The 44,301-nt window shown below is 65.8% G+C and carries 38 protein-coding genes, 1 tRNA gene and 1 pseudogene; 28 read left to right on the plus strand and 12 right to left on the minus strand.

Annotation, left to right across the window (positions count from 1 at the left end; translation table 11 throughout):
* Window positions 1–249 precede the first annotated feature (249 nt).
* Window positions 250–1,293 carry an ABC transporter substrate-binding protein gene (locus AC30QB_RS05065; protein ID WP_489545101.1) on the minus strand — a complete coding sequence of 348 codons (1,044 nt, stop codon included), beginning with the start codon at window positions 1,291–1,293 and terminating at the stop codon, window positions 250–252.
* A 53-nt stretch (window positions 1,294–1,346) separates the two neighbouring features.
* Window positions 1,347–2,645, minus strand: a complete 1,299-nt coding sequence (gene guaD / locus AC30QB_RS05070; protein ID WP_489545102.1) for a guanine deaminase — start codon at window positions 2,643–2,645, stop codon at window positions 1,347–1,349.
* Window positions 2,646–2,736: 91 nt separating this feature from the next.
* Between guaD and xdhA the strand changes: the two genes are divergently transcribed.
* The 3 genes from xdhA to xdhC are packed head-to-tail and all read left to right on the plus strand — an operon-like array spanning window position 2,737 to window position 7,488.
* Window positions 2,737–4,272 carry a xanthine dehydrogenase small subunit gene (gene xdhA, locus AC30QB_RS05075; protein ID WP_489545103.1) on the plus strand — a complete coding sequence of 512 codons (1,536 nt, stop codon included), beginning with the start codon at window positions 2,737–2,739 and terminating at the stop codon, window positions 4,270–4,272.
* A complete protein-coding gene (gene xdhB / locus AC30QB_RS05080) occupies window positions 4,269–6,680 on the plus strand; it encodes a xanthine dehydrogenase molybdopterin binding subunit (RefSeq protein WP_489545104.1) in 2,412 nt (803 codons plus the stop codon). The genes xdhA and xdhB overlap by 4 nt, the downstream gene beginning before the upstream one ends.
* Window positions 6,681–6,684: 4 nt before the next feature.
* Window positions 6,685–7,488 carry a xanthine dehydrogenase accessory protein XdhC gene (gene xdhC / locus AC30QB_RS05085; protein WP_489545105.1) on the plus strand — a complete coding sequence of 268 codons (804 nt, stop codon included), beginning with the start codon at window positions 6,685–6,687 and terminating at the stop codon, window positions 7,486–7,488.
* A 195-nt stretch (window positions 7,489–7,683) separates the two neighbouring features.
* Here xdhC and AC30QB_RS05090 read toward each other — a convergent pair whose 3' ends face one another.
* On the minus strand, window positions 7,684–9,849 hold the full coding sequence (locus AC30QB_RS05090) for a M14 family zinc carboxypeptidase (RefSeq protein ID WP_489545106.1): 2,166 nt from the start codon (window positions 9,847–9,849) through the stop codon (window positions 7,684–7,686).
* A 259-nt stretch (window positions 9,850–10,108) separates the two neighbouring features.
* Between AC30QB_RS05090 and AC30QB_RS05095 the strand changes: the two genes are divergently transcribed.
* Window positions 10,109–10,423 (plus strand): hypothetical protein, encoded by a 315-nt coding sequence (locus AC30QB_RS05095; protein WP_489545107.1) that lies wholly within the window; start codon window positions 10,109–10,111, stop codon window positions 10,421–10,423.
* Window positions 10,424–10,426: 3 nt separating this feature from the next.
* Here AC30QB_RS05095 and ppc read toward each other — a convergent pair whose 3' ends face one another.
* The gene (gene ppc, locus AC30QB_RS05100) at window positions 10,427–13,225 is read right to left on the minus strand and encodes a phosphoenolpyruvate carboxylase (protein ID WP_489545108.1); all 2,799 of its coding nucleotides are present in this window, start codon (window positions 13,223–13,225) and stop codon (window positions 10,427–10,429) included.
* 120 nt (window positions 13,226–13,345) lie between these two features.
* On the opposite strand from ppc, the gene hemC reads away from it, so the two are divergent.
* From hemC to AC30QB_RS05125, 5 genes are all read left to right on the plus strand, one after another.
* On the plus strand, window positions 13,346–14,287 hold the full coding sequence (gene hemC / locus AC30QB_RS05105) for a hydroxymethylbilane synthase (protein WP_489545109.1): 942 nt from the start codon (window positions 13,346–13,348) through the stop codon (window positions 14,285–14,287).
* A 4-nt stretch (window positions 14,288–14,291) separates the two neighbouring features.
* On the plus strand, window positions 14,292–15,044 hold the full coding sequence (locus tag AC30QB_RS05110; RefSeq protein ID WP_489545110.1) for a uroporphyrinogen-III synthase: 753 nt from the start codon (window positions 14,292–14,294) through the stop codon (window positions 15,042–15,044).
* Window positions 15,020–16,156, plus strand: coding sequence for a uroporphyrinogen-III C-methyltransferase (locus tag AC30QB_RS05115; RefSeq protein WP_489545111.1), 1,137 nt, complete (start codon window positions 15,020–15,022; stop codon window positions 16,154–16,156). The genes AC30QB_RS05110 and AC30QB_RS05115 overlap by 25 nt, the downstream gene beginning before the upstream one ends.
* Window positions 16,157–16,166: 10 nt before the next feature.
* Entirely contained in the window at window positions 16,167–17,411 is a 1,245-nt protein-coding gene (locus AC30QB_RS05120; protein ID WP_489545112.1) for a heme biosynthesis HemY N-terminal domain-containing protein, read from the plus strand.
* Between the two features lie 35 nt (window positions 17,412–17,446).
* A tRNA-Arg gene (locus tag AC30QB_RS05125) sits at window positions 17,447–17,523 on the plus strand.
* A gap of 162 nt (window positions 17,524–17,685) precedes the next feature.
* Here AC30QB_RS05125 and AC30QB_RS05130 read toward each other — a convergent pair.
* The 3 genes from AC30QB_RS05130 to AC30QB_RS05140 are packed head-to-tail and all read right to left on the minus strand — an operon-like array spanning window position 17,686 to window position 19,356.
* A complete protein-coding gene (locus AC30QB_RS05130; RefSeq protein WP_489545113.1) occupies window positions 17,686–18,072 on the minus strand; it encodes a hypothetical protein in 387 nt (128 codons plus the stop codon).
* A complete protein-coding gene (locus AC30QB_RS05135) occupies window positions 18,059–18,583 on the minus strand; it encodes a bile acid:sodium symporter family protein (RefSeq protein WP_489545114.1) in 525 nt (174 codons plus the stop codon). Before AC30QB_RS05135 ends, AC30QB_RS05130 begins: the two co-directional genes overlap by 14 nt.
* A 5-nt stretch (window positions 18,584–18,588) precedes the next feature.
* Window positions 18,589–19,356 (minus strand): class II aldolase/adducin family protein, encoded by a 768-nt coding sequence (locus tag AC30QB_RS05140; protein WP_489545115.1) that lies wholly within the window; start codon window positions 19,354–19,356, stop codon window positions 18,589–18,591.
* A 190-nt stretch (window positions 19,357–19,546) separates the two neighbouring features.
* Between AC30QB_RS05140 and AC30QB_RS05145 the strand changes: the two genes are divergently transcribed.
* From AC30QB_RS05145 to greB, 19 genes are all read left to right on the plus strand, one after another.
* Window positions 19,547–20,215: a Crp/Fnr family transcriptional regulator gene (locus AC30QB_RS05145; protein WP_489545116.1), complete on the plus strand. Its 669-nt coding sequence runs from the start codon at window positions 19,547–19,549 to the stop codon at window positions 20,213–20,215.
* A 521-nt stretch (window positions 20,216–20,736) separates the two neighbouring features.
* Window positions 20,737–21,111: an XRE family transcriptional regulator gene (locus AC30QB_RS05150; protein WP_489545117.1), complete on the plus strand. Its 375-nt coding sequence runs from the start codon at window positions 20,737–20,739 to the stop codon at window positions 21,109–21,111.
* Complete coding sequence (locus AC30QB_RS05155; protein WP_489545118.1) at window positions 21,108–22,424, plus strand: type II toxin-antitoxin system HipA family toxin; 1,317 nt, start codon at window positions 21,108–21,110, stop codon at window positions 22,422–22,424. Before AC30QB_RS05150 ends, AC30QB_RS05155 begins: the two co-directional genes overlap by 4 nt.
* A 124-nt stretch (window positions 22,425–22,548) precedes the next feature.
* On the plus strand, window positions 22,549–22,941 hold the full coding sequence (locus AC30QB_RS05160; protein ID WP_489545119.1) for an ArsR/SmtB family transcription factor: 393 nt from the start codon (window positions 22,549–22,551) through the stop codon (window positions 22,939–22,941).
* Window positions 22,941–23,432 (plus strand): SRPBCC family protein, encoded by a 492-nt coding sequence (locus AC30QB_RS05165; protein WP_489545120.1) that lies wholly within the window; start codon window positions 22,941–22,943, stop codon window positions 23,430–23,432. The genes AC30QB_RS05160 and AC30QB_RS05165 overlap by 1 nt, the downstream gene beginning before the upstream one ends.
* Entirely contained in the window at window positions 23,429–23,893 is a 465-nt protein-coding gene (locus AC30QB_RS05170; protein WP_489545121.1) for a GyrI-like domain-containing protein, read from the plus strand. Before AC30QB_RS05165 ends, AC30QB_RS05170 begins: the two co-directional genes overlap by 4 nt.
* 27 nt (window positions 23,894–23,920) lie before the next feature.
* A complete protein-coding gene (locus AC30QB_RS05175; protein ID WP_489545122.1) occupies window positions 23,921–24,376 on the plus strand; it encodes a cupin domain-containing protein in 456 nt (151 codons plus the stop codon).
* A gap of 28 nt (window positions 24,377–24,404) precedes the next feature.
* A complete protein-coding gene (locus AC30QB_RS05180; RefSeq protein WP_489545123.1) occupies window positions 24,405–24,590 on the plus strand; it encodes a hypothetical protein in 186 nt (61 codons plus the stop codon).
* Window positions 24,591–24,742: 152 nt separating this feature from the next.
* Window positions 24,743–26,344 carry an ABC transporter substrate-binding protein gene (locus tag AC30QB_RS05185; RefSeq protein ID WP_489545124.1) on the plus strand — a complete coding sequence of 534 codons (1,602 nt, stop codon included), beginning with the start codon at window positions 24,743–24,745 and terminating at the stop codon, window positions 26,342–26,344.
* Window positions 26,345–26,439: 95 nt separating this feature from the next.
* Window positions 26,440–28,452, plus strand: a complete 2,013-nt coding sequence (locus tag AC30QB_RS05190; protein ID WP_489545125.1) for a M13 family metallopeptidase — start codon at window positions 26,440–26,442, stop codon at window positions 28,450–28,452.
* A gap of 72 nt (window positions 28,453–28,524) precedes the next feature.
* Window positions 28,525–30,516 carry a M13 family metallopeptidase gene (locus AC30QB_RS05195; protein WP_489545126.1) on the plus strand — a complete coding sequence of 664 codons (1,992 nt, stop codon included), beginning with the start codon at window positions 28,525–28,527 and terminating at the stop codon, window positions 30,514–30,516.
* A gap of 77 nt (window positions 30,517–30,593) precedes the next feature.
* A complete protein-coding gene (locus AC30QB_RS05200) occupies window positions 30,594–32,177 on the plus strand; it encodes an ABC transporter substrate-binding protein (protein WP_489545127.1) in 1,584 nt (527 codons plus the stop codon).
* 59 nt (window positions 32,178–32,236) lie between these two features.
* Window positions 32,237–33,736, plus strand: coding sequence for an ABC transporter substrate-binding protein (locus AC30QB_RS05205; RefSeq protein WP_489545128.1), 1,500 nt, complete (start codon window positions 32,237–32,239; stop codon window positions 33,734–33,736).
* Window positions 33,736–34,764, plus strand: coding sequence for an ABC transporter permease subunit (locus AC30QB_RS05210; protein WP_489545129.1), 1,029 nt, complete (start codon window positions 33,736–33,738; stop codon window positions 34,762–34,764). The genes AC30QB_RS05205 and AC30QB_RS05210 overlap by 1 nt, the downstream gene beginning before the upstream one ends.
* Window positions 34,765–34,905: 141 nt before the next feature.
* Complete coding sequence (locus tag AC30QB_RS05215) at window positions 34,906–35,805, plus strand: ABC transporter permease subunit (protein ID WP_489545130.1); 900 nt, start codon at window positions 34,906–34,908, stop codon at window positions 35,803–35,805.
* Window positions 35,802–36,776, plus strand: a complete 975-nt coding sequence (locus tag AC30QB_RS05220; protein ID WP_489545131.1) for an ABC transporter ATP-binding protein — start codon at window positions 35,802–35,804, stop codon at window positions 36,774–36,776. Before AC30QB_RS05215 ends, AC30QB_RS05220 begins: the two co-directional genes overlap by 4 nt.
* Complete coding sequence (locus AC30QB_RS05225) at window positions 36,773–37,750, plus strand: dipeptide ABC transporter ATP-binding protein (protein ID WP_489545132.1); 978 nt, start codon at window positions 36,773–36,775, stop codon at window positions 37,748–37,750. The genes AC30QB_RS05220 and AC30QB_RS05225 overlap by 4 nt, the downstream gene beginning before the upstream one ends.
* A 66-nt stretch (window positions 37,751–37,816) precedes the next feature.
* Window positions 37,817–39,115, plus strand: a complete 1,299-nt coding sequence (locus AC30QB_RS05230; RefSeq protein ID WP_489545133.1) for an NTP/NDP exchange transporter — start codon at window positions 37,817–37,819, stop codon at window positions 39,113–39,115.
* Between the two features lie 55 nt (window positions 39,116–39,170).
* Window positions 39,171–39,728 carry a transcription elongation factor GreB gene (gene greB, locus AC30QB_RS05235; RefSeq protein ID WP_489545134.1) on the plus strand — a complete coding sequence of 186 codons (558 nt, stop codon included), beginning with the start codon at window positions 39,171–39,173 and terminating at the stop codon, window positions 39,726–39,728.
* On the opposite strand, the gene AC30QB_RS05240 is transcribed toward greB, so the two are convergent.
* The 5 genes and pseudogenes from AC30QB_RS05240 to AC30QB_RS05260 form a co-directional block, all read right to left on the minus strand.
* The gene (locus tag AC30QB_RS05240) at window positions 39,729–42,014 is read right to left on the minus strand and encodes a RelA/SpoT family protein (RefSeq protein WP_489545135.1); all 2,286 of its coding nucleotides are present in this window, start codon (window positions 42,012–42,014) and stop codon (window positions 39,729–39,731) included. It lies immediately after the preceding gene.
* A 99-nt stretch (window positions 42,015–42,113) separates the two neighbouring features.
* Entirely contained in the window at window positions 42,114–42,317 is a 204-nt protein-coding gene (gene rpoZ, locus AC30QB_RS05245; RefSeq protein ID WP_174328597.1) for a DNA-directed RNA polymerase subunit omega, read from the minus strand.
* Window positions 42,318–42,345: 28 nt separating this feature from the next.
* Entirely contained in the window at window positions 42,346–42,966 is a 621-nt protein-coding gene (gene gmk / locus AC30QB_RS05250; RefSeq protein ID WP_489545137.1) for a guanylate kinase, read from the minus strand.
* Between the two features lie 95 nt (window positions 42,967–43,061).
* A complete protein-coding gene (locus AC30QB_RS05255) occupies window positions 43,062–43,817 on the minus strand; it encodes an SDR family NAD(P)-dependent oxidoreductase (RefSeq protein ID WP_489545136.1) in 756 nt (251 codons plus the stop codon).
* A gap of 50 nt (window positions 43,818–43,867) precedes the next feature.
* A pseudogene (locus AC30QB_RS05260) lies at window positions 43,868–44,301 on the minus strand (cryptochrome/photolyase family protein); the annotation flags it as partial.

A 44,301-nucleotide genomic window follows, 5' to 3' on the forward strand; every position in this document is an offset into this window, starting at 1 on the left:
CGCTTCTTTGCTTCCTTTCTTGTCGACACAAGTTCGCGAAGCGGGGATCTGCTCACTTTGCAAAGCAAAGTTATGCAGATACCAAAGTAGGTCGCCTGCCGGGGCGACATCCCGGCGCGGCCTCACGCAGTGAGCAAGACCCAGGCAAAACCGAGCGGGCCTTCGATACCTCAGGCCGAGCGGGTGGGGGTCAGGCTAAGCGGTCGGTGGTGGCTGAGCGGTTGGTGGCCTCACCACCACCCGCGGACGCTACCTTTTCGCGGCCTTGAAGATGTCCCGCTCAACCGCCGAAGGCAAGAACCCCCCATTCCACACCGCCGTGGCACTCACCCGCTCTTTGGTCGCAAACGCATCCGACACCTGCGACGCCATCAACGCCAGCCGCGCGCTCTTTGTTTCGCCAAACCCTTCGGCCTTGGCATCGGCTGTCAACACCGTTGCATCCAGCGCCAGCTTCAAGCGGCGCACTTCGAGTACCTCGTTGATGATGCCGTCGCGCGCCTTCACCGTGGCAATGGCGGCCACCGGGTCGGCAATCACGTCTTTCATGCCTTTGCTGAACGCGCGCAAGAACGCCTTCACCGCTTCGGGGTTCTTCTTCAAGAACTCTTCGCCCACGATGATGGCGTTGCCATACAGCTTTACGCCGTAGCTGGGGTAGGGGAGGATCACCACGTCTTCGGCTTTCACGCCGCGCGCTTCGAGGTTGAGCAGCGAGGTGAAAGAGAAGCCGGTGATGGCGTCGATGTCTCCGCGCACCAGCATGGTTTCGCGCAGTGGTGGGTCCATTGCCGTCCAGGTCACGCCCACGATGTTGTTGGCCTTGGCAAAGATGGGCCAGGCCTTGCGGCCGGCATCGAACACCGGCGCGCCCAGCTTCTTGCCGTTGAGATCGGCGGGTGTCTTGATGCCGCTTTTCTTCAACGCGAGCACCGCAGCCGGCGTGTTGTTGTAGACCATCATCACCGCCACCGGCTTGTTGGGTGCCGTCGGGTTGTTGGCATGGAACTCCATCAACGCGGCCAGGTCGGCGAAGCCCATGTCGTAGGTGCCAGAGGCCACGCGTGTGACCGTGCCGCCCGAGCCGTTGCCGGCATCAACGGTGACCTTGAGCTTTTCGGCCTTGTAGTAGCCCTTGGCTTCGGGCACGAGGAAGAGCGCGGCCGGTCCCTCGAAGCGCCAGTCGAGCTGGAACTTGACCGGCGTTTCCTGGGCCTGCGCCAAGGGCGCGGCGAGCGCGGTAAAAACAGCGCCGGCAAAGGCTGCTGAGGTGAGGCGTTTGCTGAGGATCATGGGAGCGTCTTTTCAGGGAAAACGAGGGTGCAAAGGGAGTGCAAGAACCATGCTCAGGGCTGCACCCGGCGCCCTGCTACATAGGTGGCGGCCAGGTTGCGTTCGTCGCCCAGCGTCATCCACGCGAAGACCCTTTCATGCAGGTCTCGCGCGACGGCCAGGCGGCGCCCGGCCACAGGGCCCACCGCCCAGTCCCACACGCACAGGTCAGCCATGCAGCCTGCCTCTAGCGAACCAAGCTCGTCTTCCAACCCCAGCGCGACAGCGGCCCCCAGCGTGATGGCATGCAGACCCTTCCAGGCGGTGAGGCGCTCGCCTGCCATGGCCTGCACTTTGTAGGCGTCGGCCAGGCTCTTCAGCTGGCACAGGCTGGTGCCGCCGCCCACGTCGGTGGCCACGCTCACGGCTGCGCCCGCGGCTTCGGCGGCGCGCCAGTCGAACAGGCCGCTGCCGAGGAAAAGGTTGGATGACGGGCTGTGCGCGATCTGCGCGCCGCTGTCGCGCAGCGCGGCGCGGTCGGCGTCGTCGAGCCAGATGCCGTGGGCCAGCACGCTGCGCTTGTTGAGCAGCCCGGCGCGGGCGTAAACGTCGAGGTAACTGCGCGCTTCGGGGAAGAGCTCGCGCACCCAGGCCACTTCGGCGCGGTTCTCGGCCACGTGGGTCTGCATGTAGACGCCGGCATGCGTTTGCACGAGTGCGCCCGCCATGGCCAGCTGCTCGGCTGTGCTGGTGGGCGCAAAGCGCACGGTCACGGCATAGGCCAGGCGGTCGGTGCCGTGCCAGCGCTGGATCAGCTCGGTGCAGTCGCGCTCGGCTTGGGTCACGTCGTCGCGCAGGCCTTCGGGGGCGTTGCGATCCATCAGCACCTTGCCGGTGATGAGCCGCATGCCGCGCGCCTTGGCCGCAGCGAAGAGGGCGTCGGCGCTGACCTTGTGAACGGTTGCAAAGACCACGGCGCTGGTGGTGCCGTGGGCCAGAAGGGCGTCAAGAAAGCGCGCCGCACCGGCCACGGCTTCGCCCACATCGGCATAGCGCAGCTCGGCGGGGAAGGTGTGGGTGTTGAGCCAGTCGAGCAGCTCGGTGCCATAACTCGCGATCACGTCAAGCTGCGGGCTGTGCACGTGGGTGTCGATGAAGCCGGGCAGGATGAGCTTGCCGCTGTGGTCGTGCTGCGCCCAGCGGGCGTCGGGGGTTTGCGTGCCGGGCTGGGCACCGACGATGCGCCCGCTGTCGATCAGCAGCCAGTGGTCGGGTCGGTAGCGCACCAAGGGCGACTCGGTGGCGCCCCATTCGGGCGCGCCGGTGAAGTCGAGCAGGTCGCCACGCAGGGCCAGGCGTTGGGGTTGGGTCATGGGGTCAGACGTGCAAGGCGCGTACCTGCGGCACGCTGCGTGCTAAGTCAATCCTGTGACAAACCCCGGGCTGTGACATAAGCTTTCTCGCATGAATCCGCAACCGATACGCTTTTACCACCGCGGCGCCGTCGTCGAGGTGAATGGCGCGCACCCCACGCGCTCGGTGCTCGACTGGCTGCGCGAAGACGCCCGTTGCACCGGCACGAAAGAAGGCTGCAACGAGGGCGACTGTGGCGCCTGCACCGTGGTGATTGGCGAGCTCGCACCCGAAGGCGACGCTGCCGCGGTGCGAGGGCTGAGCCTTAAGACGGTCAACGCCTGCATTCAGTTCCTTCCCACGCTCGAGGGCAAGGCCCTGTTCACCGTTGAAGACTTGAAGACCGATGACCGACTGCACCCTGTGCAGCTGGCCATGGTCGAGTGCCATGGCTCGCAGTGCGGCTTTTGCACGCCGGGCTTCGTGATGTCGCTCTGGTCGGCGTATGAGCATCAGATGGCCGGTGGCACGAGGCCCAGCCGGCAAGCGTTGGCCGATGAGCTTTCGGGCAACCTGTGCCGCTGCACCGGCTACCGGCCCATTCTTGACGCCGCAGAGCGCATGTTCGAGCTGCCGCCTGCGCCGCTGGACACGGCGCGGGTGGTGGCCGCACTGCAAGGCCTACAGCGTGAGGGCGGGTTTCAGTACGCGGCTTTCAACTGCCAAGTCGAGGGGCCGCAGCGGGTCGACCACTTTCATGCGCCGAGGTCGCTCGATGCGTTGGCGGCACTGCGCGAGCAGCACCCGCAGGCGCAGCTGCTGGCCGGCGCTACTGATGTGGGCCTGTGGGTCAACAAGCAATTCAAGCAGCTGGGCGACATCGTCTACCTGGGCGAAGTGGCCGAGTTGCGGCGCATTGAAGAGCGCGGCGGCGAATTGCTGATCGGCGCTGGCGCCACGCTCGAAGCTGCATGGCGCGCGCTGGCTCAGCGTGTGCCCACGCTCACCGACGTGTGGCTGCGCTTTGCTTCGCCCCCCATACGCAACGCCGGCACCATGGGCGGCAACATCGCCAACGGCTCGCCCATAGGCGATTCGGCGCCGGTGTTGATGGCGCTCGACGCGCTTGTCGTGTTGCGCAAGGGCGCGCGGGTTCGCCGCATGCCACTGACCGAGTTCTATGTCGACTACATGAAGAACCAGCTGCAGCCCGGCGAGTTTGTGCAGGCGATGGCGTTGCCGCTCGCGGCCATGGCGCGGCAGGTGCGGGCCTACAAGATCAGCAAGCGTTTCGACTGCGATATCTCTGCGCTGTGCGCCGGCTTCGCCATCGATCTCGATGGCAATGCTGTGCGTCAGGTGCGCCTGGCCTTCGGCGGCATGGCGGCTACGGTAAAGCGAGCTGCGGGTGCCGAGGCGGCGCTCAGCGGCAAGGCCTGGACGCAAGAAAACGTGAAGCTGGCCCAGGCCGCGCTGGCACAAGATTTCAAGCCCTTGTCTGACATGCGGGCCAGTGCGGCTTATCGCCTGCAGGTAGCGCAAAACCTGTTGCAGCGCTTCTGGCTGGAGACACGCACGCACGATGCGCTGCCGGCACAGGCCACCAGCGTGTGGAGCAGCATGCTGCACGTGGGGGCGGTGCGATGAACAAGCCGCTCGAATCTTTCTTGCAGCCGCCGCCCGAAGCGCAGGCCTTGCGCGAAGGTGCACGGGTGGGCATCAGCCGGCCCCACGAGTCGGCCCATCTGCATGTGGCTGGCGAGGCCACTTACATCGACGACCTGCCCGAGCTGGCGGGCACGCTGCACGTCGCGCTCGGCTTGTCGCCGGTGGCGCATGGCCGCTTGATTGCCATCGATGTAAACGCCGTGCGCGCGATGCCGGGAGTGGTGAGCGTGCTCACTGCGGCTGACATCCCTGGCCCCAACGACTGCGGCTCCATCATTCACGACGAGCCCATCCTGGCCGAAGGCGAGTTGCGCTACCTGGGCCAACCGGTGTTTGCGGTGGTGGCGCACACGCGAGATGCAGCTCGCCGCGCGGCGGCGCGTGCCAAGAGCGTGCTGACCGTCGAGGCCTTGCCGCCCGTGCTGACGCCGCAAGAAGCGCATGCGCAAGGCCAGTACGTGCTGCCGCCCATGCACCTGGTGCGGGGCGACGCCCAGGCCGCGCTGGCCGCTGCGCCGCACCGGCTGCAGGGCACGCTGTATGTGGGCGGGCAAGAGCAGTTCTACCTCGAAGGCCAGATCAGCTACGCCATCCCGAAAGAAAACGATGGGCTGCTGGTGCACTGCTCCACCCAGCACCCGAGCGAGATGCAGCACCTGGTGGCGCACGCGCTCAAGCTGCAGGCCCACCATGTGCAGGTGGAATGCCGGCGCATGGGCGGTGGCTTCGGCGGCAAGGAATCGCAGTCGGCCCCGTTTGCCTGCATCGCCGCCATCGCGGCACGCAAGCTCAAGCGGCCCGTGAAGCTGCGGCTAGACCGCGACGATGATTTCTTGATCACCGGCCGCCGCCACTGCTTCTGGTACGAGTACGACGTGGGCTACGACGACGCGGGCCGCGTGCTGGGCAGCGAGATCACCATGGTCTCGCGCGCCGGCCACTCGGCTGACCTGTCGGGGCCGGTGATGACGCGCGCGCTGTGCCACTTCGACAACGCCTACTGGCTGCCCGACGTGGCCATGCACGGCTACTCGGGCAAAACCAACACGCAAAGCAACACCGCCTTCCGCGGCTTCGGCGGGCCGCAGGGTGCGATCGCCATCGAGAACATTCTCGACACCATCGCGCGCACGCTGGGCAAAGACCCGCTCGATGTGCGCTGCGCCAACTACTACGGCAAGGCCGATGGAAACTCGTCGCCCAACACCGGCAACGGCGTCACGACACCGTATGGGCAGACGGTTGAAGACAACATCATTCACGAGCTCAGCGCGCAGCTTGAAGTGACGAGCGATTACCGTGCGCGCCGCGCTGGCATTGCGCAGTTCAATGCGCAGAGCCTGGTGCTCAAGCGCGGCATCGCCTTCACGCCGGTGAAGTTCGGCATCTCGTTCAACGTGGCGCATTTCAACCAGGCCGGCGCGCTGGTGCATGTGTACAGCGACGGCTCCATCCTGGTGAACCATGGTGGCACCGAGATGGGCCAGGGCCTGAACACCAAAGTGGCGCAGGTGGTGGCGCATGAGCTGGGTGTGGGGTTTGACCGTGTGCGCGTGACCGCCACCGACACGCACAAGGTCGTCAACACCTCGGCCACGGCCGCGTCAACCGGCAGCGACTTGAATGGCAAGGCAGCGCAAGACGCGGCACGGCAGATTCGCGAGCGCCTGGCGGCCTTTGCTGCGGCACAGAACGGCAGCCAGCCAGCCGATGTGCACTTCGCCAACGACCAGGTGCTGATCGGCAAAAAGGGCGGCAAGAAGGGTGGCAAGCAGCACGAGCTTTCCTTTTGCGAGCTGGTGACCCAGGCTTACCTGGCACGTGTGCAGCTGTGGTCTGACGGCTTCTACGCCACGCCCGGCCTGCACTGGAACCGCGAGACGCTGCAGGGCAAGCCCTTCTTCTACTTTGCCTACGGTGCGGCGGTGAGCGAGGTGGTGGTGGACACGCTCACCGGCGAGTGGAAGCTCTTGCGCGCCGACCTGCTGCACGACGTGGGCCGCTCGCTCAACCCCGCCGTTGACATAGGCCAAGTAGAAGGCGCTTTCATCCAAGGCATGGGCTGGCTCACGACGGAAGAGCTGGTGTGGCACCCAGAGACCGGCAGGCTCAGCACGCACGCGCCCAGCACTTACAAGATCCCGACCGCCAACGACTGCCCGCCGGTGTTCAACGTGAAGCTCTTCGAGGGCGACAACCCGGCCGACACCATTCACCGCAGCAAGGCCGTGGGCGAGCCACCGCTGCTGCTGCCGTTTTCGGTGTTCTTTGCGATCCGCGATGCCGTCTCGGCGGTGGGTGGCCACAAGGTCGACCCGCCACTCTCGGCGCCGGCCACGAGCGAGGCGATCTTGCGCGCCATCAACGCCGTGCAAGGCGGGAGCTGATCTCGTGGATTTGAAGCGTGTTGCGTGCGACTGGCAGGCGGCGGGTGTAGCGGCGGTGCTGGTCGAGGTGAGCGACGCGCAGGGCTCGGTGCCGCGTGAGCGCGGCACGCGCATGCTGGTGTCTGCACAAGGAGCGGCGGGCACCATTGGCGGCGGGCATCTGGAGTTGAAGGCCCTTGCGCACGCACGCGACATGCTGGCCCGTGGCGGCCAGGCCGTGCACTCGCAGCACTTCCCGTTGGGCCCAGCGCTGGGCCAGTGCTGCGGCGGGGCTGTCACCTTGCAGTTCGAGCCGCTCACGGCTCGGCATGTTGAGGCCTGGCCCGATGAGCCGGTGCTGTTTCATCTGCAACTCTATGGCGCGGGCCATGTGGGCCGCGCCATTGCGCGCGTGCTGGCGACACTGCCCGTGCAGGTGGTTTGGGTTGATGAGCGAGAGGACGAGTTTCCGACGACGCTTGGCGATTGCGAGTGGCCGCCGCACATACGCAAGCTGGCAGTTGATGGCGTTGAAGGCGAGGTGAGGCACGCACCGGTTGGCGCGTTCTATCTGGTGCTGACGCATCAGCATGACCTCGACATGCGCATCACCGAAGCGGTGTTGCGGCGCGGTGATTTCGGCTTTCTCGGGCTGATTGGCTCGCGCACGAAGAAGCAGAAGTTTTTGCACCGCTTTCAAGAGCGCGGCATCTCAGCCGCGCTGCTCGACCGCGTGGTGTGCCCCATCGGCTTGCCGGGTATTGCGGGCAAGGCGCCTGAGGTGATTGCAGTTGCCGTGGCGGCGCAACTGCTCAGGCACAAGCCCTAGGCAACGCTGAACAAGTCCCTCGCGAACGGCGCATCCTCGCTTTGGGCGTCCTGCGGCGTTGCAAATGCTCGCGATACCTGCGGGTATCGCTGCGCTTTACGCCTTGCAGTCCATCCCAAACCGAGGCGCGCCGCCTCGCGGGGACTTATTCAGCGTCGCCCTAGCGCACCGCAGCGGCAAACTGCCCGTCGGGTTTCACCAACTCAGGCCCAAGGTGTAGCGCCCGTTGCTCGCACCCGTGCCGCCGCTGTAGTACTTCACCCGCACGTAGCGCTGTGCCGCGGCGGTGGTGCTGTTGGTCAGCGTGACCGTGTCGACCAGGCCGCTGCCGCGCTCGCTCTTGCCCAGCTGCGTGCCCGAGGCGTTGTAGACGTACAGGTCGTAGTCGCTGCTCGAGTTGGGCGTGAGGGTGACGGTGAGCGTGCGGCCGGCGGGCAGGTTGACGACGAAGTAGTCGTTGTCGGTTGATGCGCCCATGTTGCCGTTCCAGGTGGCTGGCGTGGGCACGGCGTTGGCCGCGCTGCGGCTGTCATTCGGCTCCACTTCGTTGTTGCCGAGCGGCGGGCTGGCGACGATGTTGAGGAACTGCGCCGTCACCGGCCCCCACTGGCCCGACGCGGCCTGCGCGCGCACGAACACCAGGTGCTTGCCAAGCGTCAAACCGCTGGTGTTGAGCGTGCCGGCCAGGCCCTCGGTGGTGGCGTTGAAGTTGCCGTCGCTCGCCGTGAGCGCAATGGGTGTGGCGCCCGCCGACCAAGGCGGCACGTCGATGTAGGCCTGGGCTGCGGTGACGTTGCGCACCGTCTCCGTGCCGTTGCTCTGGTTGAAGCGGGTGTGCGTGGCCGAGCCGCTCAGCGTCACCGCTGTGCCGGCGGTCACGCCTGCGCCACTGGCATCGCTGCCGAGCGTTACCACCGTCACGTCGGCGCCTGCGGGGATCTGGTACGGCTCACGCACCACCTTGGCGGCATAGATCAGTGCCGGCAGGTTCTTCGGCTTGGTGGTGTTGTTGTAGGTGGTGCAGCTCTCGAAGAAGCTCGATCCGAGCTCGATGGTGAAAGCGGCCACGCCCAGCTCGCCGTAACTCGGGCCGTCGCTGGTGCCGTCGGTCGGGTACAGGCCGATCGACTGCTGCGGCGTGTAGCCATTGAAGTAGGCGAGGCGCCGCCCCATCGTCTGCAACGCCGTGGCGTTGGGTGAGGGCGTGGAGGTGGTGCCCCAGGGCCACAGCACGAGCTGGCTGTAGCTGTGGATGTCGAGGTGGATGCCAGAGGTGTCGGCTGGTGCTGCATCGCCTTGGTTGGGCCCGCGGCGGTCGGGGAAGATGCTGCGCACGTAGCTCTGCATCGCCTGCGTCTCGGGCTCAGAGCCGGCCGTGGGGCCGCGGTAGGTTTCGTCGCATTGGTTGCCGCTGGAGCCCTGGCCGCCGGTGCTGTTCCAGCCGAAGCTGAAGTTGCGGTTGAGGTCGGCGCCGCGGCTGTTGCTGGTGGCGCCGCAGTAGTTGGTGTTGGTGTTCTTGCGCCATGAGAGCCCTCCTTCGGCCTTCTTGCGGCCATCGGGGTTGGATTGCAGCATCAGGTGCACTTCATGGTGGTCCATGATCCAGGTGGCGTCGGGGTTGCTGCCGTAGCCGTTGACCAGCCAGCGCGCGAACTCAAGCACCAGCGGCGCGGTGGTGTATTCGCGTGCATGGATGGCGCTGCTGACGAAGAGCTTGGGCTTGCTGCCGCCGACGGCGCTGTTGGTCAGCTTGAGCACACGAATGTCATACCCGCCCAGGCCCTGGGTCTTCTGCCAGGAGTCACCCACGTCTAGCCACTGCGCGAAGTTGGGGAAGCTGGTGGCGAAGGCCTGCGCGGCAGCGAAAGTCTCTTCAACCGTTTCGTAGCAGGCATAGCCCGAGATCGATTGAATCGTCGCATCACCGCGTGCCACCGGCCGCGTGGCGTCCGTGCTGCCGGTGGTGGTGTCGCCGGTGACGGGCCCCGTGGTGCCCAGGCGGGCATCGGCGGCGGCCTGGATCTGGTTCAGGAACTCGTCGCGGCGCTGTATGAACTCGGGCGCCTGCTCGATGCGAAAGCCATAGCTGCGCAGCGTGGCGATGCCCAGCGCGTCGAGCTCCAGCACCAGAAAGCCGGCGTCGTATTGCGATTCGAGCAGGTTGGCGTGGTAGGTGATGGCCGCCTTGCGCGCCGTGGCCAAGTCGGGGAAGAAGGCCTTGTAGATGTTGGTACGCTGTTTCTCCTGCTGCCGCAGCGAGCGCATCTCGGCGGCAGGGTCATCGGCAGACAGGGCCGGCCCCGCGGGCAATGCGATCAGCAATGCGGCGGTGGCGGCAATCCAGGGGCGAACGAAGTTCATGAAAGCACTCCCTTGTGGTCGAAGTGGTCAGCCTGAAAAGCCCGGCTGCTGCGGCACCCCTCGGCGGGTGATCAACCCGCACCGAAGGTCGGGCGATTCTGTTGCGTTTGTGCCCGGCAAAGCGGGGAGCCCGCACCGGCAGCGCGTAATTTCATGGCTATTGGCAGCGGCTTGTTTTTGCAGTAGCGCGTGCAGCAGTGCCTGGGCCTGTGAAGGCACCGCCGCCGACTGGTCGCGCAGCTACCTTGCCCTGCGATCGGTGCGCGGGCATTTCGACGGTGGCCCGTGGACGGCGTCGGTCGACCGCTGGAACGGCGAGCGTCACCAGGCCATGCAATGCCTGGCCAATCACGCCTCGGCCCAGGCCGCCACGGCGGCGCAGTTGCTGCTATGGATGGGCGAGCCTGATGAGCGATTGCGCTGCCCGTCGCCCGAATGCAAGGCCTACACCGCGGCAAACGGCGGCGCCGCCGAGGTCTGGGTCTACCGCTGGCGCGGCAAGCACGACCAGCTCGGGTTCGCCATCAGCGCCCAGCGGGTGGGCGCTTCGGCCTGGCTCTACGTGGGCGAATGAAGCTCAGCCGGTGTTGCGCAAGCCCGCCGCCACGCCATTGATCGAGATGTGAATGCCGCGCTGCACGCGCTCGGTGGCAGGGTCGGCTTCGCGCTGCTCGGCGCTCTGTTTGCGATAGCGGCGCATCAGCTCCACCTGCAAATGGTTGAGCGGGTCGAGGTAGGGGAATCGGTGCTCGATCGAGCGTGCCAGCGATGGGTTGGACGCGAGGCGCTTTTTTTCGCCGGTGATGAGGCCCAGCGCATCGCTCGTCGCCTGCCACTCAGCCTGTATGGCGCCGAAGATGCGCTTGCCCAGGCGCTTGTCTTCCACCAGCTCCACGTAGCGAGCGGCAATGCCCAGGTCGCTCTTGGCGAGCACCATGTCGAGGTTGGACAGCAGGGTGCGAAAGAAGGGCCACTGCTTGTGCATGCGCTGCAGCAGAGCGAGGCGCTCCTTGCGCTCTTTCGGCGCGCCACCCAGGTAGCTGTCGATGGCCGAGCCGAAGCCGCACCAGCCCGGCAGTGCCACGCGGCACTGGCCCCAGCTGAAGCCCCACGGTATGGCGCGCAGGTCTTCAATCGCGCGGGTGGCCTTGCGCGAGGCCGGGCGCGAGCCGATGTTGAGCTCGGCAATCTCGCGTATGGGGGTGGCGGCGAAGAAGTAGTCGGTGAAGCCGGGGGTCTCGTAGACCAGCTTGCGATAGGCCGCCATGCTGGCCGTGCTGAGGGCATCGGCAGCATCGAGAAAACTCTGGGGCGCGCTCTTGGTCGGGTGCAGCAGCGTGGCCTCTAGCGTGGCCGCAACCAATGTTTCGAGGTTGCGCCGGCCGATCTCGGGGTGGGCGTACTTCGACGCGATCACCTCGCCTTGCTCAGTGAGGCGAATCTGCCCGTTTACCGTGCCGGGCGGCTGCGCCAGGATGGCCTGGAAGCTCGGGCCGCCGCCACGGCCTACCGTGCCGCCACGGCCATGGAACAGGCGCAAGGTAATGCCGTGCTGTGCACGCAGGCCATCGAACAGACCGACGAGCGCGATCTCGGCGCGGTACAGCTCCCAGTTGCTGGTGAAGAAGCCGCCGTCCTTGTTGCTGTCGCTGTAGCCCAGCATGATGTCTTGCTCACCGTACTCGCCCACACGCGAGCGCTGGATCATGGCCGCGATGCCGGGCAGGGCGTAGTAGGCCTGCATGATGGGCCCGGCGTTGCGCAGGTCGCCTATGGTCTCGAACAGCGGCGAGACGATCAGGTCGCATTGCGCATTGGCATCGAGCGTGCCGCGCATCAGCCCCACTTCTTTTTGCAGCAGCAGCACTTCGAGCAGGTCGCTCACCTCTTCGGTGTGCGAAATGATGTAGTGGCGCAGCGCCTCGCGGCCGTAGGCCTGCAGCATCTGCACGGCGGCCTCAAAGATGGCGAGCTCACTTTGCGTGTGCTCTGAGTAGCTGGCGGCGCGCACGCGCAAAGGGCGGGCATCGTTGAGCAGGCGCATCAGCAAGGCACGCCGGGCGGTCTCGTCGAGTGCGCTGTAGTTGGCCTCGATGCGGGCCACTTCGAGCAGCTCGGCCACCACGGCTTCGTGCTTGTCGGAGCTCTGGCGCAGGTCGACCGTGGCCAGATGAAAGCCAAACACCTGCACAGCCCGCATCAGCGGGCGCAATCGCGGCGCGATCAGCGCTTGCGCGTGGTGGCTCTGCAGCGACTGCTCAATCACGCCCAGGTCGCGTAGGAAGTCTTCGCTCTTGGCATAGGGCGATTGAGGTGCCACCGCATGGCGCAACGCCTCGGTGCCGGTGAGCTGCAGCAGCGTGGCGGCCAGCCGCGCATACATGCCGATCAGTGCGCGCCGATAGGGCTCGTCTTCGCGGTGCGCGCCGTGGTCGGGCGAGGCATTGGCCAGGGCCTGCATGGCGGGTGTGATGGGCGAAAGCATGGCCGAGATGGAAAGCTCGGCGCCCAGCTCATGCACCTCGGTCAGGTAGAAACGCAGCACGGTTTCGCTTTGGCGTCGCAGCGCCATCTGCAGCGTGGCAGCACTCACGTTGGGGTTGCCGTCGCGGTCACCGCCTATCCAGTTGCCCATGCGAAAGAAGGGTGCGATGGGGTGGCCTGGCAGTGCGTCTTCGAGCTCACGGTACATGCGCGGGATCTGCCGCAGAAAGGTGCTCTGGTAGTAGCTGAGCGCGTTTTCGATCTCATCCGCCACGGTGAGCTTGGTGTAGCGCAGCATGCGCGTTTGCCACAGCTGGGTCACGCGGGCGCGCAGCAGGGTTTCGTTCTCGGCCATGTCGCGCGCGGTGTGCAGGCCGTCGCGCTGGCCAATGAGCTCGGCAATGGCGCGCTCGGCATCCAGAATGCTCTTGCGCTGCACCTCGGTCGGGTGCGCGGTGAGCACCGGCGAGATGTAGGCATGCTGCAGCGTGGCGGCGATGTCGGCGGCGCGTATGTCGGCACTGGCCAGGCGCTCCAGGCTCATCGCGAGCGAGCCTTCTTGCAAGTGGCCCTGGCGCTCGTGGTGCTCGCGGCGGCGCACGTGGTGGCGGTCTTCGGCAATGTTGGCCAGGTGCGAGAAGTAGCTGAAGGCGCGGATCACGCTCACCGTCTGGTCGCCCGACAGGTTTTTCAGCAGGCGGTCGAGCGATCGGCCGGCCTGGGTGTCACGCTTCAAGCGATAGGCCACCGACAGCTGCCGCACACGCTCGATGAGCTCAAAGGCGGCCTTGCCTTCTTGCTCGCGAATCACGTCGCCGAGGATGCGCCCGAGCAGGCGGATGTCTTCAACGAGGGGTTGGTTCTTGGCATCGTCGGGCTGAGCGCGCGGCATGGGTTTCCTTGGGGCGGTAGGTGCGGGCGGGAGCGGGCCGTAATTTGGTTACGAGGTTCGGATGGTAATGGTTTCTTGGCCCCGGGCAGGCGCCGCACAGGTGCCTGATAGCATCGGCCGATGCCCCATTCGCCCCCCACAGCACTGCTGATTGCTACCCGAGAAAGCCGCCTTGCCCTGTGGCAAGCCGAGCATGTGCGTGCCTTGTTGAAAGAGCGCCTGGGCCTGGACGTGGGCCTGCTTGGCATGACGACGCGGGGCGATCAGATTCTCGATCGCTCGCTCTCTAAGGTGGGCGGCAAAGGCCTGTTCGTGAAGGAGCTTGAGACCGCCCTCGAAGAGGGCCGTGCGCACCTGGCGGTGCACTCGCTCAAAGACGTGCCCATGGATCTGCCCGATGGCTTCGAGCTCGCCGCCGTGCTCGAGCGCGAAGACCCGCGCGATGCGCTGGTGTCCAACAAGTTCGCTTCGCTGGCCGAGCTGCCGCAGGGCGCTTGTGTGGGCACTTCGAGCCTGCGCCGCGTGGTGCTGCTGCGCGCATTGCGGCCCGACCTGCGCATAGAGCCCCTGCGCGGCAACCTCGACACGCGTTTGCGCAAGCTCGACGAAGGCCACTACGACGCCATCGTGTTGGCCGCGGCTGGCCTGAAGCGCCTGGGCCTGGAAAGCCGCATTCGCAGCGCGTTTTCACCCGAGCAAATGATCCCGGCGGCCGGGCAAGGCGCGCTGGGCATCGAGGTGCTGGCCGATGCGCAACCCTTGCGCGTGCAGCTGGCCGACCTGATCCACCGCCCCACCTGGCTGGCGGTGCATGCCGAGCGCGCGGTGTCGCGCGCACTCGGCGGCAGCTGCAGCATGCCGCTGGCGGCGCACGCCACCTGGCAGGGTGACCAGCTCTACCTGTCCACTGCGTTGGGGGATGGGCAAGACACCGCCCGCCCACTGCTGCGCGCCACGGTGCAAGGCGCCATCGCCGACGAAGGCGCAGCGCGTGCACTGGGCGAGCTTGCAGCCGCGCAACTGCGCGAGCAGGGCGCGGCCGGCTATCTGGCGGCCCTGTAGACCGATGCGTGTGCTGGTCACGCGGCCCACAGCCCAGGCCAACGAGTGGGTGCAGCAGCTTCGCGCGGTGGGGCTGCAAGCAGAAGCGCTGCCCTTGATCGACATTGGGACGGCGGACGACGCACAGGCGGTGGCCGCTGCCTGGGCAGGGTTGCCTGGCCAGGCGATGGTTGTCTTCGTGAGCCCCAATGCAGCGGAGCATTTTTTCGCTGCGAAGCCGTCCGGTGCGACTTGGCCCACCACGGTGCTGGCGGCATCACCCGGCCCCGGCACCACCAAGGTGCTGCGCAGTCTCGGTGTTTCCTTCATCGCCGAGCCCGCCGCAGACGCGCCGCAGTTCGATTCCGAAGCCCTGTGGCAGCAGCTCTCGGCCCGCGCGTGGGCCGGCCAGCGTGTGTTGGTGGTGCGCGGCACCAGCGGGCGCGATTGGCTGGCCGACAGGCTGCGCGAGCGCGGTGCCGAGCTGAGCTTCGTGGCCGCATACGTTCGCACAGCGCCGCGCTGGGAGCCCGATCAACAGGCCTTGCTGCGCGATGCGCTGGCACAGCCCGGGCAGCACCTGTGGTTCTTCAGCAGCTCCGAGGCCATCGACCACCTGCAGGCCCTGGCGCCGCAGGCTGGCTGGGGTGGCGCTTTGGCCGTTGCCACCCACCCGCGCATTGCTGAGCGTGCGCGCGCTCTCGGCATAGGCCGCGTGGTCGAAGCCCGCCCTGCGTTCGAAGCCGTGGTGGCGTGCATACAATCATTCGCATCGTGAGCGATGTCATCCAAGCCCCTGCCAACCCGCCCGCCGTGACCATGGTGGAGTCGCCGGTCGCGCCGCGTTCGCGTGCGCGCTGGCTTTGGGCCTTGGCGGGCCTGCTCACGCTGCTGGTGGTGGCGAGCCTCGTGCTGGCTTCGTCTGCCGAGCAGCGCGTGCGCAAGCTTGAGCAAGAGCTGGTGCGCCGTCAGCAAGAAAGCCAAAGCCAGTCGGGCGAAGCGCGCTTGCTGGCCAAGCGTGCCGACGAGACCGCACGCGAGAGCGCCGCCAAGGTGTCATTGCTCGAAGCGCGGCTGGCCGAGGTGGCCATCCAGCGCACGCAGCTCGAAGACCTGATCCAGTCGCTCTCGCGTTCGCGCGACGAAAACATGCTGGTCGACATTGACGCCGGCCTGCGTGTGGCGCAGCAGCAGGCCACCATCACCGGCAGTGCCGAGCCACTGGTGGCCGCGCTCAAGCAGGCCGACGAGCGTCTGGCGCGCTACAGCCAGCCTCGCCTCGAGGGCGTGCGCCGAGCCATCGCGCGCGACGTCGATCGCGTCAAGGCGGTGGGCGTGCCCGACATCTCGGCCTTGTCGATCAAGCTCGATGAAGCCATACGCCTGGTTGATGAGCTGCCGCTGCTCTCGCAACCGGAGGCCCGCAAGGAAAGCGCGAAGGCCGCTGTAGTGGCACCGAAGCCGATGGCGCGCAGTGCATCGGGCGCGGCCGCCGACAACGGCCAGGGCTGGTCGGCTGCCTTGTCGGAGGGCTGGGCCAATGTGGTTGACCGCGTGTGGGGCGAGACCCGCAGCTTGGTGCGCGTGACCCGCATCGACCGCCCCGATGCCATGCTGCTTGCGCCAGAGCAGGCCTTCTTCCTGCGCGAGAACCTGAAGCTGCGCTTGCTCAACGCGCGCCTGGCCTTGCTGAGCCGCCAGTTCGACACGGTGCAGACCGATTTGCAAGGCGCGCAAGGGGCGCTCGATCGCTACTTCGACCGCAGTTCGCGCCGCACCGGCGTGACCGTTGACCTGCTCAAGCAGGTGGCGGCCGGTGCGCGCCAGGTAGGCTTGCCGCGGCCTGATGACACGCTGGCTGCGCTTACCGCGGCCACGGCTGGGCGCTAACCGCACCTTCATGCGCGCAGTCGTCTGGTTCATCCTGTTGTTCGTGGTGGCGGTGGTGGCGGCCACCACCTTCGGCCCCAACGATGGGCTCGTGTCGCTCTACTGGAGCGGCTGGCGCTTCGATGTATCGATGAACCTGTTCTTGCTGGCCTTGCTCAGCACCTGCTTCGCACTGGTCACGATCTTCCAGGCGGTGAATGGCCTCATCGGCTTGCCGCGCCGCGCGCACGAGTGGCGTGTGGCACGACGCGACCGCACCGCACAGGCTGCGTTGCGCGACGCCCTGGCGCAGTACTTTGGCGGCCGCTACAGCCGTGCGCAGAAGTCGGCGCAGCGCGCACTGCTCATCCAGGCCGAGACGCCTGACCTGGTGCAAGACAACGAGTTCACCGTGCTCGGGCATTTGCTTGCTGCCGGGGGTGCCCACAAGCTGCAAGACCGCAGCCGCCGAGATGACCAGCTGGGGCGTGCGCTCGAACTGAGCAGCAGCAGCCCGCTCGCGCGGCCGGCCGAAGAAGGCGCGCGCCTGCTGGCCGCTGAATGGGCGCTCGATGACCGCGATGCCTCGCGCGCGCTAGAGCTCCTGTCTGCCTTGCCACCCGGCGTGGCGCGCCGCACCCATGCGCTGCGCCTGAAGCTGCAGGCCAGCCGCTTGGCCAAGCAACCGCATGAAGCCCTGAAGACTGCGCGCTTGCTGGCCAAGCACCAGGCTTTTTCTAAAGTGGCGGCGCAGGGCCTCTTGCGTTCTCTGGCGTTCGAGTCGTTCGACGGCGCGCGTGACGCAGACCAGGTGCGCCGTGTTTGGTTCGCACTGGAAAACACCGACCGCCGCGACCCACTCGTGGCCGCGCGCGCTGCGGCCAGCCTGGCAGCACAAGGTGCCATCGCCGAAGCGCGCAGTTGGTTGCGCCCCTTCTGGGACCGCTTGGGCGACCTCACCGAAGACGAGCGCGCGGCGTTGGCGCAGGGGTTGGTGGCTTGCGTTGCCGGCATCACGCCAGACTGGCTCGCCCGGCTTGAGGCGGCCGCACAGATGTACCCGCGTGAGCCTGCCGTGGCCTATGCCGTGGGCTGCGCATTGGCCGAATGCGAGCTGTGGGGCAAGGCGCGCGCACTGCTCGAGCGCGCATCGGCGTCGCCAGAGTTGGGCGCCGCGTCGCGCCGACGTGTGTGGCTGCTGCTGGCCCGCTTGGCCGAGCAGCAGGCCGACACCGAGCGCGTGGCCGCTTGCTACAAGGCCGCGGCCCAGTTGTAGAAGCCGGCTTCCTTGGTGTTATAGTCCGAGGCTTCGCGGCTGTAGCTCAGTTGGATAGAGTACTTGGCTACGAACCAAGGGGTCGTGGGTTCGAATCCTGCCAGCCGCACCAAAAAACAAAAAATGGATCAACGCCTTAGAGGTTTGTGCCTCTAGGGCGTTTTTCTTTCAATCCTCCTCTTGTGACAGATTTGTGCGGCGGGCTTTGTGTCCTGCCAGCCGTTCGCGATGCCCGCTCCGCTGCGCCGGACGAATTCAGCCTTGGGACCCCGATCTACACGGCGCGCGTCGGCGCCACTGCCGCCGTCGGCGGTACCGCTTTGCGTCGCAACACCGTGAAGCCGAACAGCGGCGCGGTGATGTACATGAGCACCGAGTAGATGACTGCCGGCAGCGCGGCCTCGAAGCTGGCCAATATGCTCGCGGCGATGAAGATGGCAAGCGTCGAGTTGTGGATTCCGATTTCATAGCTGATAGCAGTGGCGAGCGGCTTGTCGAGGCCCGCGCCGCGGCTGACGTAGTAGCCGGCAAAGAGGCTGACGAGGTTGAACGCCAGCACCGGAAAGCCGAGCTGAGCGAAGGCCGAGGCGAGCGAACTCCACTGCTTGGCGATCGCCAGCATCACCACTCCGACCAGCACCAGCGCGCTAAAGATCTTCACCGGCTTTTGCATGCGCGCGGAGAAGCGCGGCGCGCGGGGCGGCGACGAGCATGCCGAGCGCCACCGGGATTAACACGAGGGCGATCACTTCGACGACTTTGCCAGTCTGCAGCGGAACCAGCTGGCCGCTGTTCGCGAAGTGGCCGACCGCCCAGTTGGCGATCAGCGGCAAGGTCACGATCGACAGCACCGTGTTGACCGCCGTGAGCGAGATGTTCATCGCGACATTGCCGCCGAACAAGTGCGAGAAGAGGTTGGCGGAGATGCCGCCTGGCGAAGCCGCCAGCAGCATCAGGCCCACGGCGTACAGCGGCGACAAGCCGAACACCACGATGATCGCGTAGCAGGCGAGCGGCAGTGCAATCACTTGCAGGCCGAGCGCGACCGCTACGGCTTTGGGATACGCGAACAGGCGCCGGAAGTCGTCGACGCTCAGCGACATGCCGAGGCCGAACATCACCAGCGCCAGCGCGGCGAAAACGATCTGGCTCAGGACGATCGTGGTTTCCATGGTCCCTACTCCTTGTAGCTCGCGTCGAGCCGGTCGAGCTTTCTGATCAGCGAAGGCCACACGAAGGCACCGCCCATGCCACCGCTCTGGATGCGCACGCCTTCGGCCACGCCGTCGATGATCGGCTGCGGCACGCGCGTCAGTTCGCCGCCACCCGACTGCGCCGCGATCTGGATCTGGCAAGTGGCCTCGAAGGTGTACATCGCCAGGAAGGCGTCGGCGACCGTCCTGCCGCAGGTGAGCAGGCCGTGGTTGCGCAGCATCAAGAAGGTCGCATTACCGAGGGCGGCCTGCAGGCGGGGCTTCTCGTCGGGACGGAAGGCGACGCCTTCATAGTCGTGATAGGCCAGCGAGCCGAGTACGAAGCTCGATTGCTGGCTGATCGGCAGCACACCGCTCTTCTGGGCGCTGACCGCAATGCCGGCCTTGGTGTGGGTGTGCAGCACGCATTGGATGTCGTCGCGCGCCGCGTGCACGGCGCTGTGGATGATGAACCCGGCCGGATTCACCGGGTGCGGCGAATCGATCAGCTTGTTGCACTGCAGGTCGATCTTGATGAGGTTGGATGCCGTGACTTCATCGAACGCGAGGCCGTACGGGTTGATGAGGAAGTGGTGCTTCGGGCCCGGAAGGCGAGCGCTGATGTGCGTGAACACCAGGTCGCTCCAGCCGTGCAGGGCGACGAGCCGATAGGCCGCCGCCAGGTCGACCCGGGTTTGCCATTCTTCGTCGGATACTCGGCCGCGGATGTCGGTTGGGCTGCAGGCGTTCATGGTGTGTCCTTCAATGTTGGGCGATGAGCGATGAGCGGGCAGGCTCCACGTGCGCGGCTTACTCTAGGCATCCGGAGGAGCGCGCACTGTCTTCCATCCGACAATTCGCTCCCCCTGCAAACCCACCCTCCCACCGGCAATGACGAGCACGCCGACGACCCCGACTGCGCGCAGATCGCACCGCGCGGTGATGGATGCCAACCCCTGGTTCTCAGCCATGCTGCGCGGCCAGCGCGACGCGCTTCTCGCGGCGGCTGAGCAGGTGCATCTGCGGCGCGGCGCGATGCTGTTCCGGCAGGGTGATCCGGTCGGCGCAGCCGGCAGCGGGTTCTACGGATTGGCGGCCGGAGCGATCAAGACGTCGTCGCTGCGCAGCGACGGTCGCGAGGCGATTCTGGGCATCCTGGAGCCGGGCAACTGGTTCGGCGAGGTGTCGCTGATCGATGGGGCGTCGCGCACGCACGACGCCACGGCGCTCAGCGCGTCGACCGTGCTGGTGGTGTCGCCCGAGGCCTTTCAGCGTCAGATGCGCGACGCGGTGTTCGCCAACGCGATCGCCGCGTTGCTGGCAACACGCGTACGAGCGTTGTACGGGATGATCGAAGACGGCGCGTTGCGGGGCTTGCGGGCGCGTGTCGCGAGCCGCCTGATCCTGCTAGCCCGGGGCGGCCCCACATTGCTGCCGCATGCGCGCGCCAGCATCATGGTCTCGCAGGAGGCGCTTGCGATGATGCTGGGTATCTCGCGCCAGACGCTGTCGATCGAACTCGCCGCGCTGGCGCGCGAGGGTGCTATCGCCATCGGCTACCGGCGCATCGACATCATGTCGATGGAGGCGCTGCAAGCCGCGGCGCGTTAGAGGTGCGACCGGCTCCAAGCCGGAGGAGCCCGCAATCGAATTCCTGCCTACCGCGCCTGCGCTCCGGCCGGTTGCCACGCCTCGAAGTCCCAATCGGCCGATGTCACGCTGGCCTTGATGGGCAAATCGAGGTGGCGAACGATGCGGGCGGTGGCCAGGTCGTACTCGACGACGCCGTGATGCTCAGAAAGCTGCGTAGAGCCGACTTTCGTCGGGGCTCAGCTTCCAGGGTTGGATTGGTCGGACCTGAACCCGCCGACCGGGACGCGCCACATCAGCCGCCCAGTCGCCAGGTCGAACGCCGCCACGTCTCCCGGATGGCCGCGTGAGACATAGAAAGAAAACAGGTTCAGGTCGACGAATATCGGTCTGGGTTTGAGTTACCCGTTTTCGGTCCCTCACTAGGCGTCCCTTGACCCGATAGGGTGACTTAGGGCGGCGCCCTGTTCGAGCAAGGCTTCTTCGACCTCACTGATACATAGATTTGACCAATTAGTGCAATTTCGTTAAAATCTATTTACATGCCGAAGACTTCCCGCTCCCTTTCGCAGTTGACCCCTGCCACCATCGCCGCTCTTGAAAAGCTCGGGTCAGACTTGGCGGTGGCGCGCCTGCGTCGCGGGGAGTCGCTCAAGACCTGGGCGGGGCGCATGGGCATCACCGCACCCACGCTGATGCGCCTGGAGGCAGGGGACCCCGGCGTTGGCATTGGCATCGTGGCCAGCGCCTTGTGGTTGCTGGGCATGGACAGCCGCCTGGCCGATCTCGCTTCTCCCGAGCATGACAAGGGCGCGCTTGAGCTCGATGTGCGTGCAGCAATGGCTCTCGGCAAGGAGCGCGCGCAGGCCTCGGCTGAGGCGCGACTGCGTCGAGCAGAAAAAGGGTCACTCTCGTGAAGTTCGACTTGCTCTATCTCTGGTACCTGGGCGAGCCGCAGAGCCCCACGCTGGTGGCCACCTTGCGTTTGGTTCAAGCCGGCAAGGGCGTGTCCCTGCGCTACGCCCCTGAGTGGGTTCGCAGTGGGTTTGCGCTCAGTGAAGACCTTCCCCTGGTCGACATTGAGCACATGCCACGCGGCCGTCAAGCCGCTGGTGCTGCGGTAGCGGTCGGCGCCGTTGACGATGCGCGGCCCGACCGTTGGGGCGAGAGAGTCATACAGTTCGTCGACCGACCCAAACGCCTGTCCCTCATGGAGTACCTCTACTACGCCGGTGACGATCGGTTCGGGGCCTTGGGCGTCTCGACTTCCGAGCTGGCGTATGAGCCTCGGTCGGGCAGCCCGTTGCCGAGGCTGAGCCAGGTTCAGGAAATCAGCGACGTCGTGGCCAAGGTAGCTGCCGCCGACGCCATCACCGACATTGAGAGGAAGGTTCTCTCTTCGGGAGGCAGCTTCGGGGGTGCCAAGCCCAAGGTGCTCATTGAAATCGGCAGCGCGCAATGGGTGGTCAAGTTCTACAACGCGGAGCCCGTCGACGCGCCTCTGGTCGAACACGCCACCATGACGCTCGCGGCCAGGGCCGGGATCGACGTGGCCGAAACGCAGGTCGTGCCCTTGCTGGGCCAGAACGCCGTGGCCGTGCGGCGCTTCGACCGCGATGGTGAGCATCGCATCCACAGCATTTCCGCAGGCACTGCGCTGCGCGCTGCGGCGGCGGCCGGCCAAGAACCCGATTTCGGCTACCCCGCCCTGGCGCAGCTGCTGCGCCGGGCAGGCGTGGCCACGCAAGCTGAAAACGCTGCAGATTCCGCCGAGCTCTTTCGCCGCATGGTGTTCAACATACTCGTGGACAACACCGACGACCACGAGAAAAATCACGCGTTGCTCGTAGTGGCCCCGCGCAAGAACGGCCGATTCCGGCTGTCACCCGCCTTCGATGTACTGCCCACCAACTCTGGCCAGGGTTACCAGGAGTTCAGCTGCGGCGACCTGGGCCGCGAGTCGACTCTGGCCAATGCCATGTCGCAGTGCGAGGCGTTTGGGCTCATGCGAGCGGCCGCGGCCATGCAGGTTCGGGCCATCATCGACGTGGTCGACACCTGGAGAAATCATTTCAGCGAGTGCGGCGTCACAGTCTCCGACATCGAGCAACTTGCCGAACGCATCGACGGCGAGGCGCTGCTCTCTCAGCGCCGAGGGTTCGACCCCGCCAGCTACGCGACTTCGACCCCGGCTCGCCGGGTGCGCCGCAGCCCCTTTGCGCCGTCGTGACCGGGCAGGGCTCCACATGCCTCGTTCTCAGCTGACGTCAGGCAGCCCTTCTTCGACAAGTTTTTAAACGGCAGGCCGGCGCACCGGATTGACCTTGGTGAGTTCTTAATATAACCTTTCAGTTATGCAAACATTTGGTTATGGACAACTGTCCCCGGCGCAGCTCGACGCCACCTTCGCGGCGCTGGCCGACCCCACGCGCCGCGCCATCCTCGCGCGGTTGGCCACGGGCGAGGCGTCGGTGAGTGAGCTGGCCGAGCCGTTCGACATGAGCCAGCCGGCCATCTCCAAACACCTCAAGGTGCTGGAGCGCGCTGGCCTCGTCTCGATCGGGCAAGACGCGCAGCGCCGCCCGCGCAAGCTCGAAGCGCAGCCGCTCGCGCAGGCCACTGAGTGGCTGGAGCGTTATCGCGCGCTGTGGGAAGGCAATTTTCAGCGGCTCGACAGCCTGCTGGAAGCGCTGCAGCCCGGCAAAAAGAAGGCACCTGCCCGCAAGAAAACCTTGAAGGAGAAATGATGGCGCACACACTCAAAGTCACCACGCCCAGCGACAACGAGATCCGTCTCACGCGCACGTTCGACGCGCCCTGCAAGCTCGTGTTCGATTGCTGGACGAAGCCCGAGCTGGTGAGGCGCTGGCTGAGTGGCCCCGATGGTTGGTCGTTCGTGGTCGGCGACATCGACCTGCGCGTTGGCGGCGGCTACCGCTACGTCTGGCGCAATCAGTCCGGTACTGACATGGGCCTGCGTGGCGTGTACCGCGAAATTGCCGCGCCCGAGCGCCTGGTGAGCAACGAGCTCTTCGACCAAGACTGGACCGGCGGCGAAACGCTGTGCACCGTGGTCTTCAGCGAGCAGGGTGGGCAGACCACCGCCACCACCACCGTGCTGTATTCATCTGAGCAGGCACGCAACGGCGCCATGCAAACGGGCATGGAGCAAGGCATGGCCGCGGGCTTCGACCGGCTCGAGGCGTTTCTGGTTTCACACACAAGGAGCAACACATGATCGACGCACCCCACATCACGCAGACTCCGGCGCAACGCATTGCCTTCATCCACCTCAACGTGCCGCGCAGTCAGATGCGGCAGGTGATGGGCCCCGGCATCCAGGAGCTGTTTGCCACAGTGGCCGAGCAGGGCGTGAGCCTCACCGGTCCGTGGTTCACCCACCATCACCGCATGGACCCGCAGACCTTCGACTTCGACATCTGCGTGCCGGTGAGCGCGCCGGTCAAGGCTGCCGGCCGCGTGCTGCCCGGCGAGCTGCGAGCCGCCAAGGTGGCTCGCACCGTTTACCACGGTGGCTACGAGGGGCTGGACGCGGCCTGGCGCGAGTTCATGGGTTGGATCGAGAAGGAGCAGCTCGCGCCGGCCGCCGACCTGTGGGAGTGCTATGCCGCCGGCCCCGAGACCGGCCCCGACAGCACGCAATACCGCACCGAGCTCAACCGCCCGCTGTTGGCGTAAGCCGCGAGCTGGGCTCAGAATGGGCCCATGAGCCAAGACTGGAAACACGATGGCGTGCGGGTGGTGCCGGGCGACAAGCTCGATGGCAACACCGCACAAACCCCCGGCATGGACCGCAAGGCCGCGATCAACTTCGCGCGCGTCGGCGCACAAAAGCTGTGGGCTGGCACGGTACACATCCACGCCAATGCCAAGACCGGCGCCCACCACCACGGGCCGCTCGAAAGCGTGATCTACGTGGTGAAGGGCCGAGCCCGCATGCGCTGGGGCGAGCGGCTTGAGTTCACCGCCGAGGCCGGGCCGGGCGACTTCATCTACGTGCCGCCTTTCGTGCCGCACCAAGAGATCAACGCCAGCCGCACCGAAGCACTCGAATGCGTGCTGGTGCGCAGCGACGGAGAGGCGGTGGCCGTCAACCTCGACATCGAGCCGGCCGAGCCGCCGGAGAACGTGGCGTGGGTAGACCCCACGCACCCCGGTTGATGCACATGCTTCGCCCAGCACGCGCGTCGTGGACGTCACCAAGGCAGGCGCCGAAGCCATCCAGTACGCGGGCAAGGCAGTGGCGGCGCGCAAGTACCACCTCACCATCAACACCAAGAACAGCCGTGGCGCCTACACAGGCGAGCGGGCCTACGCTTGCTACCTGAGTGAAGACGAGCGGCGCGTGCTCAAGGTCGACGTGCTGCGCCGCTGAGTGCCCCCCGGCCTGGCATCGGGCTTGCTCACCTCTGCCGTTGGCCGGACGGGCAGGCGCAAGCACCGCACCCGGGCAATCCCGATACCCGGCTAGAACAGGCCCGAATTGCCTTTAGACTCGCGCCTCGTTCGTCATCCACAAGGTGGCTCATGAAGACATTGATACGCATTGCCCGCCATACCCTGGCGGTTTCCGTGATCGCTGGCGGGGCCATCGGCGCCCAGGCTGCCACCACGTTCATCTACTGCTCCGAGGGCAGCCCCGAGGGCTTCGACCCTGGGCGCTACACCTCGGGCACCACCTTCAACGCCAGCTCGCAGGCGATCTTCAATCGCATCGTCGAGTTCGAGATCGGCGGCACGCGTGTCGTGCCGGCACTGGCCGAGCGCTGGGCCATCAGCCCCGACGGGCTGGTCTACACCTTTCAGCTGCGACGGGGGGTGAAGTTTCACGCCACCGACTACTTCAAGCCCACACGCGAGCTCAATGCCGACGACGTGATCTTCACGCTCGACCGCATGATCAACAAAGAAAACGCCTTCCAAAAGGCAGTGCCGGCCTCCTTCGAGTACGCCTCCGACATGGGCCTGGACACCAACATCGCAAAGCTTGAGAAGCCCGACGCGATGACGGTGAAGATCACGCTCAAGACCGTAGACGCCGCCTTCCTGGCCGACCTGGCGATGGACTTCGCCTCCATCCACTCGGCCGAGTACGCTGAAGCGTTGCTGAAAGCGGGCAAGGGCGCCGAGCTCAACGTGAAGCCCATAGGCACCGGCCCCTTTGTCTTCAAGCGCTACGAGAAAGACGCGCAGATCCGCTACGCCGCTTTCGAGGGCTACTGGGCCGGCAAGGCCAAGATTGACAACCTTGTTTTCGCCATCACCGTCGACTCGGCGGTGCGCGCCCAAAAGCTCAAGGCCGGTGAATGCCACATGTCTGCCTACCCCAAGCCGGCCGAGGTGGAGGTGCTCAAGAAAGAGCCCAAGCTCAAGCTCTTGTCGCAGAACGGGCTCAACGTGGGCTACCTCGCGCTCAACGTGAAGCACAAGCCCTTCGAGAGCCTTCAGGTGCGCCAGGCCATCAACATGGCCATCAACAAGAAGTCGCTGGTCGAGGCGGTGTACCAAGGCGCGGGCGCGGTGGCGGTGAACCCGATACCACCCACCATGTGGTCGTACAACAAGGCCGTCAAAGACTACGAATACAACCCCGAGAAGGCCCGTGCGCTGCTCGCAGAAGCTGGCTTTCCCAACGGCTTCGAGACCAAGCTGTGGGCCTTGCCCGTGCAGCGGCCTTACAACCCCAACGGCCAGCAGGCGGCCGAGCTGATCCAGGCCGATCTGGCCAAGGTCGGCATCAAGGCGCAGATCGTCAAGTACGAGTGGGCCGAGTACCTCAAGCGCGCCAAGGCCGGAGAGGCCGACATCGGCATGTTTGGCTGGACCGGTGACAACGGCGACCCCGACAACTTCATGGCCACGCTGCTCAGCTGCGCCGCGGTGGGCGGCTCCAACTACGGCCAGTGGTGCAACGCGGAATACGACACGCTGATCAACAAGGCCAAGCAGACCAGCAACCTGGCCGAGCGCACCAAGCTCTACGAGCAGGCACAGGTCGTGTTCAAGCGCGAGGCGCCTTGGGTGCCGATGGCCCACTCGCTGGTCTACCAGCCCATGCAGCGCAACGTGGAGGGCTACAAGATGAGCCCCTTCGGCTCGGTGCAGTTCTTCGGCGTGAGCCTCAAGTAAGCCTGCCTTTTGTGCGCCTCTTGTGGGCTGTCGTGCGCCCTTGCGCCCGTGAGCGCGCAAGGGCGTCTACCCCTTTTTTGAGCGAGAAACTCCCCATGCGCATGCATACCATGGTGCTTGCTGCGTTCGCCTTGTTGGCGGGCACGGCAAGCGCGCAACCCTTGAGTGCCGGTCTCGACCGCAACGGCTTTGACACCAGCGTGAGGCCGCAAGACGACCTCTTCAAGGCGGCCAACGGCCAGTGGATCAAGGACACCCCCATTCCGGCCGACAAATCGGTGTACGGCAGCTTCATCCAGATGCGTGACCGTTCCGACGAGCGCGTGCGCCGCATCGTCGAAGAGCTCGCCGCCCACAAGGGCGAGGCCATTGGCAACGATCAGAAGATCGGCGCCTACTACCGCAGCTACCTCGACGAAGCCGCCATCGACAAGGCCGGCGTGGCGCCGCTCGCACCCTGGCTTCAGCAGATCGACGCGCTGAAAAACAAGGCTGACGTGGCGGCGTTGTGGGGCCGCTGGCAAGGTGTGGTCGACACGCCGCTGGGCGTGAATGTGTACCCCGACCGCAAGGAGCCCGGCGTGTACCGGGCCATCTTGTGGCAAGGCGGGCTGGGCCTGCCTGATCGCGGCTACTACCTCGAAGACAACGCGCGTTTCGAGAAGGTGCGTGCGGCCTACGTTGTCTACCTGGAAACGCTGCTGCGCTTGAGCGGCGATGCCGCGCCGGCTGACGATGCCAAGCGCGTTTACGCGCTTGAGAAGCGCCTGGCCCAGGCGCAATGGACGCGTGTGGAGAACCGCGACGCCGTCAAGACCTACAACCCGACCACCTTGCCCGCTTGGCAGAAGAGCGCCCCTGGCCTGGACTGGAAGCGCTTCTTCCAGATGGCTGCGCTGCCGCAGGGCGACAGCTTCTCGGTGGCCCAGCCCACCTACGCAGTGGCGCTGGCGCAAGCGGTGAATGAGCTGCCGCTGGCCGACTGGAAACTCTACCTGCGCGTGCGCCTGCTGGCCGCCTCGGCACCGGTGCTGCCCCAAGCCTTTCGCGACGCCCACTTTGCCTTCAATGGCAAGGCCGTGCAGGGCAGCGAGCAAGACAAGCCGCGCTGGCAGCAGGGCACGGCCGCGCTCGACGCGGCCTTGGGCGAAGCGGTGGGCCAGGCCTATGTGGCGCGCCACTTTCCGCCCGCCTATAAAGTACGCATGAGCGAGCTGGTGAACAAGCTCCTCACTGCCTACGGCCAGTCGATCGACGGCCTCACCTGGATGGGCCCGCAGACCCAGCAGCGTGCCAAGCAAAAGCTCGCCCGCTACAGCACCAAGATCGGCTACCCCGACCACTGGCGCGACTACTCGGCCCTTCAGGTGCGCGAGGGCGACGCCTTCGGCAACGACAAGCGCGCAGGCCGCTACGACTATGAGTGGCACGCGCGCCGCGCTGGCCAGCCGGTGGATCGCGGTGCTTGGGGGATGACGCCGCAGACGGTGAATGCGTACTACAACCCGAGCGCCAACGAGATCGTGTTCCCCGCCGCAATTCTGGAGCCACCGTTCTTCGACATGAGCGCCGATGATGCCGCCAACTACGGCGCCATCGGCGCCATCATTGGTCACGAGATCAGCCATGGCTTCGACGACCAGGGCAGCCAGTTTGATGGCGATGGCAAGCTCGACAACTGGTGGACCGATGGCGACCGCAAGGCTTTCGAGCAGCTCGCCGACAAGCTGGTGGCGCAGTACGACGCCTACGAAGCCCTGCCGGGCAAGAAGCTCAACGGCCGCCTCACATTGGGTGAAAACATTGCCGACCTGTCGGGCTTGCAGATTGCCTACAAGGCCTACAAGCTGGCGCTGGGCGACAAGGTGGCGCCGGTGGTCGACGGCCTGAGCGGCGAGCAGCGCTTCTTCCTGTCGTGGGCGCAGGCCTGGCGCATCAAGTCGCGCGACGAGCGCACGCTGCAACTGCTGACCATCGACCCCCACTCGCCGCCCGAATACCGTGCCAACGGGGCGGCCGTCAACCACGATGGCTTTCACGACGCCTTCGGCACGAAACAGGGCGACGGCATGTTCAATCCGTCTGATGCCCGCATCCGCATCTGGTGACCTATGAGACTTTCAATTCAACGACTTGCCCCACGACTTGCCCCACGTCTGGTCCAACCACTGGCATTGGCCGTGCTGCTCGCATGCGCATGCGCCGGCGCCGCTCTGGCCGCCGAACCCACCAGCGGCATTGAGACCTCGGGCCTCGATGCCACGGCCCGGCCCCAGGACGATCTCTTCATGGCCGCCAATGGCCGCTGGATCAAGAGCACGCCCATCCCCGCCGACAAGGCGGCCTACGGCCTGTTTCAAATCTTGGGCGACCGCGCCGATGCGCGCGTGCGAGCCATCTGTGAAGAGCTGGCGGAGAAGCGCACGCCGCAGGGCAGCGTCGAGCAGAAGGTGGGCTCGTATTACAAGAGCTTCGTTGACGTTGTCGCCATCGAGGGGGCTGGTCTTGCGCCACTCGCACCCTGGCTGGCGCAGGTCGACACGGTGGCCACCCCGGCCGACTTGGCCGCCTTGTGGGGCCGCTGGCAAGGCATGGTGATGGCTCCCATCGCCATGTATGTGGGCGGTGACCCCAAGCAGCCCGGCATCAACCGCGTGGCGGCCTACCAGTCTGGCCTGGGCCTTCCTGATCGCGATTACTACCTCAAGCGCGATGACAGCTTGGCCCAAGCCCGCACCGCCTACCTCACCTACCTGCAGACCTTGCTGAAGCTGAGCGGCGACACCGAGGCCGCACCCCACGCGCAGGCCGTGTTTGCACTGGAAACCAGGCTGGCCCGTGCGCAGTGGTCCAAGGTCGACAGCCAGGACGCCATCAAGACCTACAACCCCATGACCCTGCCGGTGCTCGCGCGCCGCGCACCGGGGGTCGACTGGTCTGCCTTCTTCCAGGCCGCCGCCGTGCCGCAGGTCGATCACCTGTCGATTCAGGAGCCGAGTTACGCCCGCGCGCTGGGCCAGCTGGTGCGCAGCACGCCCATGGCCACCTGGCGGCTCTACCAGCGCGTGCGTCTGCTCGACGCCTATGCCGCGGTGCTGCCAGAGGCTTGGCGCGAGGCGCAGTTCGCCCTGCGCGGCAAGGCCTTGCGCGGCCAGGAAGAACAACGCCCGCGCTGGCAGCAGGCCACGGCGGCGATCGACTCTGCGCTGGGCGAAGCGGTCGGCGAGGTCTACGTGGCACGGCACTTCCCGCCGCAGGCCAAGGCGCGCATGCAAGAGCTGGTGAGCAACCTCTTCTTGGCCTACGGCCAGTCGATCGACACACTGAGCTGGATGACGCCCAAGACCCGGCAGCACGCCCGCGAGAAGCTCGCCACTTACATGGTGAAGATCGGTTACCCCGACCAATGGCGCGACTACACCAGGCTGGAAGTGCGTGACGGCGACGCCCTCGGCAACCTGGCCCGGGCCGGCCGCTTCGAGCACGAGCGCACCGCGGCGCAAGTGGGCCTGCCGGTGGACCGCAGCGAGTGGGGCATGACGCCGCAAACGGTCAACGCCTACTACAACCCCACGATGAACGAGATCGTGTTCCCCGCGGCCATTCTCGATGCGCCCCTCTTCGACATGGACGCCGACGACGCGGCCAACTACGGTTCCACCGGCGCAACCATAGGCCACGAGATCAGCCACGGCTTCGACGACCAGGGCAGCAAATATGACGGCACGGGCAAGCTGCAGAACTGGTGGACCGCTGCCGACCGCAAGGCCTTCGACCGGCTGGGCGACCGCCTGGCGCAGCAGTTCGACAAATACGAGCCGCTGGCCGGCCACAAGATCAATGGCCGCCTGACGCTGGGCGAAAACATCGCCGACCTGTCGGGCCTGGAGATCGCCTACAAGGCATGGCGCCTGTCGCTCAAGGGCCAGAGCCCACCGGTGATCGACGGCATGACCGGTGACCAGCGCTTCTTTCTGGCCTATGCCATTTCATGGCGCGAGAAGACGCGCGACGCCCGTACGCTTGAGCAGTTGGTGAGCAATGAACACGCGCCCGCGCTGTTTCGCGCGAATGGCGCAGTGGTCAACATGGACGCCTTTCACCAGACCTTCGGCACCCGGCCGGGTGACCGCATGTACAAGCCACGCGACCAGCGCATCCGCATCTGGTAAGCCCCGGCACGCCGGTTGCTCAGCCTCGTTAAAGTGTTCTCCTTCAAGACTGGCCTCTCGCCCGCCATGAACCCCCCATGAACAAGCCTGCAGCCCTCATCTCTCTGGCCCTTGTGGTCGCCTGCTTGGCCGGCACGGCTCAGGCCGCCGGTACGCTCACCGTGTGCACCGAGGCTTCGCCCGACGGCTTTGACATCGCGCAGTACGAGTCGGCCGTCACCAACGACGCCGCCGGCCGCACGATCTATGACCAGCTGCTCGGCTTCAAGCCCGGCACCACCGAGATCGAGCCGGGCCTGGCCGAGCGCTGGGACATCAGCGTCGATGGCCTGGTCTACACGCTGCACCTGCGCAAAGGGGTCAAATTTCACACCACAGCGTGGTTCAAGCCGACGAGAGACTTCAACGCCGACGACGTGCTGTGGTCCATCAACCGCATGAACGACAAGAAGCACCCGGCCTATGCCGCCGCCAAGAACGGCTATGTGTACTGGGAAGGCATGGGCTTGTCGAAGCTCATCAAGGCGGTGGAGAAGGTTGATGCCCACACCGTGCGCATCACGCTGGCACGCCCTGAAGCACCGTTTCTCGCCGACCTGGCAATGGAGGCCATAGGCTCTATCTCTTCGGCCGAGTACGGTGAGCAGCTGCAAAAGAGCGGCAAGCTCGACCAGCTGAACACGCAGCCCATCGGCAGCGGGCCCTTCGTCTTCAAGAGCTACCAGAAGGATGCCGTCATTCGCTACACCGCCAACGCCGGCTACTGGGGCGGCGCGCCCAAGGTCGACAACCTCATCTTCGCCATCACGCTAGACCCCAACGTGCGGGTACAGCGCCTGAAGGCCGGCGAGTGCCTGGTGGGCACCAACATGAAGCCCGAGACGGTAAGCACCTTCGACAACGACCCCAACGTGACGATCACGCGCAACTACCCGCTGCTGACGGGCTACATCGCGCTCAACGTGAAGCACAAGTTCTTGTCCGACCGGCGCTTCCGCGAAGCCTTGTGGCTCGCCTTCGACAAGAAGACCTACACCGCCGCGGTGTACGGCGGCAATGGCACGCCGGCCGCGAGTTTTCTGCCGCCGCCCATGTGGAGCCACGACAAGACACTTGCCAACCGCTTCGACCCCGAAAAGGCGAAGCAACTCGTCAAGGCCAGCGGCTACGACGGCACCGAGCTGGCGTTGTTCACCCGCATCGGCGGCTCCATCGACGGCAAGCGCGCGGCCGAGCTGATGCAGTCTGACTGGGCGCGCGTGGGCGTGAAGGTCAAGGTGCAGATGATCGAGTGGGGCGAGCTGCTCAAGCGCACCGGCAAGGGCGACCACGACATCACCTTTCTCAACTGGGCCGGAGACAACGGCGACCCTGACAACTTCCTCACCACCAACCTGAGCTGCGCGGCCGTGACCGGCGGCGGCAACAAGAGCCAGTGGTGCAGCAAGGCCTTTGACGACTTGATCGACACCGCACGCAAGACCGTCGACCCGAAGAAGCGTACCGAGCTGTACGTGCAAGCGCAGAAGATGCTGTACGACGAGGTCGCGGTCATTCCCACGGTCTACCCAGTGAACATGACCGCGCTCAACAAGCGGGTGCAGGGCTTCATACCCAACCCCTTCACGCACAACGACTTTCGCTCGGTGAGCATCAAGTGAAACGCCTCGCATGGGTGGCGGGGTTATGGGTGGCTGCTGCGGCTCAGGCGGCTGGGAGCGTGACCTACTGTTCAGACGGTGCGCCCGAGGGCTTCGATGTGGCGCAGTACGAAACCGTGGTCACCAACGATGCCGCGGGCCTGACCATCTACGACACCTTGCTGCGCATGAAGCCGGGCACCACCGAAGTCGTGCCCGGCCTGGCCGAGCGCTGGGACATCAGCGCCGATGGTCTGGTCTACACGCTCTACTTGCGCAAGGGTGTGAAGTTCCACACCACGGCTTGGTTCAAGCCCACGCGTGAGATGAATGCCGACGACGTGCTGTGGTCTATCAACCGCATCAACGACAAGAAGCACCCAGCCCACGGCATGGCCAGGAACGGTTACCCCTATTGGGCGGGCATGAGCATGCCCTCGCTGTTGAAGTCGGTCAGCAAGGTCGACGACTACACGGTGCGCATCACGCTCAACAGGCCTGAGGCGCCTTTCATTGCCAACCTCACGATGACCGCGCTGGCCTCGGTCTACTCGGCCGAGTACGCCGAGCAGCTGCAAAAGGCCGGCAAGCTGGAGCAAGTCAACACCCAGCCCATAGGCACCGGGCCCTTCGTCTTCAAGAGCTACCAGAAAGACGCGGTCATCCGCTACACAGCAAATGCGTCGTACTGGGGCGGTGCGCCCAAGATCGACAACCTGATTTTTGCCATCACGCCCGACCCGGCGGTGCGCATACAGCGCATCAAGGCCGGCGAATGCCAGGTGGGCGTGGTGCGGGGCGACAACGCGCAAAGCTTTGAGGGCGACGCGCGCACAGGCATCGTTCGCAGCAGCCCGCTGGTCACGAGCTACATCGCCCCCAACAGCAAGCACCGCTTCTTGTCCGACAAGCGCTTTCGCGAGGCCTTGTCGCTCGCCATCGACCGGGGCAGCCTGGTGCAATCGGTTTACGGTGGGTATGCAGTGCCTGCCGGCAGCTTCCTGCCGCCCGGCATCTGGAGCCACGATGCCCGTCTCAAAAACACGCAGAACGTAGAGCGTGCCCAGCAGCTCGTAAAGGCCTCGGGCTACGACGGCAGCGAGCTGGTGCTGTTTGCTACCGCGCGCCAAGGTGATGTGAAGCGCGGGGTCGAGTTGATGCAGGCCGACTGGGCCCGCGTGGGCGTGAAGGTGTCGGTGCAATTGATGGAGCTGGGCGAGCTGTACAAGCGCACCGGCAAGGGCGAGCACGACCTGGCCTTTTTGAGTTGGTTTGGCGACAACGGCGACCCTGACAACTTCTTGACGCCCAACCTGAGCTGCGCCGCGGTAGAGGGCGGGGGCAACAAGGGCCAATGGTGCAACAAGGCCTTCGATGACTTGCTGGCCGCGGCCCGTGCCACTGCCGACGTGCGCAAGCGCACCGAGATCTATCTGCAGGCGCAGGCGCTGCTGCATGCCGAGACAGGCACCATCGCGCTCGTCAACAAGCAGCAGTTGCATGCGGTGAGCAAGCGCCTGCAGGGCTTTGTTGCCACGCCGTTTGGCGGCAGCGACTTTCGCGCAGTGCAGGTGGATTGATGTTCGGTTTTGTCCTGCGCCGCCTGGCACTCGTCGTTCCCACCTTCATCGGCATCACGCTGCTGGCGTTCTCACTCATTCATTTGATTCCGGGTGACCCGGTGCAGGTGATGGCCGGCGAGCGTCGGCTAGACCCGGCCTTTCATGCCGAGGTGCTGCACCGCCTCGGGCTGGACCGCCCGCTGTACGAGCAGTACGCGGTCTACCTGTGGAAGTCGGTCCGCCTCGATCTGGGTGAATCGTTCGTCACGCACGAGGCGGTGTGGAGCGAGTTCTTGAAGCTGTTCCCGGCCACGCTCGAGCTGTCGATCTGCGCCATGCTGTTGGCGGTTGTGCTCGGCCTGCTGGCGGGTGTGCTGGCGGCGATCAAGCGCGGCACGGTGCTCGACCACGGCGTGATGGGCCTGTCGCTCACCGGCTTTTCGATGCCCATCTTTTGGTGGGGCTTGCTGTTGATCATGTTCGCTTCGGTCTACATGCGCGAGTGGGCGCCGGCCTGGGCCTTGCCGGTGTCGGGGCGCTTGGCTCTGGAGTACGACATTGCGCCGCGCACCGGCTTCATGCTGGTTGATGCGTGGCTGTCGGGTGAGGCGGGGGCATTTCGCTCGGCCTTGTCGCACCTGGTGCTGCCGTCCATCGTGCTGGGCACGGTGCCGCTGGCGGTGATTGCGCGCATGACGCGCTCGTCGATGCTCGAAGTGCTGCGCGAAGACTATGTGCGTACCGCAAGGGCCAAGGGCTTGTCGCCGGCGCGGGTGGTGTTTGTGCATGCCTTGCGCAATGCGCTGGTGCCTGTTGTCACGGTGATTGGTTTGCTGGTGGGCACCTTGCTGGGTGGTGCAGTGCTGACGGAGACGATTTTTTCTTGGCCGGGGGTGGGCAAGTGGCTGATCGATGCGATCAGCCGGCGGGACTATCCGGTGGTGCAAGGGGGGATCTTGATCGTGGCGACCTTGGTGATTGCGGTCAATTTGCTGGTGGATGTGATGTATGGATTGATCAATCCGCGGATTCGCCATGCGAGGTGATCTGCTGTTTGCGTGTCACCAACCGCTGGCGTATCACAGTCGGCTCGCTTCGCTCAGCCCGCTCAGCCTGAAAGGGCCCCCGGCAGAGCAACGCTCGTCGTTTGCTGCGCAAACTTCCTCTGTCGATGCCAGCACCAACCTATGAGCGCCATCCTCTCAGCTGAACCGGCCGCAACTGTGCCCTCGACCTTCAAAGACTTCTGGCGCAGCTTCGCCTCCAACAAAGGCGCCGTTGCCGGCCTCATCGTCTTTATCTTTGTCATCCTCTGCGCCCTCTTTGCAGATGTGCTCGCCCCCCACAGCCCCATCGAGCAATACCGCGATGCGCTGCTCACCCCGCCCATGTGGGCCGATGGCGGCAGCGCCCGTTTCATCTTGGGCAGCGACGACATCGGCCGCGACGTGCTCTCGCGCCTGCTCTATGGCGCACGCCTGTCGTTGGCCATCGGCTTTGTCGCCGTGCTGCTGTCCATGCTGCCGGGCATGGCGCTCGGGCTTACCGCTGCGTTTTTCCCGCGCATCGGCGTCGCCATCCTTCGGTTGATGGATGTGATGCTCGCCTTGCCCAGCCTCTTGCTCGCCATTGCCGTGGTGGCCGTGCTCGGCCCGGGGCTGCTCAACACCATGCTGGCCATCGCCATCGTGGCCGTGCCCAACTACACACGCCTGGTGCGCGCCTCGGCCATGTCTGAGCTCACGCGCGACTACGTGATGGCCTCGCGGCTCGCCGGTGCAGGCACCGCGCGGCTGATGTTCAACACCGTGCTGCCCAACTGCATGGCGCCGGTGATCGTCACCGCCACGCTCGGCTTTTCAGATGCCATCCTCACGGCCGCGGCCCTGGGCTTTCTCGGCCTCGGCGCGCAGCCGCCCACACCCGAGTGGGGCACCATGCTCGCGTCGGCGCGTGACTACATCGAGCGGGCCAACTGGGTCGTCACCTTCCCCGGCCTCGCTATCCTGATGACCGTGCTCGCCATCAACCTGATGGGCGACGGCCTGCGCGATGCGCTAGACCCGCGTATGAAGAAACTCGCATGAGCCACCTGCTGGAAATCCGCAACCTGACGGTGGAGTTTGGCTCGGCCGCCCACCCGTTTGCCGCTGTGCAGGGCGTTGACATCACCCTCGACCGCGGCGAGCTGCTGGGCGTGGTGGGCGAGTCGGGCTCGGGCAAGAGCGTGAGCATGCTGGCGCTGATGGGCCTGGTCGAGGCACCTGGGCGCGTGACGGCCGACGTGCTGCACTTTGATGGCCACGACCTGCTGACCCTGGGCCCGCGCCAGCGCCGCGAGATCGTCGGCCGCGACATGGCCATGATCTTTCAAGACCCGATGAGCAGCTTGAACCCGAGCTACACCGTGGGCTTCCAGATCATCGAGACGCTCAAGGTGCACCAGAAGGGCAACAAGAGCGCGCTGCGCGAGCGGGCGCTGGAGCTGTTGACGCTTGTCGAGATCCCCGACCCCGAGAGCCGCCTCAGCGCCTACCCACACCAGCTGTCGGGTGGCATGAGCCAGCGCGTGATGATTGCGATGGCGCTGGCCTGCAGCCCCAAGCTGCTGATCGCCGACGAGCCCACCACCGCGCTCGACGTGACCATCCAGGCCCAGGTGCTAGACCTCTTGGTGGCGCTGCAGCGCAAACAAGACATGGCGCTCATTCTCATCACCCACGACCTCGCGCTGCTGGCCGAGCACGCCAAGCGCATCGCCGTGATGTACGCCAGCGAGGTGGTGGAAGTGCAAAGCGTGCGGGCTCTCTTCGAGCGGCCACACCACCCCTATACCGAGGCGCTGCTGGCCTCCATCCCCGAGCACAGCCGTGGCGCGAGGCGCCTGCCCACGCTGGCCGGCGTGGTGCCGGGCATGCATGAGCGGCCCAAAGGCTGCCTGCTCTCGCCACGCTGCCCACAGGTGCGCGACGCGTGCCGTGCGACGCACCCCGACCTGCTGCCCATGCCCGATGGTGGCTTGGCGCGCTGTCTGTTTCCCTTGCACATCACGCCATGACTGCCCCCTTGCTGCTCGAAGCGAAAGACCTGGCGCGCCATTACCGTGTGTCGCAGGGGTTCTTCAAACCCGCGGCGACCGTCAAGGCGCTCAATGGCGTGAGCTTCTCGCTGTCGGCGGGGCAGACGCTGGCGGTGGTGGGCGAATCGGGCTGCGGCAAGTCCACGCTCGCCCGCGCGCTCACGCTGATCGAAAAACCCACCAGCGGCAGCCTGGTGCTTGCCGGCACCGATGCGGCCACGGCCAGCACCGCGCAGACGCGCGCGCTGCGCCAGCAGGTGCAAATGGTTTTTCAGAACCCCTATGCCTCGCTCAACCCGCGCAAGCGCGTGTCGCAGATGCTCGACGAGCCGCTGCTGCTCAACACCAAGCTGACGGCCGCCGAGCGCCGCGAGCGCATTGCCGCGGCATTGGCCGAAGTGGGCCTGCTCGCCGAGCATGCACAACGTTACCCGCACATGTTCTCGGGCGGCCAGCGCCAGCGCGTCGCGATTGCGCGGGCCATGATGCTGCAGCCGGGCCTGCTGGTGGCCGACGAGCCCACCTCGGCGCTAGACGTGTCCATCCAGGCGCAAATATTGAATCTGTTCATGGACATCCAGGAGCGCACGCAGATTGCCTACGTGTTCATCTCGCACAACCTGAGCGTGGTCGAGCACATTGCCGAGCGCGTGATGGTGATGTACCTTGGCCGCGTGGTCGAGTTCGCGCCCAAGGCGGCACTCTTTGCGAAGCCGCTGCACCCGTACACGCGCGCCTTGCTGTCCGCCACGCCCAGCATTGACCCGGCGCGCCGCGCCCTCAAGATTCGCATCGTGGGCGAGCTGCCGTCACCGCTCAACCCGCCTTCGGGCTGCACCTTCCACAAGCGCTGCCCCTACGCGCAGGCGCGCTGCAGCGAAGAAGTGCCGCAGCTGCGCATGGTGGAGGGGAGCGAAGTGGCCTGCCACTACGCCGAAGAGATCGCCTCCTAAGTCCGGCGCTGGCCGGCCCAGAGGCACCGGGCGAGCGAAGTTGGCCGTGTGTGATCATGCGGCCCCATGAAATCACTGCTGTTGAAACGATCACAGGCCACGCCGCAAGAGCTGGCCGCGGTGCTGTGGTCCTTCGTCTACTTCTTCGCGCTGCTGTCTGGCTACTACGTGCTGCGGCCCATACGCGACGAGATGGGTTTGCAGCTGGGCGCCCGTGTGCTGCAAGAGTTGTTCACCGCCGTGTTCGTGGTGATGCTGCTGGTGCCGGCTTTTGGTTGGCTCAACCGGCGCTTTCCGCGGCGCCAGCTGTTGCCCTGGTTGTATGGCTTCTTCATGCTCAACCTGGTCGGCTTCTACGCCGTGTTCGAGGCCGGGGGCACGCAAAGCCCGTGGGTGGCGCGCAGCTTCTTCGTGTGGGTGGCCGTCTACAACCTCTTCATCATCTCGGTGTTCTGGAGCTTCATGGCCGACCTGTTCAACACCGAACAGGCCAAGCGCCTCTATGGCTTCATCTCGGCCGGCGGCACGCTGGGTGCGTTGACGGGGCCACTGATCACCGTCGGGCTGGTGAAGGTGCTGGGGCCGAAGCTGCTGGTGCTGGTGTCGGCGGGGCTGCTGGGCCTGGCCATCGTGGCAATCATTCGCCTGCGAGGCTTGGCGCGTGAGCGCGAGTCCGATGCTGGCGCAAGCGACGATGGCGAGCAGGCGGGCTTGCCGGGCAGCGTGTGGAGCGGCCTGACTGACGTGCTGAGCTCGCACTACCTGCTGGGCATCTGCTTCTTTCTTTTCAGCTACGCGCTGTTGTCGACATTTCTTTACTTTCAGAGCGTGGAGCTGCTGCCGCAAAGCATCACCAACTCAGCCGAGCGCACTCAGCTGCTGGCGCAGATCGACCTGGCGGTGAACGTGCTGGCGTTGCTGCTGCAGGTGTTCGCCTTCAAGGGCCTCATCACCCGCAGGGGCACGCGCGTAACGTTGACGCTGCTGCCTGTTGTGTCGGTGCTCGGCTTCATCGCGCTGGCGATGTTCCCGGTGGTGGGCGTGGTGGTCGTGTTCGGTGTGCTGCGCCGCGCGGGCGAGTACGCGCTCAGCAAGCCAGCGCGCGAGACCTTGTTCAACGTGCTGCCGCCTGAGCAGAAGTACAAGGCCAAGAACGTGATCGATACCCTCGTGCACCGCACCGGCGACACCGCCTCGGGTTGGATCTTTGGCGGGCTGCGGGGCCTGGGCCTGAGTGGCGTGCAGATCTCGTGGCTGTCAGTGCCAATCGCCGCCGGTTGGGTGGCGATTGCGTGGTCGCTGGGGCGGCAGGCTGAAACCCTGCAAGCGAAGGAGGCATCGCCGTCTCAGACAATCGCGCCTTGAGCCCGACGGGCCGCCCCGCGGGCGATAGCGCAGTGCGTAGCACGGAGATTTCCTGATGAGCAAGGCCTTCACCAAAGAGAGCAGCGGCGACGATGATGACGACGAGCTCGCCTTGCCAGAGCTGCCCGCGGGCGGCAAAAACTACCTCACGCCTGCGGGCTACCAGCGCCTGCGCGAAGAGCTGATGAGCCTGCTCGACGACGAGCGTCCCAAGATCGTGGAAGTGGTGTCGTGGGCTGCCAAAAACGGCGACCGCTCGGAAAACGGTGACTACCTCTATGGCAAGAAACGCCTGCGCGAAATCGACCGGCGCATTCGCTTTCTGACCAAGAGGCTCGACATCGCCGAGGTGGCCGACCCCTCGGTGCACCACGGCAGCGACCAGGTGTTTTTCGGCGCTACCGTCACCTACGAAAACGCGCGCGGTGAAGAGCGCACCATCACCATCAAGGGCATAGACGAGGTAGACAACCTTCAAGGCGAGGTGAGCTGGGTCTCGCCGATTGCACGCGCTCTGTTGAAAACGCGGGTAGGCGACGAGGTGTCGTTGATGACGCCGGGCGGCGTGGAGACGGTCGACGTGGTGGCGGTGAGTTACCCCGCCAAGCCCTGATCAGGGCTTGACGCGCACCACGCGCAGCACCGCCGCCGCTCGGCGCAAGGTGCGCATCACGTCAGCAAGGTGCAGGCGGTCACGCACGCTGATCAGCAGGCGCAGCTCGGTGGTCTCGGAGGCGGGCTCGTCGTCCATGTCGATGTGGGTGATGTCGGCTTCGGCGCTGCTGACGGCAGACGCTACCTGGGCCAGCACGCCCTTGCCGTTGTTGAGCAGCAGGGTCACGCCCGTCTCGAAAGGCCGCGCTGGCTCTTCGGCCCAATCGACGGTGATCCAGCGCTCGCTGTCGCGCTCGAACAGGCGCTTGCCCACACCGCACTCGGCGGTGTGCACCAAGAGGCCTTCGCCACGGCCGAGGTAGCCCACGATGTCGTCGCCGGGAATCGGGCGGCAGCATGGCGCCATCTGCACCGACGCGCCTTCGGTGCCGTCTATCAGCACCAGCCCTTGCGTGGGTGTGGCGTCGTCTTCGGCGGCGTAGCGCCCCATGGTGAGGGTAAGCGGGTCGGCCTTGGCGCCACGCTCCAGCATCAGCTGGGCCAGCCGCTTGGCCACGATGATGGCGATCTTGCGGCCCAGGCCGATGTCGATCAGCAGGTCGGCGCGGTTGCGGTTGCCGCTCCACTTGGTGAGCGACTGCCACAGCGCGACGGCGGGCGCCTCGGTAGGGTCGCTTGCGGGCAGGGCAAGGCCTTCGGCGCGCAAGGCCTGGGCGAGCAGCTTTTCGCCCAGCTGCTGCGACTCTTCTTGCTCCATGTTCTTCAAGTAGTGGCGGATCTTCGAGCGCGCGCGGCCGGTGCGCACGAAGTTGAGCCAACCCGGGTTGGGCCGCGCCCCGGGGGCGGTAACCACTTCGACCACATCGCCACTGCGCAGCTCGGTGCGCAGGGCCACCGGGTCACCATTCACCTTGGCCGCCACGCAGTGGTCGCCCACGTCGGAGTGGATGGCATAGGCAAAGTCGACCGGCGTGGCGCCGCGCGGCAGGGCCATGATCTTGGACTTGGGCGTGAACACGTAGACCGCATCGGGGAAGAGGTCGATCTTCACGTGCTCAAGAAACTCGCTCGCGTCGCGCGTCTCGTCTTGTATGTCGACCAGCGACTGCAGCCATAGCGCGCCCAGGCGCTGTGCGTCTTGCGGCTGGCCGTTGCCACCGATTTTGTACATCCAGTGTGCGGCAATGCCCTTTTCGGCCACCGCGTGCATGGGCTCGGTGCGAATCTGAAACTCGACCGCTGTGCCCAGCGGGCTCACCAGCGTGGTGTGCAGCGACTGGTAGCCGTTGGCCTTGGGTATGGCGATGTAGTCTTTGAAGCGGCCTGGCAGCGGCTTGTAGAGCTGGTGCAGCACACCCAGTGCGAGGTAGCACTCGGGCAGGTTGGCCACGACGATGCGAAAGCCGAAAATGTCGTTGACCTGCGCAAAGCTCAGGTGCTTCTCGCGCATCTTGGCGTAGACGGAGTACAGCGTCTTCTCGCGCCCGAAGACCTGCACCTTCTGCTTGACGTCGGAAAAGGCCTTTTCGACTTCGCGCTGGATGCGGTCGACGATGTCGCGCCGGTAGCCGCGCGCACGCTGCACGGCCTTTGACAGAGCCGCATGCCGCCACGGGCGCAGGTGCTGGAACGACAACTCCTGCAACTCGCGGTAGGTTTGGTTCAGGCCCAGGCGGTGGGCGATGGGCGCGTAGATGTCTAGCGTCTCGCGGGCGATGCGCGCGCGCTTGGTCGCGACGATCGCGTCCATGGTGCGCATGTTGTGCAGGCGGTCGGCCAGCTTGATGAGGATCACGCGAACATCGCGGGCCATCGCCAGCAGCATCTTGCGGAACGACTCGGCCTGCGACTCTTCCTTGGTCGAGAACTGCAGTTTGTCGAGCTTGGTGAGGCCGTCGACCAAATCGGCAGTGGCGGCGCCAAAGCGCTCGATCAGCTCGACCTTGGTCACGCCGCAGTCTTCCATCGCGTCGTGCATCAGCGCAGCCATGATGGCCTGGGCATCGAGCTTCCAGTCGGCGCAAAGGCCGGCCACGGCGATGGGGTGGGTGATGTAAGGCTCGCCGCTGGCGCGGAACTGGCCGAGGTGCGATTCGTCGGCGAAGCGGTAGGCCTCGCGCACGCGCTTGATGTCGGCGGTGGCCAAGTAGCTGAGTTTGTGCGTCAGCGTGGCAAACGAGGCGGCCGCGGCATCGGTGGTGGCTGCTGGCACGGCGGGCGCGCGCGCCCGTCTGCCTACGCCAGTTGCTGCATCACGAATCCAAGTGGAAATGGGGCCTGCCATGCCTCGAATCTATCGCGGATCGAAAAATACGGGTTTAGCAAACACCAAAAGCAAACGGCCCGCATGGGGCCGTTAGGTACGAGTTGGCAAAAGCCCGAGTCAGAGCGGTACTTTTCGCAGCATCTCGATGCCGACTTCGCCAGCGGCGATTTCGCGCAGCGCGGTCACGCCGGGCTTGTTTTTGGTTTCGATCTTGGGGGCGTGGCCCTGGCTCAGCATGCGAGCGCGGTAGGTGGCAGCGAGCACCAGCTGAAAGCGGTTCGGAATCTTGACGAGGCAGTCTTCGACGGTGATGCGGGCCATGTGATGGTGCTCCAGGGATCTAGCAGGTCTAGCTGAGGTTCAGCGCGGCAAAGACAGCGGGCTTGCTTCTTTGAAGTGCAGCGTACTTGAGCCGCTGCGAATGAACGATCGCTTTCAGGTCGAAAAGCGCCGTTTCAAACAAGGCATTGATTATAACGAAGTCGAAATGCCGGGCCTGGGCCACCTCGATGCGGGCGTTGGTGAGGCGCTGCGCGATCACGTCGGGGTGGTCTTCGCCGCGCCGGGTGAGGCGCTGGGCCAGCTCGTCCCAGCTGGGCGGCAAGATGAAGATCAGGATGGCGTTGGGAAAGAGCTTCTTGATCTGCAGGGCGCCTTGCCAGTCGATTTCGAGCACCACGTCTTGCCCGCCGGCGATGAGCTGCTCGACCTCGGCGCGCGAGGTGCCGTAGAGGTTGCCATGCACCTCGGCCCATTCGAAGAATTCGCCAGCGGCGACCTTTTGGCGGAACTCGGGCTCGTCGATGAAGAGGTACTCGCGGCCGTCTTGCTCCTGCCCGCGCGGTTGACGGGTGGTGTGCGAAATGGACACCACGAGGTGCGAATCCATCTGCAACAGGGCGTTGACCAGGCTCGATTTACCGGCCCCACTGGGCGCTGCGACGACGAATAGGTTGCCGGGGTAATCCATCGCTGGAGATTCTGTCACGAGACAGGCTCTCGATCTCATGCAGGGATACCTGTTCGCCCGCCCTGCATTCCGCTCGCTGACGGCGCTGGTCCCGCTCACCTGACCAGAGGCCGCACGCTGGTGAACCCGCCGTCGACGGAAATCACCTGGCCGGTGATGCGCGCGGCCCCGTCCGACAGCAGCCAGGCCATCGCGTCGGCCACCTGTGCCGCGGTCTGCACACCGCCCAAGGGGTACTGCTTGCCGGCGCCTTCGCGCATGGCGTCGGCGCGCAGCATGCTGGCGGTCATCGGGGTTTCGGTCATGCCTGGCGCCACCGCATTGATGCGCAGACCCAGTGGCGCATAGGTGGCGGCTGCGCTGCGGGCCAGGGCCTCGATGCCGCCCTTGGCCGCGGCGATGGCCTCGTGGTTGGCCACGCCGATGCGTGCCACGACGCTGGACACCAGCACCGCGGCTCCCGGCTGGCCGCTCGCGCGCAGGCCCTCTATCCAGGCCTGCAGCATGAACAGCGCGCTGTCCAGGTTGACGCGCAGCACCTCGCGCATCTGCGCGGCGGTGCTGCGGTGCAGTGGCGCGATCAGTGTGCTGCCCACGCAGTGCGCCAGCAGGGCCGGTGCGCTGCCGAGCTGGTCGCGGCACGCGGCCATCGCCGCGGCTGCGCCTTCCGGGGTGGTGGTGTCGGCAGCGATGTGAGCATCGGCAGGCACCTCGGCGAGCGACTCGGCATGGCGCCCGACGGCGGCGACGCGGTGGCCGCTGGCACGCAGGCAAGCCACAAGCTCGCGGCCGATGCCGCCGCGTGCGCCGGTCACGAGCGCGATGCGGGCGGGGGAAGTGGGGGTGTTCATGATGGACTCTCGCTGCAGGGGTGATTCATGGGCGGCTCGCCGGCGCGCATTTAAGCGCCGCGGCGGACGGCCTCGGCGCGTTGCGTCACGGCATGACGTTCGGCGTCGCTCAGGCGGGCCAGGTTCTTTACCTGCAGGGCCATGCGCGCGTTCTTTGCCAGCAGCGTCTCGTGGCGCATCAGGAAGTCCCAGTACAACGTGGTGTAGGGGCAGGCCCGTTCGCCTACGCGCAGGGCCGGGTCGTAGCGGCAGCTCGCGCATGGGCCGCCCATGCGCTGGATGTACTTGCCGGTGGCCACGTAGGGCTTGCTGGCCATCAGGCCGCCGTCGCCGTACTGGCCCATGCCCAGGGTGTTGGGCAGCTCCTCCCACTCCACGGCGTCGACGTAAACCGACAGGTACCACTCGTGCACCTGCTGCGGCCGCACGCCCAGCAGCAATGCGAAGAGGCCGGTGACCATCAGGCGCTGGATGTGGTGGGCGT

The organism is Rhizobacter sp., assembly GCF_046595475.1.
GTDB lineage: Bacteria > Pseudomonadota > Gammaproteobacteria > Burkholderiales > Burkholderiaceae_C > Rhizobacter.

What these genes read in the sequence shown, in the direction of transcription:
- xdhA (WP_489545103.1), top strand. Translation starts at nt 2,737, where the DNA reads ATGAATCCGCAACCGATACGCTTTTACCACCGCGGCGCCGTCGTCGAG.
- AC30QB_RS05110 (WP_489545110.1), top strand. Translation starts at nt 14,292, where the DNA reads ATGCGTGTGCTGGTCACGCGGCCCACAGCCCAGGCCAACGAGTGGGTG.
- AC30QB_RS05230 (WP_489545133.1), top strand. Translation starts at nt 37,817, where the DNA reads ATGAAATCACTGCTGTTGAAACGATCACAGGCCACGCCGCAAGAGCTG.
- AC30QB_RS05120 (WP_489545112.1), top strand. Translation starts at nt 16,167, where the DNA reads ATGCGCGCAGTCGTCTGGTTCATCCTGTTGTTCGTGGTGGCGGTGGTG.
- AC30QB_RS05255 (WP_489545136.1), bottom strand. Translation starts at nt 43,817, where the DNA reads ATGAACACCCCCACTTCCCCCGCCCGCATCGCGCTCGTGACCGGCGCA.
- AC30QB_RS05225 (WP_489545132.1), top strand. Translation starts at nt 36,773, where the DNA reads ATGACTGCCCCCTTGCTGCTCGAAGCGAAAGACCTGGCGCGCCATTAC.
- hemC (WP_489545109.1), top strand. Translation starts at nt 13,346, where the DNA reads ATGCCCCATTCGCCCCCCACAGCACTGCTGATTGCTACCCGAGAAAGC.
- AC30QB_RS05220 (WP_489545131.1), top strand. Translation starts at nt 35,802, where the DNA reads ATGAGCCACCTGCTGGAAATCCGCAACCTGACGGTGGAGTTTGGCTCG.
- AC30QB_RS05165 (WP_489545120.1), top strand. Translation starts at nt 22,941, where the DNA reads ATGGCGCACACACTCAAAGTCACCACGCCCAGCGACAACGAGATCCGT.
- AC30QB_RS05185 (WP_489545124.1), top strand. Translation starts at nt 24,743, where the DNA reads ATGAAGACATTGATACGCATTGCCCGCCATACCCTGGCGGTTTCCGTG.
- guaD (WP_489545102.1), bottom strand. Translation starts at nt 2,645, where the DNA reads ATGACCCAACCCCAACGCCTGGCCCTGCGTGGCGACCTGCTCGACTTC.
- AC30QB_RS05170 (WP_489545121.1), top strand. Translation starts at nt 23,429, where the DNA reads ATGATCGACGCACCCCACATCACGCAGACTCCGGCGCAACGCATTGCC.
- gmk (WP_489545137.1), bottom strand. Translation starts at nt 42,966, where the DNA reads ATGGATTACCCCGGCAACCTATTCGTCGTCGCAGCGCCCAGTGGGGCC.
- AC30QB_RS05200 (WP_489545127.1), top strand. Translation starts at nt 30,594, where the DNA reads ATGAACAAGCCTGCAGCCCTCATCTCTCTGGCCCTTGTGGTCGCCTGC.
- AC30QB_RS05240 (WP_489545135.1), bottom strand. Translation starts at nt 42,014, where the DNA reads ATGGCAGGCCCCATTTCCACTTGGATTCGTGATGCAGCAACTGGCGTA.
- greB (WP_489545134.1), top strand. Translation starts at nt 39,171, where the DNA reads ATGAGCAAGGCCTTCACCAAAGAGAGCAGCGGCGACGATGATGACGAC.
- rpoZ (WP_174328597.1), bottom strand. Translation starts at nt 42,317, where the DNA reads ATGGCCCGCATCACCGTCGAAGACTGCCTCGTCAAGATTCCGAACCGC.
- AC30QB_RS05160 (WP_489545119.1), top strand. Translation starts at nt 22,549, where the DNA reads ATGCAAACATTTGGTTATGGACAACTGTCCCCGGCGCAGCTCGACGCC.
- AC30QB_RS05145 (WP_489545116.1), top strand. Translation starts at nt 19,547, where the DNA reads ATGGATGCCAACCCCTGGTTCTCAGCCATGCTGCGCGGCCAGCGCGAC.
- xdhB (WP_489545104.1), top strand. Translation starts at nt 4,269, where the DNA reads ATGAACAAGCCGCTCGAATCTTTCTTGCAGCCGCCGCCCGAAGCGCAG.
- ppc (WP_489545108.1), bottom strand. Translation starts at nt 13,225, where the DNA reads ATGCCGCGCGCTCAGCCCGACGATGCCAAGAACCAACCCCTCGTTGAA.
- AC30QB_RS05140 (WP_489545115.1), bottom strand. Translation starts at nt 19,356, where the DNA reads ATGAACGCCTGCAGCCCAACCGACATCCGCGGCCGAGTATCCGACGAA.
- AC30QB_RS05150 (WP_489545117.1), top strand. Translation starts at nt 20,737, where the DNA reads ATGCCGAAGACTTCCCGCTCCCTTTCGCAGTTGACCCCTGCCACCATC.
- AC30QB_RS05135 (WP_489545114.1), bottom strand. Translation starts at nt 18,583, where the DNA reads ATGGAAACCACGATCGTCCTGAGCCAGATCGTTTTCGCCGCGCTGGCG.
- AC30QB_RS05065 (WP_489545101.1), bottom strand. Translation starts at nt 1,293, where the DNA reads ATGATCCTCAGCAAACGCCTCACCTCAGCAGCCTTTGCCGGCGCTGTT.
- AC30QB_RS05175 (WP_489545122.1), top strand. Translation starts at nt 23,921, where the DNA reads ATGAGCCAAGACTGGAAACACGATGGCGTGCGGGTGGTGCCGGGCGAC.
- AC30QB_RS05210 (WP_489545129.1), top strand. Translation starts at nt 33,736, where the DNA reads ATGTTCGGTTTTGTCCTGCGCCGCCTGGCACTCGTCGTTCCCACCTTC.
- AC30QB_RS05190 (WP_489545125.1), top strand. Translation starts at nt 26,440, where the DNA reads ATGCGCATGCATACCATGGTGCTTGCTGCGTTCGCCTTGTTGGCGGGC.
- AC30QB_RS05215 (WP_489545130.1), top strand. Translation starts at nt 34,906, where the DNA reads ATGAGCGCCATCCTCTCAGCTGAACCGGCCGCAACTGTGCCCTCGACC.
- AC30QB_RS05090 (WP_489545106.1), bottom strand. Translation starts at nt 9,849, where the DNA reads ATGAACTTCGTTCGCCCCTGGATTGCCGCCACCGCCGCATTGCTGATC.